At 40.9% G+C, this 57,671-nt stretch carries 58 protein-coding genes and 5 pseudogenes; 53 read left to right on the forward strand and 10 right to left on the reverse strand.

What is annotated here, in order from left to right; all coding sequences use genetic code 11:
• Positions 1-778 (forward strand): DNA gyrase/topoisomerase IV subunit A (locus IPP77_15385; protein MBL0310992.1); only part of this gene is annotated, 778 nt, incomplete at its 5' end.
• A 136-nt stretch (positions 779-914) separates the two neighbouring features.
• Positions 915-1,412, forward strand: a pseudogene (locus IPP77_15390) (transposase).
• A 1,250-nt stretch (positions 1,413-2,662) separates the two neighbouring features.
• Here IPP77_15390 and IPP77_15395 read toward each other — a convergent pair.
• Together IPP77_15395 and IPP77_15400 are read right to left on the reverse strand one after the other, a co-directional pair.
• Positions 2,663-4,365, reverse strand: a pseudogene (locus IPP77_15395) (sodium:solute symporter).
• A 117-nt stretch (positions 4,366-4,482) separates the two neighbouring features.
• A pseudogene (locus IPP77_15400) lies at positions 4,483-6,980 on the reverse strand (PIG-L family deacetylase).
• A gap of 506 nt (positions 6,981-7,486) precedes the next feature.
• On the opposite strand from IPP77_15400, the gene IPP77_15405 reads away from it, so the two are divergent.
• Together IPP77_15405 and IPP77_15410 are read left to right on the forward strand one after the other, a co-directional pair.
• The gene (locus IPP77_15405; protein ID MBL0310993.1) at positions 7,487-8,377 is read left to right on the forward strand and encodes a hypothetical protein; all 891 of its coding nucleotides are present in this window, start codon (positions 7,487-7,489) and stop codon (positions 8,375-8,377) included.
• A gap of 540 nt (positions 8,378-8,917) precedes the next feature.
• Positions 8,918-10,201: an N-acetyltransferase gene (locus IPP77_15410; protein MBL0310994.1), complete on the forward strand. Its 1,284-nt coding sequence runs from the start codon at positions 8,918-8,920 to the stop codon at positions 10,199-10,201.
• Here IPP77_15410 and IPP77_15415 read toward each other — a convergent pair.
• Complete coding sequence (locus IPP77_15415; protein MBL0310995.1) at positions 10,198-10,902, reverse strand: ceramidase domain-containing protein; 705 nt, start codon at positions 10,900-10,902, stop codon at positions 10,198-10,200. The genes IPP77_15410 and IPP77_15415 overlap by 4 nt on opposite strands.
• 159 nt (positions 10,903-11,061) lie before the next feature.
• The gene (gene crcB, locus IPP77_15420; protein MBL0310996.1) at positions 11,062-11,433 is read right to left on the reverse strand and encodes a fluoride efflux transporter CrcB; all 372 of its coding nucleotides are present in this window, start codon (positions 11,431-11,433) and stop codon (positions 11,062-11,064) included.
• A gap of 126 nt (positions 11,434-11,559) precedes the next feature.
• Between crcB and IPP77_15425 the strand changes: the two genes are divergently transcribed.
• From IPP77_15425 to IPP77_15435, 3 genes are read left to right on the forward strand one after another with little or no spacing between them, the layout of a single operon-like run.
• The gene (locus tag IPP77_15425; protein MBL0310997.1) at positions 11,560-12,756 is read left to right on the forward strand and encodes a pyridoxal phosphate-dependent aminotransferase; all 1,197 of its coding nucleotides are present in this window, start codon (positions 11,560-11,562) and stop codon (positions 12,754-12,756) included.
• A gap of 39 nt (positions 12,757-12,795) precedes the next feature.
• The gene (locus IPP77_15430) at positions 12,796-13,755 is read left to right on the forward strand and encodes a carbohydrate kinase (GenBank protein MBL0310998.1); all 960 of its coding nucleotides are present in this window, start codon (positions 12,796-12,798) and stop codon (positions 13,753-13,755) included.
• A 45-nt stretch (positions 13,756-13,800) separates the two neighbouring features.
• Positions 13,801-15,303, forward strand: a complete 1,503-nt coding sequence (locus IPP77_15435) for a GH3 auxin-responsive promoter family protein (protein MBL0310999.1) — start codon at positions 13,801-13,803, stop codon at positions 15,301-15,303.
• On the opposite strand, the gene IPP77_15440 is transcribed toward IPP77_15435, so the two are convergent.
• The 5 genes from IPP77_15440 to IPP77_15460 form a co-directional block, all read right to left on the reverse strand.
• Positions 15,304-15,957, reverse strand: coding sequence for an NAD(P)H-hydrate dehydratase (locus tag IPP77_15440; GenBank protein ID MBL0311000.1), 654 nt, complete (start codon positions 15,955-15,957; stop codon positions 15,304-15,306).
• Entirely contained in the window at positions 15,875-16,825 is a 951-nt protein-coding gene (locus IPP77_15445) for an NAD(P)H-hydrate epimerase (GenBank protein ID MBL0311001.1), read from the reverse strand. Before IPP77_15445 ends, IPP77_15440 begins: the two co-directional genes overlap by 83 nt.
• A gap of 93 nt (positions 16,826-16,918) precedes the next feature.
• Entirely contained in the window at positions 16,919-17,689 is a 771-nt protein-coding gene (locus IPP77_15450; protein MBL0311002.1) for a gliding motility-associated C-terminal domain-containing protein, read from the reverse strand.
• A 28-nt stretch (positions 17,690-17,717) separates the two neighbouring features.
• Entirely contained in the window at positions 17,718-19,763 is a 2,046-nt protein-coding gene (locus IPP77_15455) for a PKD domain-containing protein (GenBank protein ID MBL0311003.1), read from the reverse strand.
• Between the two features lie 79 nt (positions 19,764-19,842).
• A complete protein-coding gene (locus IPP77_15460; GenBank protein ID MBL0311004.1) occupies positions 19,843-20,727 on the reverse strand; it encodes an alpha/beta fold hydrolase in 885 nt (294 codons plus the stop codon).
• A 1,338-nt stretch (positions 20,728-22,065) separates the two neighbouring features.
• Between IPP77_15460 and IPP77_15465 the strand changes: the two genes are divergently transcribed.
• From IPP77_15465 to nuoH, 8 genes and pseudogenes are all read left to right on the forward strand, one after another.
• Complete coding sequence (locus IPP77_15465; protein ID MBL0311005.1) at positions 22,066-22,428, forward strand: NADH-quinone oxidoreductase subunit A; 363 nt, start codon at positions 22,066-22,068, stop codon at positions 22,426-22,428.
• 44 nt (positions 22,429-22,472) lie between these two features.
• Positions 22,473-23,006, forward strand: coding sequence for an NADH-quinone oxidoreductase subunit B (locus IPP77_15470; protein MBL0311006.1), 534 nt, complete (start codon positions 22,473-22,475; stop codon positions 23,004-23,006).
• A gap of 12 nt (positions 23,007-23,018) precedes the next feature.
• Positions 23,019-23,549, forward strand: a complete 531-nt coding sequence (locus IPP77_15475; GenBank protein ID MBL0311007.1) for an NADH-quinone oxidoreductase subunit C — start codon at positions 23,019-23,021, stop codon at positions 23,547-23,549.
• 9 nt (positions 23,550-23,558) lie between these two features.
• The gene (locus IPP77_15480) at positions 23,559-24,797 is read left to right on the forward strand and encodes an NADH-quinone oxidoreductase subunit D (GenBank protein MBL0311008.1); all 1,239 of its coding nucleotides are present in this window, start codon (positions 23,559-23,561) and stop codon (positions 24,795-24,797) included.
• A 10-nt stretch (positions 24,798-24,807) separates the two neighbouring features.
• Positions 24,808-25,344 (forward strand): NAD(P)H-dependent oxidoreductase subunit E, encoded by a 537-nt coding sequence (locus IPP77_15485; protein MBL0311009.1) that lies wholly within the window; start codon positions 24,808-24,810, stop codon positions 25,342-25,344.
• Positions 25,345-25,347: 3 nt separating this feature from the next.
• A pseudogene (gene nuoF, locus IPP77_15490) lies at positions 25,348-26,728 on the forward strand (NADH-quinone oxidoreductase subunit NuoF).
• A gap of 19 nt (positions 26,729-26,747) precedes the next feature.
• The gene (locus IPP77_15495; protein MBL0311010.1) at positions 26,748-27,800 is read left to right on the forward strand and encodes a (2Fe-2S)-binding protein; all 1,053 of its coding nucleotides are present in this window, start codon (positions 26,748-26,750) and stop codon (positions 27,798-27,800) included.
• 73 nt (positions 27,801-27,873) lie between these two features.
• A complete protein-coding gene (gene nuoH / locus IPP77_15500; GenBank protein ID MBL0311011.1) occupies positions 27,874-28,929 on the forward strand; it encodes an NADH-quinone oxidoreductase subunit NuoH in 1,056 nt (351 codons plus the stop codon).
• Between the two features lie 760 nt (positions 28,930-29,689).
• On the opposite strand, the gene IPP77_15505 is transcribed toward nuoH, so the two are convergent.
• A complete protein-coding gene (locus tag IPP77_15505; GenBank protein MBL0311012.1) occupies positions 29,690-29,887 on the reverse strand; it encodes a hypothetical protein in 198 nt (65 codons plus the stop codon).
• Between the two features lie 190 nt (positions 29,888-30,077).
• On the opposite strand from IPP77_15505, the gene IPP77_15510 reads away from it, so the two are divergent.
• From IPP77_15510 to IPP77_15695, 38 genes and pseudogenes are all read left to right on the forward strand, one after another.
• Positions 30,078-30,725 (forward strand): fibronectin type III domain-containing protein, encoded by a 648-nt coding sequence (locus tag IPP77_15510; GenBank protein ID MBL0311013.1) that lies wholly within the window; start codon positions 30,078-30,080, stop codon positions 30,723-30,725.
• Between the two features lie 69 nt (positions 30,726-30,794).
• Positions 30,795-31,091, forward strand: a complete 297-nt coding sequence (locus tag IPP77_15515) for a phage integrase N-terminal SAM-like domain-containing protein (protein ID MBL0311014.1) — start codon at positions 30,795-30,797, stop codon at positions 31,089-31,091.
• Positions 31,085-31,678 (forward strand): tyrosine-type recombinase/integrase, encoded by a 594-nt coding sequence (locus tag IPP77_15520; GenBank protein ID MBL0311015.1) that lies wholly within the window; start codon positions 31,085-31,087, stop codon positions 31,676-31,678. Before IPP77_15515 ends, IPP77_15520 begins: the two co-directional genes overlap by 7 nt.
• A gap of 114 nt (positions 31,679-31,792) precedes the next feature.
• Positions 31,793-32,332 (forward strand): hypothetical protein, encoded by a 540-nt coding sequence (locus IPP77_15525; GenBank protein ID MBL0311016.1) that lies wholly within the window; start codon positions 31,793-31,795, stop codon positions 32,330-32,332.
• Between the two features lie 13 nt (positions 32,333-32,345).
• Positions 32,346-32,750 (forward strand): hypothetical protein, encoded by a 405-nt coding sequence (locus IPP77_15530; GenBank protein ID MBL0311017.1) that lies wholly within the window; start codon positions 32,346-32,348, stop codon positions 32,748-32,750.
• Positions 32,743-32,931 carry a hypothetical protein gene (locus IPP77_15535; protein ID MBL0311018.1) on the forward strand — a complete coding sequence of 63 codons (189 nt, stop codon included), beginning with the start codon at positions 32,743-32,745 and terminating at the stop codon, positions 32,929-32,931. Before IPP77_15530 ends, IPP77_15535 begins: the two co-directional genes overlap by 8 nt.
• A 448-nt stretch (positions 32,932-33,379) precedes the next feature.
• Entirely contained in the window at positions 33,380-33,589 is a 210-nt protein-coding gene (locus IPP77_15540; protein MBL0311019.1) for a hypothetical protein, read from the forward strand.
• A gap of 162 nt (positions 33,590-33,751) precedes the next feature.
• A complete protein-coding gene (locus IPP77_15545) occupies positions 33,752-34,549 on the forward strand; it encodes a hypothetical protein (protein ID MBL0311020.1) in 798 nt (265 codons plus the stop codon).
• Between the two features lie 146 nt (positions 34,550-34,695).
• The gene (locus IPP77_15550) at positions 34,696-34,920 is read left to right on the forward strand and encodes a hypothetical protein (protein ID MBL0311021.1); all 225 of its coding nucleotides are present in this window, start codon (positions 34,696-34,698) and stop codon (positions 34,918-34,920) included.
• A 4-nt stretch (positions 34,921-34,924) separates the two neighbouring features.
• Complete coding sequence (locus tag IPP77_15555) at positions 34,925-35,083, forward strand: hypothetical protein (protein ID MBL0311022.1); 159 nt, start codon at positions 34,925-34,927, stop codon at positions 35,081-35,083.
• 12 nt (positions 35,084-35,095) lie between these two features.
• The gene (locus IPP77_15560) at positions 35,096-35,284 is read left to right on the forward strand and encodes a hypothetical protein (protein ID MBL0311023.1); all 189 of its coding nucleotides are present in this window, start codon (positions 35,096-35,098) and stop codon (positions 35,282-35,284) included.
• Between the two features lie 185 nt (positions 35,285-35,469).
• Positions 35,470-39,126 (forward strand): Eco57I restriction-modification methylase domain-containing protein, encoded by a 3,657-nt coding sequence (locus IPP77_15565; GenBank protein MBL0311024.1) that lies wholly within the window; start codon positions 35,470-35,472, stop codon positions 39,124-39,126.
• A gap of 625 nt (positions 39,127-39,751) precedes the next feature.
• The gene (locus IPP77_15570) at positions 39,752-40,186 is read left to right on the forward strand and encodes an Rrf2 family transcriptional regulator (GenBank protein ID MBL0311025.1); all 435 of its coding nucleotides are present in this window, start codon (positions 39,752-39,754) and stop codon (positions 40,184-40,186) included.
• Between the two features lie 47 nt (positions 40,187-40,233).
• The gene (locus tag IPP77_15575; GenBank protein ID MBL0311026.1) at positions 40,234-41,985 is read left to right on the forward strand and encodes a cbb3-type cytochrome c oxidase subunit I; all 1,752 of its coding nucleotides are present in this window, start codon (positions 40,234-40,236) and stop codon (positions 41,983-41,985) included.
• Positions 41,986-41,995: 10 nt separating this feature from the next.
• Complete coding sequence (locus IPP77_15580; GenBank protein ID MBL0311027.1) at positions 41,996-43,003, forward strand: cytochrome c; 1,008 nt, start codon at positions 41,996-41,998, stop codon at positions 43,001-43,003.
• Between the two features lie 4 nt (positions 43,004-43,007).
• Entirely contained in the window at positions 43,008-43,268 is a 261-nt protein-coding gene (locus IPP77_15585) for a hypothetical protein (protein MBL0311028.1), read from the forward strand.
• Positions 43,269-43,273: 5 nt separating this feature from the next.
• Positions 43,274-43,678, forward strand: a complete 405-nt coding sequence (locus IPP77_15590) for a cytochrome C (GenBank protein MBL0311029.1) — start codon at positions 43,274-43,276, stop codon at positions 43,676-43,678.
• 16 nt (positions 43,679-43,694) lie between these two features.
• On the forward strand, positions 43,695-43,850 hold the full coding sequence (locus tag IPP77_15595) for a hypothetical protein (protein MBL0311030.1): 156 nt from the start codon (positions 43,695-43,697) through the stop codon (positions 43,848-43,850).
• Between the two features lie 171 nt (positions 43,851-44,021).
• Positions 44,022-44,410 (forward strand): annotated as a pseudogene (locus IPP77_15600) (group III truncated hemoglobin).
• Complete coding sequence (locus IPP77_15605) at positions 44,407-44,850, forward strand: hypothetical protein (GenBank protein MBL0311031.1); 444 nt, start codon at positions 44,407-44,409, stop codon at positions 44,848-44,850. Before IPP77_15600 ends, IPP77_15605 begins: the two are co-directional and overlap by 4 nt.
• The gene (locus tag IPP77_15610) at positions 44,847-45,755 is read left to right on the forward strand and encodes a tryptophan 2,3-dioxygenase (protein MBL0311032.1); all 909 of its coding nucleotides are present in this window, start codon (positions 44,847-44,849) and stop codon (positions 45,753-45,755) included. The genes IPP77_15605 and IPP77_15610 overlap by 4 nt, the downstream gene beginning before the upstream one ends.
• An 18-nt stretch (positions 45,756-45,773) precedes the next feature.
• Positions 45,774-46,502 carry an iron-sulfur cluster repair di-iron protein gene (ric, locus tag IPP77_15615; protein MBL0311033.1) on the forward strand — a complete coding sequence of 243 codons (729 nt, stop codon included), beginning with the start codon at positions 45,774-45,776 and terminating at the stop codon, positions 46,500-46,502.
• Complete coding sequence (locus tag IPP77_15620) at positions 46,495-46,953, forward strand: hemerythrin domain-containing protein (protein MBL0311034.1); 459 nt, start codon at positions 46,495-46,497, stop codon at positions 46,951-46,953. Before ric ends, IPP77_15620 begins: the two co-directional genes overlap by 8 nt.
• Positions 46,950-47,282: a 2Fe-2S iron-sulfur cluster binding domain-containing protein gene (locus IPP77_15625; GenBank protein MBL0311035.1), complete on the forward strand. Its 333-nt coding sequence runs from the start codon at positions 46,950-46,952 to the stop codon at positions 47,280-47,282. The genes IPP77_15620 and IPP77_15625 overlap by 4 nt, the downstream gene beginning before the upstream one ends.
• A 132-nt stretch (positions 47,283-47,414) precedes the next feature.
• Positions 47,415-47,648 (forward strand): thioredoxin family protein, encoded by a 234-nt coding sequence (locus tag IPP77_15630; protein ID MBL0311036.1) that lies wholly within the window; start codon positions 47,415-47,417, stop codon positions 47,646-47,648.
• A gap of 54 nt (positions 47,649-47,702) precedes the next feature.
• The gene (locus IPP77_15635; GenBank protein ID MBL0311037.1) at positions 47,703-48,332 is read left to right on the forward strand and encodes an HPP family protein; all 630 of its coding nucleotides are present in this window, start codon (positions 47,703-47,705) and stop codon (positions 48,330-48,332) included.
• 71 nt (positions 48,333-48,403) lie between these two features.
• Positions 48,404-48,667: a DUF2024 family protein gene (locus tag IPP77_15640; protein ID MBL0311038.1), complete on the forward strand. Its 264-nt coding sequence runs from the start codon at positions 48,404-48,406 to the stop codon at positions 48,665-48,667.
• A complete protein-coding gene (locus tag IPP77_15645) occupies positions 48,668-49,273 on the forward strand; it encodes a winged helix-turn-helix transcriptional regulator (GenBank protein ID MBL0311039.1) in 606 nt (201 codons plus the stop codon). It begins immediately after the preceding gene.
• The gene (locus IPP77_15650) at positions 49,270-50,004 is read left to right on the forward strand and encodes a YggS family pyridoxal phosphate-dependent enzyme (GenBank protein MBL0311040.1); all 735 of its coding nucleotides are present in this window, start codon (positions 49,270-49,272) and stop codon (positions 50,002-50,004) included. The genes IPP77_15645 and IPP77_15650 overlap by 4 nt, the downstream gene beginning before the upstream one ends.
• 153 nt (positions 50,005-50,157) lie before the next feature.
• On the forward strand, positions 50,158-50,352 hold the full coding sequence (locus IPP77_15655; GenBank protein MBL0311041.1) for a hypothetical protein: 195 nt from the start codon (positions 50,158-50,160) through the stop codon (positions 50,350-50,352).
• 360 nt (positions 50,353-50,712) lie between these two features.
• Positions 50,713-50,946, forward strand: coding sequence for a hypothetical protein (locus tag IPP77_15660; GenBank protein MBL0311042.1), 234 nt, complete (start codon positions 50,713-50,715; stop codon positions 50,944-50,946).
• Between the two features lie 181 nt (positions 50,947-51,127).
• Positions 51,128-52,150, forward strand: a complete 1,023-nt coding sequence (locus IPP77_15665; GenBank protein ID MBL0311043.1) for a hypothetical protein — start codon at positions 51,128-51,130, stop codon at positions 52,148-52,150.
• Between the two features lie 925 nt (positions 52,151-53,075).
• Complete coding sequence (locus IPP77_15670; protein ID MBL0311044.1) at positions 53,076-53,348, forward strand: DUF4242 domain-containing protein; 273 nt, start codon at positions 53,076-53,078, stop codon at positions 53,346-53,348.
• Between the two features lie 336 nt (positions 53,349-53,684).
• On the forward strand, positions 53,685-54,245 hold the full coding sequence (locus IPP77_15675) for a hypothetical protein (protein MBL0311045.1): 561 nt from the start codon (positions 53,685-53,687) through the stop codon (positions 54,243-54,245).
• A 193-nt stretch (positions 54,246-54,438) separates the two neighbouring features.
• A complete protein-coding gene (locus IPP77_15680) occupies positions 54,439-54,927 on the forward strand; it encodes a GNAT family N-acetyltransferase (GenBank protein ID MBL0311046.1) in 489 nt (162 codons plus the stop codon).
• A 208-nt stretch (positions 54,928-55,135) separates the two neighbouring features.
• Positions 55,136-55,729 (forward strand): dihydrofolate reductase family protein, encoded by a 594-nt coding sequence (locus IPP77_15685; protein ID MBL0311047.1) that lies wholly within the window; start codon positions 55,136-55,138, stop codon positions 55,727-55,729.
• Positions 55,730-55,835: 106 nt separating this feature from the next.
• Entirely contained in the window at positions 55,836-56,306 is a 471-nt protein-coding gene (locus tag IPP77_15690; protein MBL0311048.1) for a DUF1493 family protein, read from the forward strand.
• A 273-nt stretch (positions 56,307-56,579) separates the two neighbouring features.
• Entirely contained in the window at positions 56,580-57,479 is a 900-nt protein-coding gene (locus IPP77_15695; GenBank protein MBL0311049.1) for a T9SS type A sorting domain-containing protein, read from the forward strand.
• Positions 57,480-57,671 lie beyond the last annotated feature (192 nt).

Genomic DNA, 57,671 nt, shown 5'->3' on the forward strand with positions numbered 1-57,671 from the left:
ATCGGAGCGGGTGAAGGTGCAACTGCATCCAAATTCTACGGCAAGGATTAAGGAATTTGAATTTGATTTCGGAACGCTTGAAATCAAAGGACGCGGAGCGAATGGAAACATCCTCACCAAGTTTCCGGTGCGCAAAATGGATTTGTTGGAAAAGGGCAAATCATCTATAGGTGGTATCAAACTTTGGTTTGATGAGAAATTTGGAAGGTTGGTGAGCGAGGAGAAGGACAAGAGCTATTACCTCGGCGAGTTCAACACGGGCGACCAGATTATTGTGGCCTTTAAAGATGGCAACGTGGAGTTGACCAATTTTGAATTGACCAATAAATATGAACTGGATGAAATTTTGACGGTAGAAAAATTTGAGCCGGAGCAGGTGTACAGTGCGGTTTATTATGACGGCAACAACAAGGAGTATTACGTCAAGCGCTTCCACGTGGAGTTGAAGACCGAGAAGCTGAAGTCTTCGATTGTTACGGAGCATAAAGATTCCAAACTGGCTGTGTTTTCTTCGCGCAACGAAGTGTGGGTGAAGTTCAACGTCCTGAAGGGCAAAAGCAAGGACAAATCGGAAGAGGAGGTGAGCCTGAGCAAGATGATAGACGTGAAGGGTTGGAAGGCGCTCGGCAACCGCCTGACGCAGCACAGCGTTACGGGAAAAGTGGCCGAGGAAATCAAGGCCGAAGAGCTGCCCAAGGAGGTGAAGATAGGCACGACCATAGAACTGGAAGTAAGCCCCAAGGCCAAGAAGAAAGGAGAGCAAGGAGATTTATTTTAAACCATAAATAGACAGTAGCCGTTAATAAAGTTGTATTTGACAGAGGGAAAAGAGTTATTTATTTGATGTAAGCAAAAATTACATGAAAAACAGCAACTATTCCATTGAATACAGCGATGCTTAAGTCACGGCTTGGGGTGGCTTTTCGATGAGGCAACAATTCTCTGAAAAGATAAAGATTCGGCAGTTCATTCAGACATTACCTATACCGAAGAGCACTAGTAATAACCGATATGAAGTTGAGGACATTGTAGAGAGCGTCCTGCTATCTGTTTGGTTAGGATGTTACAAATTTTCTCATACTCATGTGACTCATGTGTTGCGATTGGATGATACGCTGAAGAAAATATTCGGGTGGAAACAGCTCCCGAGCAATACCTCTTACAAACGCTTCTTCAAAAAATTTAATCAAGGCATCAATAACGAAGTTTTTCCTGCCATACAACAATGGTTCTTTGAGCAGTTGCGGTTTGACAATTATGCGCTTACATTAGATTCAACGGCTATCCCTTGCTATGGAAAGCAAGAAGGCAATCACATCGGCTACAATCCAACTAAACGAGGCAGACCAAGCCATCATCCTCTATTTGCCTTTCTGGGCAATAAACGTATGGTGGTCAACAGTTGGCTTTGAGGATTGAAAGCAAATAAAAATTTGTAAGACACAGAGGCTATTTTCTATCACGTCTTTCCTTCCACAAAAAATGCGGGTTAGGTTCTCCTGAAGGAGGACAATCACCTACAAAAAAAAGATGAATCAATCGGTGGCGGGGGTTGAAAGGACTTGAAAGGTGAAGTTGCACCAGCTAATTGGTATGTATTCTTTGCAAAAAGTTATGTATCCCTCACCCAAAAGTATGTATCTCTGGCTAAAAGGTATGTACTCTCTGCCAAATAGTATGTACTATTTGGTCAAAGGTATGTACTCCGTGCCAAAAAGTATGTACTCCCAGCCAAATGTTATGTAGCGCACGGCAAATGTTATGTACTCCCAGCCGAAAAGTATGTACTATTTGGTGAAGGGTATGTACTCCCAGCCAAATAGTATGTACTTCTGGCCAAATGATATGTACCCCCAGCCAAAAAGTATGTACTTTTTGGTGAAGGGTATGTACTCCCAGCCAAATAGTATGTACTTTTTGAGAAAGAGTACTTATTATTTCAGCCTTTTGAAATAGCCTGTGGCTCACTTTAGGTGCTTTTCTTGTTAAAATGCATAGAAAAACGGTTCTATTGCAGTACTGTCCGGTAAAACTGTTGAAAGGGATATTTCAGCCATGCTTGCACAATGAAGCGATGCTTCAGTTTAATTTATTCTGAAACCAACCTCCCCCCTCTCCGTCAGATTACGTCGGGAATAATTGAGGTTGTTGAATTGGTTTGGTGGATAAAAGGTCGTAAGAAGCGAAGGGGTTTCTTAAAAACTCGAACAGCTTAATGTAGCTTATTTCCCCACCGCAGAGTCTCCGTTTCGGGACTCTGCGTGAATGAAAGCACAAAACTAGCTTAGCGCAGAGTCCCCAATGCTTCGCAAAGGGAGACTCTGCTGGCGGAAGAGTTCCCTACAGTTGGTGGTCAGCTTGTTTAATAAGTTTAAATTACAAAAACAAACCTAAAGGGCTAGCGGAGGTGGATTTTTCTGCGGAAGCAGAAAAAGACGGAGGTGGAGGAGCATGAAGCGTAATGATGACTTTTTGATTGGAGGGCTGAGCCCGCCCTCTTGCGTTTAGGGAAAAGCTAAAATATGGCGGGCAAGCGCGAAGGATAGAGGCGGCATCCTTTTTCATCCTTTCATAATAAGCGAGTCGAAAAAGATATAGCCGAAAGCCTGACGCCAATCCCGGCGCTTTGGCCGGGATTGGGGGCGCGCCCAAATGATAAAACTTACGCCGTTGGTATTTCCTTGTCTGGTTTCAGCAGTTTTTGGAGAATCAGGGAAAGGAGCATGACGAGGAGGCAGCCGATGAGGTTGAGCCAGAGGAAGGCGGTGAGGTCGGTGAGCCAGGCGAAGACGATGAAGGTTTCGGCGATGAGGGCGGCGTAGAAGACGGCGGTGCCGCGGACTTTTTGAGGTAGAAGGCGGTGAGGAAGATGCCGAGGATGGTGCCGTAGAAGAGGGAGCCGAGGATGTTGACGGCTTCGATGAGGTTGCCAAGTTTGCCGGCGTAGAGGGCGACGAGGACGCAGAAGAGGCCCCAGCCGACGGTGGTCCAGCGGGAGGCGGAGAGGTCGGTTTTTTCTATGCCGTGTTTATTGATGAGGCGTTTGTAGAAATCTACGGTGGTGGTGGAGGCGAGGGAGTTGAGGCCGCCCGCTGTGGAGCCCATAGCGGCGAGGAAGATGATGGCGATGAGGATGCCGACGAGGCCCACGGGGAGGTAGTTCATGACGAAGCTGAGGAAGATGTAGTTGGTGTCGTTGATGTCGGCGGCGGGGTCGTTTTTTATCATCAGCTTGGTGACATCTTTGCGGATGGATTCTTCTTTGGTATAGGCTGTTTTTAGTTGTGTTTGTACGGCATCCACTGCTTGGTCGTCCTTGCTGTCCATAGCATGGAGCAAATCGGTGACGAGCAAAGTCTTTTGGGCATGGGTTTGGTTGAAGTCGGCTTCGAGGGATTTATATTCTTTCTGGTAGGTGCTGTTTTCAATGCGGTCGAGTTCTACTTTATTGAAGAACAGGGGCGGCTGATGAAACTGGTAGAAGGTGAAGACGAGGGTGCCGATGAGCAGGATGAAAAACTGCATGGGGATTTTGACGAGGCCATTCATGATTAAACCCAAGCGGCTTTGAGAAACGGAACTGCCGGTGAGGTATCTTCCTACCTGCGATTGGTCGGTTCCGAAATAGGATAGTTGGAGGAAGAAGCCGCCGATGATGCCGGACCAGACGTTGTAGCGGTTGTTTAGATCGAAGGTGGTGTCAATGGCGTTGAGCTTGCCCATTTTTCCGGCAATGTGAAGTGCATCGAGGAAGCCGACCTGCTGGGGCAAGAGGTGGACGACCATGAAGGCGGCGACAATCAGCCCGGTAAAGATGATGCTCATTTGCAGCATTTGGGTGTAGGAAACGGCCTTGGTTCCTCCATAGACGGTATAGAGAATGACCACGCCACCGATGAATAGGGTGGGGTAGGTGATGCTAACGCCCAAAATGGTGGAGAGGACAATGGAAGGTGCATAGATGGTGATGCCGGTAGAGACGCCGCGCTGCAAGAGAAAGAGCGAGGAGGTGAGGGTTCGGGTTTTTAAATCAAAACGCTTTTCGAGATATTCATAGGCGGTATAAACGTTGAGATTTTTGAATACGGGGATGAAGCTGGTGCAAATGACAATCATAGCCAAGGGCAGACCAAAGTAGAACTGCACGAAGCGAACTCCATCGCTATAGGCCAGGCCGGGTGCAGAAAGGAAAGTGATGGCGCTGGCCTGTGTGGCCATGACGGAAAGGCCGACATGATACCAAGGGAGTTTTTTATCGGCCAGCAGAAAGCCGCTGATGTTTCGTGTATGACGGCTTTTCCATACTCCGTAAAACACAATGGTCGCCAAGGTGAGAAAGAGAACAATCCAGTCGGGCGTGCTCATTCAAAGTATTTGGTGAAGCCATACAAAAGCAAGATGACCGCTATCAAAACAATCAGCACCAAGGCATAAACATTTCTCCATTCGCCAAGAAATGGCGGTTTTTGTTCCTCTGGGGAATTATCGGTCATTCGGCGGAAGGCTGAGCAGGTTGGCAAATAAGCGATAGGCACCGGGAACTCCGGCGGGCAATTCGCGGAAGAAAACCAAGCCGGTGTAAACAAAGTTTCCCTTGCCGAATTTTGCGGTAATCAGGCTTCCGTCCATCGGTTTTTCATTAGGGTCGTGCATGGAAAGGACGGTTTGATAGGCGCTATCGCGCTCGCTGGCAAAATAGATCCTCGCTCTTGAATCCATCCCTTGAAATCATCTTCGGAGATTTTATTCGGGAAATTCAAGACAGGATGCAAGGCGTTGGTCATCTTGACTTCTGCGGTTTCGTCTGTGACCCGGTCGCGGGAGATGGTGAAAGGATAGGGGCCAATCTTTGAAAGGATGGGTCCGAATCGGTTATTGGTGTTGTATTGCACAATCAGATTGCCGCCTTGTTTTATATAGGCCATCAACTTTTCATAATGCGCCTGAAGGCGTTCGTTTGTGTTGTATGCCCGGATGCCGGTCACGATGGCATCAAAGCCGGATAGAGATTCATGAGTCAGCGCGTTATCGTCGAGCATGGTTACGTCATAACCCACTTGCTTGAGACAGGCAGGAATGTCATCACCGGCACCGGGAATATATCCGATATGGGTTCCGGCAATTTTCAAATCCGCCTTGACTAACCTCATCTCTGCATCGCTGAGGATAAATTGGTAGGGTATATGGTCGTATTCAATGCGCGCAATGCTTTTTGTATAAACTCCTGCTACGTCCTCGCCGAATATCTGCAAAGACGCGCTCAATGTTCCCTCGCTCTTTGCCGAAGCAGGGATAATATTTGCTTCGAGAACCACCTCTTCTCCTTTCTCTTTCAGATGGAATTCCTTGCTTTTCATTTCTACTTTCCAACCATCGCTCGCCCTTATTTCTAAAGCTCCATGAACATCAGCGGTATTTGCCTTGATGGTAAACTGTACGGTCTTTGGTTTATTATCTCCAAACAACAAAACCTTTTCGGCCATGTTCACGGTTGCAGGAGGAAGAATTTCGAAGGGGCGGTAAACCTCTCCCTTCACGGGGTCGGTATATTTATAGGTAAGACCTCTTTCTATGTTCAAAACCAGCCCGTCTATTTCTATTTCAAAAATCACCTTGGCAGCGAAATCGTTTTCCGGTCGGCCAATTAATGAAACATCGGGTACTTGATAGATGCCTATCTCATGCTTTTTATTCAACCAATAGGGATTGGAATAGGCAGTATTGGCGGGAATCTTCACCGATTGTTTCCATGAAAGCAGTTCATCAGCCTTTAACTCCAACTTAGTAAGGCTGTCTGTTTTCCAAGGGAAAGTGATTTTATTGAGCTTCACTTTACTGCCATTTCGGTTCACCATCTGTGCGGTGATTTCTAATTCTTTTCCGGGAACCCCGATATAGTCCGCCGGATAAGCCTCCATCCATAAACCAGCGCAAGCGACGATGAGCGATTCGGTTTCTTTCATCTTTTGCTGTTTCCAGTTAGGGGACTCCTTTTTGTTTAATGGCAGAGCCTGAATTTGCCGATAAATGGCTGTCAGTTCGGGAAGAATTTTTTCGGGAGATTGGGGATTGTATTTTGCGATGCAAGCGCTGATGCTCGTCTCTATCTCGCGACCTCCTTCCAAACGATTCCAGCTTTGGTCAATGTTTTCAAACAAGGAGTTGACCGTCTTTCCTTTGATCTGTTTGAAATATTCCAGCGAGGTTCCTCTGGTTTTTGCCGAACCAAATCCCTGGCTTTTGTGCATCGAACGGCTCTCGGCAGCAATCTCGCCATAACTCTTGCCTAAGAGTGGGTTATACACTCCTACATCAACTTTAATCTGGTCTTCGGAAGTAGTGTTTTTCCCTCCAAAGTTGAAGGTATTCCAGTATAGATATTTGGTTTCCCAAATGGTCAAATCCTTTAATTGCTCGGGGAAACGATCCGGCATTGCCGCCGCCTCAAAGGCCTCGGAAGCCAAGATGGCCGATGCCGTATGATGTCCATGACCCCCTTCGCCGGTGGTGGGAAAACGGCAGATAATCACATCGGGTTTGAACTGGCGGATGATACGAACCATATCTCCCAAGATGCTATCATGATTCCAAAACTTAAGCGTTTCTTCGGGGTTCTTTGAATAGCCAAAGTCATTGGCTCGGGTAAAGAATTGTTCGGCGCCGTCTATCCTCCGGGCAGCCAGTAATTCCTGCGTTCGAATCAATCCCAATAAATCTCCTTGTTCTTTCCCTATCAAATTCTGACCTCCATCACCGCGGGTGATAGAGAGATAGCCGGTGCGCAGTTTTTTTTCGCTGGCCAGATAGGAGAGCAAGCGGGTATTCTCATCGTCGGGATGTGCAGCAATATATAATACTGAACCGACGGTGTTCAGTTTTTTCAAAGCCTGAATAATTTGAGAAGCATCGGGCTGAACTACTTGTTGCGCTTTCACTACCACCACGGAAAGCAGCAGAAGCCATATAATGTTTTTCGCCATAAGGGCGGCAAAGTAAAAAAAGATAAAGCCAGAAGGTGTTAAGAGGTGATAATCACGGGCTTATGGAGGGTGAATGAATTTGTTGCAAAACAAGAGTATTGAATTTATTCGCTTTATTTTCTCTGCGTTCTCAGTTACTTTGCGGTATCTGCGAGAATGTATTCCTCCGGAAAAATGCGGCTAGATTAGAAGCTAATATTCTTATCGAGGTATAATTATGTCATCTTCCGAACAATTGTAGGCGCAGCCAGCGCCCCAGATGATGGAAGTAAACCATACCTTTACCTGGACTTCTTTTTAACCGCACTTTATTAATGATGCAATTAATTATTTTCTACCCGGCGTGTTTCAGAAATCTTTTTTTGATTCTTTTCCTTACCTGCTTCTCCTCTCTTCTATCAGCGCAACGGTCTTCGTCCGACACGACGTTTGCAAGAATACAGCGCATCTATGCGAATCGCCAATTAAATCTACAATACCTCGATAACTACCGGTCTTTTTCTGAGGTGAGCTGGATCACAGCTCCTTATTGCGATGCCTTGGGTCCTAGGTACTATTTGTCCACTCTTCGGCTAACACCCTACTTCCAGGTGTTGGCGACCAAATGGTCAAGAGTGTCCGTCGCCTTCGAACCTAGAGTGAGCGCACGCATCATGCTCGGAACTTCCCATCCCGTGCGCACTCCCAGTTACAATCCGGGCTTCACTGTCTATTGCAGGTTATTAAACGATTCTACGCACTTGCTTTCTTTCGTCGGTTCCTTATTTCATCATTCCAATGGTCAAGATGGGCCTACCCTAGACAGCTCAGGGACTGCGCCGTTCCTGATGAACACTAAAAACGGAAGCTTTGCCACTAACTATTACACCTTGGGCTTTGCCTACGGGCAAAGTTTTCAACACCAAAAGCTCACCTTCCAAACTAATAGTAGGATTGAAATCGAACATCACATTTTTGGAATAGACGAAGGTATGAAGCATCGCTTCGGGAATGTGCGTCTCAATATGAAATTTGGCACCATTGTCCTGGGCCGCTATATTGAGAAAATTAAGGTTGGTAGAAAAAAATTTGCTGCTCTCCGCGAACAGCAACTGGTCGAGCTATTCCGCTTCACTGGAACCATCAATCTTATTTTAGACAAATTTACAGGTCCACAGTCGGGTACCTTCGGCAGACGAATCAACCTCGAACTGGCTATCATGTATCGCTTTCCAGGTAGCCCCAATATGTCGGTCATGCTGGCAGGCGGTTATTACGGACAGGATCCTTATAACATTTACATGTACGACCGCTACGGATTTGTGCGCATCGGGTTTGCTACTGGATTTTTTGTCTATCGCCTATCGCCCGATAAATTTAAAATCCCGAATGCGAGAAATGACTTGATTCTGAAATAGGGTTAATCTTGAACAGATACTTTCTGGTCAAATTGGCTGTTGTTTTGACAGTAAGCCACAAGTTGTTTCTGCTTCCTATTGGTCGGTATAGGCTAGAGGATATTCCATTTTCTGCGCAGGTGCGCAATTTTTGAATTGGTACTACAAGAATTGCTGTACTTGCTTTCCAAACAGGGATATGAGCCAGAGATTCCTTCATATCATCCTCAACGAAGGACCCGGAGGTTTTGCCGTTTTGGACTTTGGACGATATAACTTGTCAAATGTCCAAGGACAATAGACAAATGGTCAAGGGCAATATGCCAATCGGAATGGACCCAAAGTGAAAAGGATAAAAAGGTATGTTGAATCTTTTAGCGGTAAAACGAAATTGTATGACTATTGCGGGTGGGAGGGAAGTTGGAATGAATTTTATGTTGCGCAATATCAACTTATAAAACGCACCTTCGCGCCAAGTTTTAGCCACAAAGAGATATCGGACGTGAAATTTTTTATTATTCAAAACGTCTAACAGAGGATTGTATAAAGAAATCCAAAGTTGTGGGCTTTAGCCATAAAATTACCTCTCTGGAAACCATCTCGACATCTCCGAAAACGCTATCGAGAGAAAAGGTAGCTATCTCTTCATTTGATTTTTGCCTGTATGATACTATCCTTGAAGTTCCGGTAGAACTTTGGGGCAAAGTGGTGCCGGAGGAAAACGTTCTCATGCATCGGGAATATTTGCTTTCTCTGGAACAAAGTGAACGAGGTAAACTTGGCTTTCATTATTTACTAATTCTACAGGATGAGAAACCTGTCGGAGCGGTCTATTTCCAGTCGGTACACTTTGGCGGAGAGGGCTTAGCACATTTTATTCCTACCGGAGGGGATTCGTACGGAAAAAGATTGTTTAACAAGATTCTTGCCTTGGGGCTTGGCCCTATGGTGAAACTCATGGATATGAAACTGTTGGTGAGTGGTAATATTTTTATGACCGGTGAAAATGGAATCTATTTTCGTCCCGGATTAGACAAGGCAACCTGCGCCAATCTCCTTCGGCAAGCGGCAGAGAAGGTGGTGAAAAGGCATACAGATATTCGTATTATTCTAATATCCGAGTTGTCCTTGCCCCATTCCGAATTTGATATTGACTTTAACCACTGTTCCTATCATGAAGTGAAGGCAGAAGCCGACATGAGCATGACTATTCCAAAAGAATGGAAAAGTTTTGATGATTATCTTCAGGCTTTATCATCCAAGTATCGTGTTCGCGCCCGAAAGGTTTATAGAACCACCGCACAGGAAGGCATCATTTGTCGTGAATTTCAGCAGGAGGATTTTGAAAAATATCGGGATCGTCTGTATCACCTCTACAATCAGGTGATGGTTCATTCTCAATTTAAACTGGCCATTCTTAGTAAAGGATTCTTTTCGCTACAGAAAGATATTTTCCCTACAAACTATCATTTGTATGGCTATTTCAGAGAAGGGCAGTTAATCGGTTTTATTTCCAGCTACCATTTTGGTCAAAAAATGGAAATTCATTACTGCGGTATGGAACCAGAAACAAATCGTCCTTGCCATCTCTATCAAAGAATGATTTATGATATGCTTGATTTGGGAATCAGACAGGGTGTTTCTCAATTGCATTTCGGAAGAACAGCCCCTGAAATCAAAAGTACTATTGGGGCGGTGCCAACCCATAACTATGCCTATGTGAAACATCTCTCTCCGCTGTTCAATTTGTTTTTTACTCCTTTCCTCGCCCGGTTTCTTCAACCCAAGGAATACGTGTATCGCAATCCATTCAAACGATTGGAAGATAGGGACGCCACTCTCTAAATCCTGTTCTTCTCACTTCGTATATACATGTAGAAATAGAAAGCTGAAATCCCACTGAAAACGTGCCACAAAGAGTGGGGCTGGATATAGCCGTCGGGATTGCACATCAACTTTCGCTGGTCAAAAGCATACCACATGAGGGCAATCAAAATGGAGCCGACACAAATAGCCAGATACCGGTGGTTGGTTTTGCCCGGATCTTTTCGTTCCACAATGATTGCGGCAACAATCATCATCAGTATAATACCCACTACGGCCGGATGCCGCCACTCCGTTGGCAAAAAGAAAGTAAGCAGAAGATATAGTGTAGTAAAAACAATAATCACCGTGAAGGTACTTTTTGCGTGCCTGGCATTAGAAGGTAACCCAATGCTTAAAAGCCAAACTCGGTGGGTGAAATACATAAAGGGGAAAAGAGTGAGAGAATAGACGGCAGAGAAGTCAAGCGTGCTTGAAAATTTGGTGAGCGAAGAATGAAAGAGCGTACTGGCAAAGAAAATGTAAAGTAGAATTCCTCCAAAGGCAATGCTATAAAACGGATTGGCGGAAATCATGTTATAGCGTTTTCGGTTGCTCTGGTCTTTCCATCCGCGCCGAAGAATAGCAATGGCACTAATCCAATAAATAAAATTGCTGAAGGTATTGGTGGGTTGGCGAACCACTTTGCTCATATCTGTCTTTTCACAAAATATTCTACCCATCCGAGTTTCCGTATAAAACCTTCCCCAAACATTATCATGAGGAAAGGTATGGTTAAGAAACCAGATGCCAAATCCGAATAGGAACACCGTTGAAAGGAGAACCAGTATCCTCCGGCGCGAAAGGTCAAAAATGTTATACCGAACCATTCACTTTCTGAATCAAATAACCTTGATAAGTAACATACCGGCGAAGGTCGCTAAAAGACCGAACAAAATACTGACAGTTATGTAAGTCAAACCATAAAACCATTCCCCAGCGCGGAAAAAGGTAATGCTTTCGATAGAGAAAGCAGAGAAAGTAGTGAACCCTCCGCAAATTCCGGTTGCGAGAAATAATCGCCAGTCATTATTGACAAATCCTTTCAACCCGAAAGAGAAAACTATTCCAATTATAAAACATCCGGCGATATTCACTGCCAGCGTTCCAAAGGGGAAAGCATGTGACCATTTGCTCTGAACCAATTGTTGAATTATAAACCGGGCAGCACCGCCAAAAAAACTTCCGATTCCTACCAATATAACTGTTCTCATGTCTCAAAAATAAGAAGATGAATTTATGTTGCCAGTTGCAGGCACTACGGGTTTAGAATTTTTTTGATAGAGATTAGATTAGCAAGATTATTTTAGCGGCCTGTGACCAATCAAATAAATACCGCTATGAAGCCACTATCGAACCGCATATTGAATATGCAGGAGTCTGCTACTTTGAAAATGGCTAAAATCAGTCGTGAACTAAAAGCACAGGGGCAAGACATCATTGACCTCAGCCTAGGTGAACCAGATTTTGATACACCACAGCATATTAAAAATGCCGCCAAGGACGCTATTGATCAAGGGTTTACAAAATATACATCGGTATCTGGTTATCTGGAACTTCGCAAAGCGATTTCATTGAAGTTTAAAAGAGATAACAATTTGGATTATAGTCCGGAGGAGATTGTCGTTTCTACCGGTGCGAAACAATCTATTGCCAATGTGGTTCTCAGTTTGGTCAATCCCGGAGAGGAGATCCTACTCCCTGCGCCATATTGGGTAAGCTATGCGGCGATTGCTCAATTGTCGGAAGCCTCTATTATTGAAATTCCTACTACGATTGAAACGAACTTCAAAGTGACTGCTAAGGAGTTTGAAAAGTATATCACTCCCAAAACCAAATTGGTTATTTTCTCTTCGCCCTGCAATCCTACCGGTTCAGTTTATTCTAAAAAAGAGTTAGGAGAAATAGCGGGGGTATTGCAGAAATATCCAAACGTGTATGTGATTGCAGATGAGATTTATGAGTATATCAATTTCACGGGCGAAAGACATCATAGTTTGGCTGAATTTTCTGAAATTAAAGAGCAGGTCATCACTGTGAATGGTTTTAGCAAAGGTTTTGCCATGACCGGATGGCGATTGGGATATATCGGCGCTCCCAAATGGATTGCTCAGGCTTGCGATAAAATGCAAGGACAATTTACGTCGGGAACTTGCTCTATTGCACAGAAGGCAGGCGAAGCAGCTATTTCATCTGATTTGGCCCCCACCTTCAAGATGAAGGAAGAGTTTCAAAAGCGACGGGATATGGTCTATACATTGTTGAAAGAAATTCCGGGGCTAAAGGTCAACTTTCCGGAAGGGGCTTTCTACTTCTTCCCAGATGTAAGTGCTTATTTCGGAAAAGGTTTTGATGGAAACATTATGAAAACCCCTGAAGACATATCTCTGTATCTTCTAAGCGAAGCAAAGGTTGCTTTGGTGAGTGGTGAATCTTTCGGAGATAGAAACTGTATTCGCCTTTCTTATGCCACCTCCGAAACAAAACTCAGGGAGGCCTGCAAGCGCATGAAGGCAGCCTTTATAAAACTTACCTAATTCTTTAGTCGTTCCTATTTTAATATCACCTGCTTTACTATGGCCAAAACAAAACTAGATTTTTCCGGTGTGAATGTCCTAATCATCGGCGATGTGATGTTGGATTATTACTTGTTTGGTGAGGTCAATCGCATCTCCCCCGAGGCTCCGGTACCGGTTGTTGAAATTGCTTCTAAAGAATCACGACCTGGTGGTGCTGCCAATGTAGCGTTAAATATTCATGAATTAGGAGGCAATCCTTTGCTATTATCTATGGTGGGTCGAGATACCACAGCTACTTTGCTTATAAACATGTTACGCGTTCGCGGGGTCAATACAAAACATCTCCTGCAACATAAAGGTAGAGTCACCACATTAAAGACGAGAGTGTTTGATGAAGACAAACAGGTGGTTCGGTTTGATGAAGAAGAAATAGATGATCTGGAATCTCCGCAGGAGACATTAATGGTGAAGGAATTCAAAAAGATATTGGACAAGGAAAAAATCAACATCATCATTCTTCAAGATTACAATAAGGGCGTGTTGACTAAATATTTAATCAAACATATTTTACTGCATGCCACTAAAAACGGAATACCCGTTGCGGTAGATCCTAAGGAGCGCAACTTCTTTGAATACCAGAACGTAGATTTGTTTAAACCCAACCTTCGTGAATTTTCCGAAGCCATTGGTTACCGCTTAAACCATAGAAATATTGACAGCTTGCGAAGCGGTGCAGAAGAACTGCGAAGAAAAAATCGGTTTAAAAATCTGATGGTTACCTTGGGTGCTTATGGTGTCTTTTGTTTCAAGAGCGACGGCACATCATTCATTGTCCCTGCTAAAACAATCCAAGCAGCAGATGTGTGTGGCGCCGGAGATACAGCTATCAGCATTGCATCCCTCGCGTTTGCACAAAAGTATAGCATGAAAGAGATTGCCCAACTTGCCAATAAAGCTGCTGCGGCTGTTTGCAAAAAGGTTGGAGTTACCCCGGTCAGACTAAAAGACATTAAGTAAGGCTCATTTATTTTCAGGCGTTCCGAACATCTATATATTTGTCAGATGGGTGTGAAATCAATTGTCGCTAAGACAATCGCTTCTTTTGTTGCAACTTCGATTTATAAGGATCAAAAGAAGGCACTGAATATCCAGCACAAGCTCCTTAAATCTTTTCTCCACCAAGCTGCTCAAACGGATTTCGGAAAGGAACATCGCTTTGATGAAATCAAATCTTATGAAGATTATCGTCAATCCTTAAAGATTTGCGACTATGAATCGCTGAAGAACTACATTGAGCTAATTGCTGATGGCAAAAAGGATGTTTTATGGAAAGGCCTCCCTTTGTATTTCTGCAAATCATCCGGCACTACTTCGGGCACAAAATACATACCTGTTACCAGTAATCAAATCAGTGCGATGATTACGGCGGCTCGCAATGCACTCATGATGTATATATCGGAGACCGGTCATGCTGATTTCTTTGACCATAAAATGATTTTTCTTCAAGGCTCTCCTGAATTAGAGAAATACGGAAAAATACCCACCGGAAGGCTGAGTGGTATCGCTTATAATCATGTGCCAACTTGGCTCCATGCCAACCGCATGCCTTCTTATACAACAAACTGTATTTCGGATTGGGAAGAAAAGATAGAAGCCATTGCAAAAGAAACTCTAATGGAAAGGATGAGTCTCATCAGCGGCATTCCCCCGTGGGTGGTTATGTATTTTGAGAAGTTGAGAGAATTGTCGGGGAAGGAGTTTATCAAAGATATTTTTCCAGACTTTAGATTGTTTGCTCACGGCGGTGTCAATTATGAACCTTACCGGAACCGGATTGAAACATTGATTGGTGAAGCCATCCCGACGGTCGAGACCTACCCAGCCAGCGAAGGTTTTATCGCCTTTCAGGATTCACAAACAGCACCTGGTCTATTGCTGAATGTGAACGGTGGTATATTTTATGAGTTCATTAAAGCGGAAGAAATATTTCGCGATCAACCACAGAGAATTGCGCTTGATGAAGTGGAGTTGGATGTCAACTATGCTATCATCCTGACAACAAATGCCGGTCTTTGGGCTTATGAATTGGGTGATACAATCAAATTTACCTCCATCAATCCTTACCGTATTATAGTTACCGGTCGGGTCAAACATTTCATCTCTGCATTTGGCGAACATGTGATTGGCGAAGAGGTGGAGCAGGCTCTGCTTTTTGCCATGCGCACATTTCATGTGGGGGTTACAGAATTTACGGTGGCTCCAAACGTCAGCCCAACCGGTGAACAACCATTTCATGAATGGTTTATTGAATTTAGTAAGCCTCCAATTCAACTTCAAGAGTTTGCTAAGATGATGGATAAGTTTCTGCAAGAAAAAAATCCCTACTACTTCGATCTTCGGAAGGGAAATGTAGTGCAACAGCTCAAAGTCAGGCCTCTTCTGCCCAATGCTTTTGCTAACTATATGAAAAGCCAAGGTAAGCTCGGTGGTCAAAACAAGGTGCCTCGCTTGATAAACGATCGGAAAATAGCCGATCAATTAGAGGAGTGGGTGCTAAAGGAATAATTATTTTGAACTGGCAAGAACTTTAAAAGCCTGCGGAAGATAATGAATGATATCTTCTGCATTCATAGCTATTTCACCTAGATGTCGGCAGGCTATATCTCCCGCCAGACCATGCACATAGACTGCTAAAATGGCCGATTGTTCCGAGGTATAGCCCTGTGCCAAGATAGAGGTAAGCACTCCGGTCAACACATCGCCACTTCCCCCTTTCGCCATTCCCGGATTGCCGGTTGAATTGAAATATAATTTTCCATTAGGGGTAGAGATGGATGTGTTCGCGCCTTTTAATACTACCACCAAATCATGGTTGGCAGAAAACTCCAATTGTTTTTGAATTTTTTCCAAGTCGTTCTTCCATGCTCCTACTAATCTTTTAAACTCTCCAGGATGAGGGGTAAGTATAGATTGTGCGGGGATTTTTTTCAGCAGCGTTGGTCTTTCGGCAATGATATTTAATGCATCTGCATCCAACACCAGGGGGCTTTTACATAAATCAAAAAGAGATTCCAGCCAAAGTGCTGTTGATTTATCTGTTCCGATGCCGGGGCCAACACCAATGGCGCTATAATCATCAACGGACAGGGTTGATTTTCCCTTCAAGATAGAGAAGTCCGTTTGTGCTACTTCTGCAACTGCCAGCATCGCTTCGGGCACTTGCGACTGAACAATAGAATAACCAAACCCAGGAACATAGGCAGATACCAAAACCGGCACCGCTGCGCTGCGCCCCTTTTAAGGCAAGGATAGCAGCGCCCATCTTGCCCATGCTTCCGGCGGCTATCAGTGCGTGGCCATAGCTTCCTTTATGCGAGAATTTTTCACGTTTTTTTAAAAATTGACGGGGCATATCAACCGTGATGAAGGAATAGTCGCTATTCAAGTTCTTTTCAAACTCTTGGTTCAGTCCAATGTCCAATATTTCGAAACTTCGGACATAGTTTCCATTAGAGGGGAAAAAGAACGAAAGTTTAGGAGCATGAAAGGTATAAACCTTGTCGGCTTGAATGATGGCATCGCGCGATTCATTCTGCTGATCGCAATAAAGACCTGAGGGCATATCTATGGAATAGACATAGGCGCCAGATTGATTTATCGCCTGAATGACAGAAGCGACAATACCCTCCACCGGGCGCGAAAGACCGGTGCCGAACAGGGCATCAATCACACAAGCGTCCTTTTCAATAGGGGGAATGTCCTCTTTATTTTTGATATAGTGAACGCCCTCCATTTTTTTTTCGTTCTTTTGAAAATCAGGACTTGCCTCCTTCATGTGGCCAACAACATACACCTGTAGGTTATAATTATATTTAGAAAGCAACAGTCTGGCTACCGCAAGTCCGTCCCCACCATTGTTTCCCATGCCACAAAAAACATAGATTTTGTGTGAATTATTTTGGTCGTTATGCAGCGCTTGGGCGAACTTAAGCGCCGCTCGTTCCATTAAGTTGATAGATGAAATCGGCTCGTTTTTTATGCTGTATTGATCCAACTCTCTCACCTGTTCCGAACTAAGAATCTTCATGACCTGAAATTAAGAAACTGGCTATTGTTATCTAAATTATGGGACATTATTCTTCTTCAAAGCATTCTGTCTCGTCCTAGAAAAAATCACTTCCTATCGGACCAACGTAACGGAACCCTGATAATTCTGCTGCTCCTCATTTTTCAGACGAATGGTCATGTAATAAACAAAGGTACCCGTAGGTTGTTCAGACCCTTTGAATTTCCCATCCCAAGGAGTAGTGGAATTGTGGATGAGCTGACCATAACGATTATAAACCCTGAAATGAATTACAGTCCCCGAATTATTCAAAAACACCGGGTAAAAGTCATCGTTTTTCCCATCCCCGTTTGGAGTGAAAGCCGAAGGAATTTGAACAGCTAATTCGGTATTCACCCGAACAATCAAAGACGCAGTGGCAGAACAAACACCATCGGTCACTATCACCTGATAGGTTACATCCCTGACTGGGGTAGAAATAGGATTGGCAATGGTGGAGTCGTTTAAATAATCAGAAGGAGACCACAGATACAAATACGAACCGCTGACTTCTAAATTCACACCCAACATGACCGTCTCACCAGAGTTCAATAACGTATCTATGAAGATAGGTGATATAGCCAAATTTTCCACCAAAATGCTAATACTATCCATCACTTCACAGCCCGAAGCAGTGTCGCGAACTGTTACATAATAAATCGTTGATGATACCGGATTAGCAATTGGATTATGACACAAAGTACAAGTTAAACTGTCGGCTGGAGTCCAAAAGTATGCATCACCACCAGAGGCACTAAGTTGTACCGTTCCGTCTACGCAAATAGTTGTATCCGCACTAATATCTGGCACTGGATAAAGACCAACTCCTACTAAAACTGAATCCACAGAAACACAGCCAAAAGCATCTGTCCGGTCACCGAGTAAAGTGTGGAACCAAAGGATTAGCTACCGGATCGGCAATGCTTGTACTGGAGAGGCCGGTAGCCGGACTCCATTGATAGCTCACTCCCCCAATGGCCTGCAATTGGGTGTTTTCTCCTGGGAAGGTAGGGGATGAACATATTGCCGCATCAGGACCGGCATCCACTGGTGGACGAACAGAAATGGTCAGACTTTTTTGGTTAGAACATTGATTGACGTCGGTTACGCTGACGGTGTAGCTCGTCGGAGTAGAGGTAATAATGGTCACGGTAGGGTTAGCAATACTTGAATCGCTTAGACCTGCAGAGGGTGTCCAAACATAACTAACACCGCCTGTGGCAAAAAGCTGCACCGGGGAATCAAAACAAACCGTGGTATCGCCCGTCGCATTAATGACTGGTAAAGGATTAACCGGAACGATTTTCGAAACCGAATCTTTGCATCCATTTGTGGAAACAGTTACTAAACTAACCGGATTGTTTCCTGAAGCGGTATAGATATGCGTCGGGTTTTGATTGCTGCTCGTTACTCCGCTGCCAAAATCCCACGAATAGTTATTAGCTCCTGATGCAGTATTAAAATGAGTCGGTTGACCTAAGCATACCGTATCAAACGTAAAATCAGCGCTGGCAGTAACGTAAATATTGATTTGCTTGAGCATCGTATCACGGCAACCAACCGAAGTTTCGGTAACTAAGCGGACATTATAAGTTCCCGATGAAGCGTAAGCATGTGTCGGATTTTGCAGGGTGGACGTTCCTCCATCCCCAAAACTCCAATTCCAATTAGCAAGGGTACCGTAAGAGGTTTGGCTCAAATCCAAAAATGGAGTCGCTACATTGGCGCAGGTGTCTTTGGTCTGAAAATCAACCGTTAGTGTGGGGAAAATACGTACTAAAGCATACGTAGTATCGGTACAGAAAGAAGCCCCGCCCCCTTTCCTAATCACCAAACGAACCTTATAAATGCCGGTATCAGTATATGTATAACTCGGAAAAGATAAAGTGGACGTATCAGAATCAATACCGGGCACTCCAAAATCCCATTGATAATCTAAGCCAATAGTGGTCGGCGGAGGATTGAAACTGTTGTTCTTAAAATTGATGGTAAAGTTTTTGCACTCAGATGAATAAATGCCAACCCCAGTCGAAGGGTCTGTACCTGTAGTAGGGATACTGGCAATCGGCACATTACATTGGGTCACATTAAACTGAAAATCTCTGAGATAGGTGCCTATTAACTGCCCGTTACGGTATTCGGATACACACACGCCGACTACAAACTGCCCAACCGTAGATGGCCTTCCGGTCAATTCTCCGGTAAGGCTGTCAATGGTCAAAGGCACTCCGCCCATTGGGTTGCTTGCCGAATAGGGCGCTCGCCAGTTCACGTTCGTATAAGGCGGTGCAGATGGAGTCGAAGGCGCCGGGTTCAACGCAGATGCCCCTGTATAAGGAGCACACAAACTATACCGCAACTCATCGCCGTCAATATCCGTTGCAGAATGGTCATAACTCAGCGGCAAATTGACACACACGTAAATTGGCGGCAGGTTATTATAAGTAGGGCTTGAGTTCTGAAGAGGCGTAGTGGCTGGTATATAGGCAGAGAACGTTTCGCCCACTGCTCCCGGATTGGTAATATTTGTAATGGTACTATTGCGGCAGCAACGCTGATGCACAATCAAATAAGGAGTAGTGGCCGAAGGAAGCGTCAGTGTAACGGTATAAACAGCCTGTTCCACACAGGCAATATTGGTGATTTGCAAACAGGGATCGTTCGGGCTCTGAATCCGAGTAATTACCGGTGTATAAAAAGACAGAGACTGCACCAGCGTATTAGTACTGGCATTATAAAGACCAACAGCGGCAGGATTATCAAACCCCGTAGAGACACTACAATCCCGATAGACCGTCAGTTTTACCTCATAAGTAGTTCCTGAAATAAAGCGGTACGACATGTATCCCCCAATAATATGCGTTGCGTTTGCGCTAAATGCAGACAGAAACACAATAACAGCTAATATAATTCTTCTCATAATCTTAAAATTGGTGTCCAAAATAACCGATTTAAACTTTTTAGCAAAATATTTAAGATGGCAACACTATAGCTGGCAGCTACTTATCATCAATAAAATCAATGACCAAGTCTATCACATGCTTGTTTCGCAACAATCCATAATGGCCTATACCGCTCATCTCCACTCCTTTGATTTCCGGATGGCGAGCAAGAAACTCGCGGGTGTCTTTTGGGTTGATCACCTCATCCTGCGCGTCATAAATAATCAGCATATCGTTTGCCTTGATCGGCTCCGATCGCTCCACGAGATTATAATGATCTATGTCCTCCCCGTACTGCTCAGACATGCCCGCAAAAAACGCCTGCTGCATTTTGTCCGGCACCTTCATCATAGACAATACATTTTCAAAAAACTTCCTCGACACCGTCGGAATAGTGATCGCCACAAATTTCTCTACCCTGATGTCATGCTCCACCAACATAAACGCCGCCGCGCCCGCCCCCATAGAATGAGCGATGATAGCATAAGGCACCCCGATTTTATTCTTAACCAACTGATACATCACCTCCTTAAAATCCACCATATTACTCCGCTCGCCTTCCGAACTACCATGCCCCGGACTGTCAAACCCAATGACTCGATAGCCTCTTTCCACCAGCGCGGGAATAATTCGGTAATAATCCAAAGCCCTTCCTTCCCATCCATGAGCCAACAGAATAGTCTTCTTTCCTCGGCCCCAACTATAACAAGACAGCTTCAATTTATTTTTCGGATTGCGGAACTCATCCACTTCAATATTAAAAATACGCGCTTTGCGCCGCAGCGTGATCTCCGCAGGTTTCAGCACCCGCTTGCTGGGTGTGAAAAACAACTTCGCCAAAATATTCACCGTGGCTAAAGGCGCAATACTCCCCGCAATAGAGAAAAATTGCTGCATCCACTTCAGTTTCAGCGAATTATCCTTTTTCTTTTTCCTAAGCATAAACCAAGTGCGATTTTAATAAATCCTTCCATGATTTGACACCGAAAGTATTTTCAGAGCCTATCTGCCGGATTTTTTTTACAAAGAATGGCGCGCCCCTCCCGATCTATTTAAAATATTTTGGAAGAATCGAGAGCGTCGGGCTTATATTCAGCCCCTAAACCTGCCACAGTGCAGCGCTCTTCATCAAGTTCTATAGACTTTACTGGAAACACAAAGTTCTTTCAAAGATTTTTCTAACCAGAGAACAGAGTCCTTATAAATGGACAGATTTGCGCTTTTTCACCCTGTTTGCACTTTCTACCTTGCGTTTGCACTTTCTACCGAGAATTTGCCGTTTCTACGGCGCGTTTGCACTTTCTATCTCAGAAACGGTGCAAATTTTTTGTAAAAGCATTTTTTTTCTGGAATTTGCATTTCCTACGCCGCAAAAGCGGAAAACAGGATTTTTGGGCCGAAGACTACAAAAGTCTTTAAGACCTTTGTAGTTTACACAAGTCCTCTATTAATAGCTAGGCGGCTGTTATCCCACCCCCACAGAGCGCAGTCTGTGTCCATAAGTGTTCGAAACCTTACTTTTCAGTGGCGATTATCATGGCTAAAGCCAATTTTAATAAGCCCATGGCCACCACGCTTCAGTGCCTGTTGCGAGTCTGTTTCATAAACTGTGTCATATATAATAGGTAAACCCGGGCGTCTTGGCAAAACCCGAAATGCTTAAGTCCCCGCTGGCAAGTTTGTAAACGCGCCAAGCTTAGCTGCTATATATATCCGAGGGTTTCTTTTTTCATCCGCTCGTCCTTTTCTAAACAAAAGCACTGAAAAGCGTATTTGCTTGACTCTTTCGCAAATTAGCAAAACACTTCTTCCTATTAGCTTGCCTTGTTTTCCTATTTGCTTGACCTCTTTGCAAATTAGCAAAACACTTTTTCCTATTAGCTTGCCTTGTTTTCCTATTTGCTTGACCTCTTTGCAAATTAGCAAAACACTTTTGCAAACATGCTTTCGAGCTTTAATTGATGGAAATGGCGTGTTTCGGATGGTTTTCGTGGTTTTTCAGGGGTTTTGCACCATCAGGCTCTCTTCGCTTGGCTTGGTGTTTTAGCCTTCAATATTTATAACAGAGCAAGCCTCACTAATGCCAAAGGCATGGATAACCACAAACGATTTGCAGTATTTGCTTTCGGGAATGGGGATGGCGTTCCTAAAGCATAAAGGTATAAGACGGCAGATTTATTCTAATTGAATATACGCCTTTAATCATTCCGAACATTTTGTTGGCAAATCGGTGAATAATAACACCTATCTGATTATTTTTGCGGCGCTTTAAAGAAGATTATGAGTACCAATCTTGATTATTTACCTATAGCAATGCAATTTATATTCGTGGCGGTATTCATCGCCGGGATGATTGCTCTTTCGCATTTTGTCGGCCCACGCAGAAGTTCGCCCAACAAAAACTCCAGCTTTGAGTGTGGCATTCCTCTATATGGTAGCGCTCGAATCCCATTTTCCGTTAAATATTTTTTAGTAGCAATTCTGTTTGTCATCTTTGATGTGGAAGTGATATTTATGTATCCTTGGGCCGTTAATTTTAGAAGCATGGGGCCGGAAGGTTTTTATAAAATGCTGATGTTTATGGGTTTGCTTTTGATTGGGTTTTTTTATGTGATAAAAAAGGGTGCCTTAGATTGGGAATAAAGTAATTTTTGAAAATGACAGAAGTAATTAAAGGAGGCATAAAGATGGCAGAAGCCCCTCAGGGTTTACAAGGGGAAGGTTTTTTTGCCACACAGTTAGATAAAGTAGTAGGATTGGCTCGCTCCAAGTCCCTGTGGCCGCTTCCTTTTGCTACCTCTTGTTGCGGGATTGAATTTATGGCGACCATGGCTCCGCATTATGACTTGGCGCGTTTTGGTTCAGAGCGTCCCAGTTTTTCGCCCCGTCAGGCAGACATGTTGATGGTGATGGGAACCATAGCCAAGAAGATGGGTCCAATCCTTCGTCAGGTCTATGAACAAATGGCAGAGCCTCGTTGGGTGATGGCCGTGGGGGCTTGCGCTACTTCGGGAGGAATATTTGATACGTATTCGGTTCTACAGGGAATTGACAAAATCATTCCGGTTGATGTTTATGTGCCGGGATGTCCTCCTCGTCCGGAACAGATTTTGGATGGCGTAATGAAATTGCAGGAGTTAGTCAAGAACGAGCCGATGAGAAGAAGAAATTCGCCCGAGTATAAAGCGCTACTGGCTACTTATGGAATAACTATTTATTAATTGAATGAAACTGTGGCTTTAAGCAATCAGGAAATACAAGAGAGAATCACTACCCATTTCGGCGAAGCTGTAAAAGATTTTACCGAATCTTTTGGCATGATGACCTTTGAAGTAGAAAGAAGTAATGCAATCGAGTTGTTGAAATTTCTTCGGGATGATGAAACGCTTCGCTTTAATTTCCTCACTACTCTATGTGGGGTACATTACCCGGATGCTGAAGTGGAAAGGCAATTTGCAGTGGTCTATCACATGCACAATTGGGTAGATAATGTCCGCATCCGATTCAAAACTTATTTGAATGGACAGAATCCTGAGATAGCGACAGCCACCACCGTGTTTCTTACAGCCAATTGGATGGAAAGAGAAACTTATGACTTTTATGGATTCAACTTTATGGGCCATCCCGATTTAAGAAGAATCCTGAATATGGATGAAATGGTTTCTTTCCCCATGCGCAAAGAGTTCCCTTTGGAAGATGCAAACCGGACGGATAAGGATGACCGGTATTTCGGAAGAGAACCGCAAAATGTGAATTTGAATTAGTGTGAAGAAATGGCAGATTTAGTAATAAAAACAATCGAAGAAAAATACGCGGAGCGGATCAAGCAACGCGAGAGTGAGGATGGCAGTGAATTGTACATTCTGAATCTAGGGCCTACGCATCCCGCTACACACGGAATCTTTCAAAATGTTCTCTTAATGGACGGTGAAAGAATCCTCGATGCAGAGCCAACCATTGGTTACATACACCGTGCATTTGAAAAGATTGCAGAGAACCGCCCTTTCTATCAAATCACTCCACTTACTGATAGAATGAATTATTGTTCTTCCCCTATCAACAACATGGGATGGTGGTTGACTGTGGAGAAGTTACTTGGAATAGAAGTGCCAAAGCGCGCACAATATATCCGGGTCATTATGATGGAACTGGCGCGTATTGCAGATCATTTGATTTGTAATTCAATCCTAGCGGTTGATACCGGTGCTTTCACAGGTTTTCTCTATGTCTTTCAATATCGGGAGAAGATTTATGAAATCTATGAAGAACTATGCGGCGCTCGTCTTACGACCAATATGGGTCGCATGGGTGGATTGGAAAGAGATTTGAGTTCGGCAGCCTTTCGTAAGTTGGATACATTTATGAAAGATTTCCCGGCGGCATTCAAAGAGTTTGAGGATTTGGTTACCCGTAACAGAATCTTTATGGATCGTTGTGTGAACGTGGGGGCGATTAGTGCCGAAAGAGCTATTTCTTATGGATTCACCGGTCCAAACCTGCGCGCAGCAGGGGTGGACTATGATGTTCGTATCGCTTCTCCTTATAGCAGTTATCAGGATTTTGATTTTGATATTCCCGTGGGGAAAAGCGGCGATACTTATGACCGCTATTGTGTGCGCAATGCAGAAGTATGGCAAAGTTTGCGCATCATACAACAAGCAATTGATAAGATGCCCGAAGGGCCTTATCATGCTGATGTGCCGGATTATTACCTGCCGCCTAAAGAAGATGTTTATACCAGTATGGAGGCGCTGATTTATCACTTTAAGATTGTAATGGGTGAGGTACCGGTGCCAGTAGGCGAAGTATATCATTCGGTAGAAGGCGGTAATGGTGAGTTAGGATTCTATTTGATCAGTGATGGAAGTCGCGTTCCATATCGTTTGCATTTCCGCAGACCATGTTTTATTTATTATCAGGCCTTCACCGAAATGACCGTGGGACACTTGTTGAGTGATGCAATTGTAATACTGAGTTCGATGAATGTAATTGCTGGAGAATTGGATTCGTAAGATTTAGAAAATGGCATTAGCAGAAGTTATAAAAGAAGAAATCAAGTTCAGCGACAAATTGCTGAAGCGTATTGACGAGTTAAAATCTCATTTCCCCGAAGGGAAACATAAGAGCGCTTTGCTTACGGTGCTTCATGAGGTTCAGGATGAACATAAAAACTGGCTCAGCATACCGGTGATGGATAAAATTGCTGCCTTGCTCAACATCCAACCTATTGAGGTGTATGAAGTGGTGACTTTCTATACGATGTATAACCAAAAACCAGTTGGCAAATACATGTTTGAATTTTGCAGAACAAGTTGCTGCGCTATTCGAGGATCAGAAGATTTGATGGAATACACGATGAACAAACTCGGGGTAAAAGAAGGGCAAGTGACTGATGACGGAATGTTTTCAGTAAAAGCTACGGAGTGTCTAGGAGCCTGTGGTTACGCTCCGATGTTGCAGTTGGGCGATTTTTATCATGAGTTTTTAACTCCCGAAAAAATGGACAAGTTGATTGAGGATTGTAAGGCGGGAGAAGTAAAATTCTTTTCAAAAGTGTAAGGAATGGCAGGCAAGAAGATATTATTAGAGCACGCAAACGTACCGGGGATAGAAACCTACGAAGTCTATCGCAAGATGGGAGGTTATAGTGGCGTAGAGAAGGCGCTGAAAGAAAAAACTCCAAGCGATGTAGTGGAGGAGGTAAAGAAGAGCGGACTGAGAGGTAGAGGAGGTGCAGGATTCCCCACGGGTCTTAAATGGAGTTTTATAGATAAAAAAAGTGGCAAGCCGCGCCACTTGATTTGCAATGCGGATGAAAGTGAACCCGGAACTTTCAAAGATCGTTACTTAATGGAGAAACTCCCGCATCTGCTGATTGAGGGGATGATTATCTCAAGTTTTGCCTTGGAGGCAAATCAATCCTACATTTATATCCGTGGCGAATACATGTGGATATACAGAATTCTAGAACGCACCATTAACGAGGCCTATGCTAAAGGATGGCTGGGGAAAAATATTCTCGGCACTGGTTATAATCTTGATTTATATGTAACCTGCGGTGCCGGTGCTTATATATGTGGGGAAGAGACTGCTTTGATCGAGTCTTTAGAAGGCAAGCGCGGCAATCCGCGAATTAAACCTCCATTCCCAGCCGTAGTGGGGCTTTACGGGAATCCAACGGTAGTGAATAACGTAGAGACCCTGATGGATATACCTTGGATTATCCGGAATGGGGGAGAAGAGTTTGCGAAGATCGGTATCGGCCGCTCAACCGGAACTAAATTGATTTCTGCTTCAGGAAATATTAAGAAGCCGGGGGTGTATGAAATTGAATTGAATGTACCCGTTGAGGAGTTTCTAATGAGCGATGAATATTGTGGAGGTATGCAAACCGACCGACCTTTGAAGGCCTGCGTACCCGGTGGTTCATCCGTGCCCATACTTCCGGCAAATCTTCTATTCAAAACCGAGAAAGGTGAGACCCGTCTGATGACCTATGAAAGTATGTCAGATGGAGGATTTGCAACCGGTTCTATGATTGGCTCTGGTGGATTTATTGTTTATGACGACCGTCAATGTATTGTTAGAAATACTTGGAACTTCTCTCGTTTTTATTGGCATGAAAGCTGCGGACAGTGCTCCCCCTTGTCGAGAAGGCACCGGTTGGCTTGAAAAAGTAACATGGAGATTAGAACATGGATATGGCAAGATAGACGACATTGATTTGCTTTGGGATATTCAGCGCAGGATTGAAGGCAATACAATATGTCCTTTGGGGGATGCAGCCGCTTGGCCGGTAGCTGCGGCCATCCGTCACTTTAGAGATGAATTCGAATATCATGTTCGATTTCCGGAGAAAATAAAGGATAGGAAACATTTTGAAAAAGAACCTTTTGAAAGTGTGAAACATTTATTGAAGAAAGAGAAACCGGTGTTGGTTTAAGTTTTGAATTTTAAGTTTTATGAAAGTAACCATAGACGGAATAAGCGTCGAAGTAGAGCCGGGAACCACTATCCTCAATGCAGCGCGTAAAATAGGCGGTGATTTAGTTCCACCCGCCATGTGCTATTATAGCAAGTTAGATGGAAGCGGTGGCAAGTGTCGTGTTTGTTTAGTAGAAGTAAGCAAAGGAAGTGATGCCGATCCGCGCCCTATGCCCAAGTTAGTGGCATCTTGTTGTACGCCGATAATGGACGGCATGGAAGTGAAAAACATGATCAGCCCCAAAGTGCAGGACATGCGCAAAGGAGTAGTTGAATTTCTCTTAATCAACCATCCTTTAGATTGTCCTATTTGCGATCAGGCTGGTGAATGCGATTTGCAAAACCTCAGCTTTAATTTTGGGGTGGCAAACAAGCGATATGAAGAGGAGCGGAGAACCTTTGATAAAATAGATATTGGCGACAAAATCCAACTACACATGACCCGTTGCATCCTCTGCTACCGGTGCGTGCTCGTTGCCGATCAACTCACAGACCAACGGGTTCATGGGGTGATGAGTCGCGGAGATGCTGCGGAGATTTCTACTCACATTCAAAATGTCGTTGAGAACGATATGAGCGGGAACATGATTGATGTCTGTCCCGTAGGAGCCTTAACTGATAAGACTTTCCGCTTCAAATCAAGAGTATGGTTCCTCAAGCCCTATAATGCTCATCGAAATTGCACCAAATGTTGCGGAAAAGCCGCTGTTTGGATGTTTGGCAAAGAAATCTATCGGGTCACAACGCGCAAAGACGAATTTCGTGAAGTAGAAAGCGACGAAAACGGAAAGCCTGAATTTATCTGCAACGAATGTCGCTTTGAAAGGAAAGATTTGAACGATTGGGTTATTGAAGGCCCGCGCAAAAAGGAAAAATGGAGTGTCATTAACCAGAATAATTACATCCAAAAACTTGAACCGGTAGAAATTGATACCGACGAGCGGCTGCTTACCGGAAGAAAAGAAGACCAGAAAGCGATTAGCATGAACAATATCAATACAGAAGAACAAACACTTAGCGACGGAAAATAAAAGTAGCCCCCTACCCCCCGAAGGGGGAACCAGTTCCCCCTTCGGGGGGTAGGGGGCTTTTAACATCTAACTTATGGAACTATCCCTCTTCATAGAAAAAGCAGTCATCATTCTCGTTGTCTTTGGCATCACGATGTTCATTGCCCTCTACTCTACCTTTGCCGAAAGAAAAGTCGCAGGATTCATTCAAGACCGTCCCGGGCCTAACCGCGCCGGATGGGGTGGTATCTTTCAACCCTTAGCCGACGGACTTAAAATGTTTACCAAAGAAGACTTCATTCCCAACACCCCCAACAAATTCCTATTCATCCTCGGCCCCGGCCTATTTATCGTCACCGCCCTCATGACCAGCGTCGTCATCCCTTGGGGCGCTACACTCGACCTATTCGGACGCAAAATCCTATTACAAGCTACCGACATCAACATAGCCATCCTCTTCGTCTTTGGAACCGTCTCCGTGGGTGTTTACGGCATCATGATTGGCGGATGGGCCTCCAACAACAAATACTCCCTGATGGGTGCCGTTCGCGCATCCTCACAAATGATTTCCTACGAAATTGCTATGGGTCTTTCCATCATTGCCGTACTAATGATGACCGAAAGCCTCAGCCTACGCACCATCACCGAGCAACAACACGGCTTCTGGGACGCTAACAGCAACTGGCTCTCCTGGAACATATTCAAACAACCCATTGCCTTCCTCATTTTCCTCATCTGCGCCTTTGCCGAAACCAACCGAACCCCCTTCGACCTACCCGAATGCGAAAGCGAACTGGTAGGAGGCTACCACACCGAATACTCCTCCATGAAACTCGGCTTCTACCTCTTTGCCGAATACATCAACATGTTCATCTCCTCCGCCATCATCGCCATCATCTTCTTTGGCGGCTATAACTATCCCGGAATGGACTGGATATCAAACATGCTCGGCGGCAACATCGCCACCCTACTGGGTGTCGCCGTCCTCTTTGCCAAAATCTTCTTCTTTATCTTCTTCTACATGTGGGTGCGCTGGACCGTTCCTCGCTTCCGCTACGACCAACTGATGGACTTAGGCTGGAAAGTTCTAATCCCCCTCGCCATCGTCAACATCCTCATCACCGGCGGAGTAATACTGCTGTGGCAATAAGAACAAGATTCTAAATAACCGGCCGTGCAGTCTGTGCGCCCTGTAGTCTTATAAACTAAACTGACTAACAAAAAATAGTTATGGCGCGCCGCCATGCTGAAACGCAAGGCGTCAGGCTTTCGGCTCTATCTTTTTCTTCAGTCTAAAATATTTTTGGAAAGAAAAAGGATGCCGCCTCTATCCTTCGCGCGGCCCTACCCTCCACACCTTGCCCTACCTACCAACAGGCCACCACTTCGGGCAACCCAAAAAGATGTCAAAAGACATTTTTCTATACCACATTCGTTTTTTACTATTGCATATACGATCAAAGATCATTAGGCAAAAATGGTTTCTGCAACAGACAAAAACACTTACGCCCCCTCTCGAACACCGACTACGGCTGGTGCAGACCTCAACAGCAGCTCCTCCATTTTCCCCACCCGCTTCCTAAACCATAAGTTTTCCTTTTCTAAACAATATAACAAAACCTTCAACCGCACGTTTGGCTCTTCCGTTCATGCGAACGCCTGCCTTGTTCATGTGAACGTCCCCTTAACTTAATGACATTGGACACGAGCAAGGGCGGGGTTTTCTGCGCTTAATCAATAATGAAATATACTTAATCAATATAGCACCTGTCGTAACCAATAAAGCTCCAGTTGTGATTAGAACCGCCACGATTCTGATTAAGAAAAATTTTTTCTTAACCGCTAAAGCTTTTCTTCTAACCGCTAAGCCGTTTTTCTTAACCGCTAAACGATTCTGCTAAGCCCTTTTCTTAACCGCTAAAGCGAAATTGCTTAACCGCTAAAACCGCATTCCTAACCGCTAAAGCCGCAAAACCAACCGCTAAAGCAAAAATCTTAACCGCTACAAGGATTTTCTTAACCGCTAAAGCCGCATTCTTAACCGCTAAAACCTTTTTCTTAACCGCTAAAAATGTTTTAGCAGTTGAGAAAAGTGACGTTCTAATCACTTTTGGTGTTAAATTAATGAATAACGCCGCTTTTTGAGCTAAAAGGGGGCATTTCGCGCCTACTTCACCGTTTCCCCTAATCCAAGCCGTTTATATGCTAATTAGGTAACAGGATACATACGTAAAAACACGCAAGCAATCAAAAAAATGGCTTAATTTTGCGTTGTATTATTCACCAAAATTGGGCTCTATGAATATGCAACTACTCATCCTCATTCTTACTGTTTACAATGCCAAGAATGGCCTGCGCAATATCGCTCCTATGCAACTGGTGGAGCGCTGGAGAATATGCATCAAGGCCCAGACGGCAAATGCTCATTTCCCTTTTCCAAACCCCACGCTGCTGGCGCAGGCTGCTATGTGCCTCCGTTTGGAAAAAGCCATACAGGCAGCGGAGAGCGGCGACCGGAATAAAATTGCTTTTCGCAACGAGGTGTTTGAGGAAGCCAAAGATATGTTCCGCCTCATGGTGTTTTACGTAAACAATATAGCCAAAGGCAACCGTGAAATCATTCGCAGTGCAGGCCTGGAGGAAAAGAAAGGCAAAGGCTCTTCCGTCCTGCCCGGACAGGTAAAAAAGCTGAAGGCGGTTTATCATGGTGTGGGCAAGATCAAACTGCTCTGGAAAGGCATGGCCAAAAAAGAAATATACTATCACATCGAATTTACCACCGACCCGGTAAAAGGCACTTGGCAAAAAACCAAGAACGGTACGAAGGATGATAACTATATCGTGTCCGACCTCGTGCCGGGCGTAGAATATTTCTTCCGCGTCCGCGCATCAAACTCGCTGGGTGGCGGTGATTGGAGCGAGGTGGCAAATTTTAGGTGTGGGTAGGGTTCCATAGCGATTCACCCGTTGGTGAGAACGGGGCGGCGAATTTTTTATTTAGTGTCTCTATCATTGATGATTTCTATATTTGAAGAACAAGTTTATTCAGCTATTATGAATGAATACCACCTCAAAGCCCTTAAAGCGACCAAGGAAAAACTCCGGTTGTTGAATTACAGCGACAATACTATCCGCAACTATATCAACTGGTTGCAATATTTTTTTGAGCGCTTTCCTGAACAAAGACCTTCGCAAATCAGCAAAAAGAAATCATGGAGTTTTTTTCGCTTACCGGGAGAAGGGAAAAATGGAGCAGCTCGGCGCAAAACCAAATTATCAATGCTATTAAATTCTTTTTTGAACAAGTGGTAGGTAAACGCCGGGAAATCTATGATTTGCCGAGAGCCAAAAAAGAATGGAAACTACCCACGGTTTTTGCCGAAGAAGAGGTAAAAAGTATCCTCCAGGCTTTGGATAACTTAAAACATAAGACCATTCTGTGCTTGGGATATGCCTGCGGACTGCGGGTGAGTGAGATCGTGAACATGAAGCTGAAAGATATTGACAGCAAACGCATGGTCATCACCATCCGGCAAGGGAAAGGGAAAAAAGACAGGCAAGTAATGCTTTCCGAAAAGCTCTTATTGATGATGCGGGAATATTTTAAAGTTTATAAACCTAAAGAGTGGCTGTTTGAGGGGCAAAGCGGAGAACAATACAGCACCCGAAGCGCGCAGTTAATCTTAAAGGCCGCCAAGGAAAAAGCCGGTGTGAATAAGAAAGGCAGTATACATGCCCTTCGCCATTCCTTTGCAACCCATTTACTGGAAGGGGGTACTGATTTAATAAGTATTAAAGAACTGCTGGGTCATAATAGTCTTTCAACCACCAGCATTTATACCCATGTAAGCAAAAAGCAACTGAGCAAAATACAATCACCTTTAGATAAATTGATTTAGAAAAGCGAAACTCAAACTTTCGCTTTTCCATCGTTATAGTATGAAATAGCGAAAGTTTTGATAGATTTATTTCGCATAATAAATGTTATGGGCAAGCTTAAAAAACAGACGACTATGAAAAAAATCACAATTCTACTTTTGACAATTCTGTCATTGAACTCGTGCCAATCAGGTGACGAACAACAAACCGTAACAATTGAAAATAAATATTCAGTTGCCATTCCTTCCTTTTTGACTAAAGCAAAAGGACTAAATGATGATGCATCTTTACAATATCAACACGCTTGGAAAGAGTTCTATGTAATCGTTATTGACGAATCAAAATCTGAAATGCAAAAGGCTTTGGATGATAATAACCTTTCAGAATCATATTCAAATGACATCAAAGGTTATTCGGACATACTTATGAATGGGTTTGAGCAGACAATATCTGTATCAAATAAATCTGAAATCCTTGATACCACAATTAACAATATGCCTGCACGACTTTTAACTGTAAGTGGTCGAGTTGAAGGTATTGACGCTTTTTATTCGTTAGCATTTATTCAAGGGAAAGAAAGATACTATCAAATTATGGCTTGGACTTTATCGAGCAAAGAATATGAATACAAAGACAAGATGAACCGAATTATGTATTCACTCAAGGAACTTTAAAATCAAATGAAAAATGTTAGATAACACTTGGAATAACATACTCGACTGGTTTCGGGACAGAAGCGAAAGAGCAAAACTTGTTCGCAGTTTCAATGAATCCGCAAGGACTTCATTTGTTGCTGGCATCGCACCAACATTATTGAAAGCAAGCATTTCAAAAGGAGAAAGTTCATATAAACATCAATTTTCAAATTGGCTAAATACTGGCTTTAGAATTCAAGCTTTTACAGGCAGAGTTCTGACAAAAGACGAACTAATTCATATCGGAAAAGTAATACTTGACGATGATGTTTTGGTTCGCAGACTAATTGTTCTCGGTTGGGACACTTTAGAAATACACGGTGACGCTGGAACATACGGTTGCAGATGGCAATTAAAAGATTATATACCACTTCCTAAATTCAACGAAAATGAATGATACTTTAATACAAGACAGCATCAAAGTAGCAGGACAAGCTATTACAAAAACAACAGAAACTGGGGAACAAACAAATTGGTGGATGTGGCTTGCCATAGCCGAATTTGGGATTATTGCATTTCTAATATTAAGGGAGCAACTCAAGCCGAAAGACACAGCAAAGCAACGCTTCCAAAAATGAATCATTAAAGCAAGAAATTGACTTTGGGAACATCATTAACAGTTCTTTCAATTCAATTCAACTTTTATGACGAACTAAAGGTAAAAGTGCCATCCAGACCGGTTTCCAACTGACAAGGAAAAGAACTCAATTGCAGAAAATATTTTCAAGAGATTAGCAAAAACAAAAAATAATGTCAAGCGACTGCTTGAATTAAAAGAAGAAGCAATTCAAAAACTAAATATTAACTTTTAAAAATCAAACAAAATGGAAAAACTCGTATTTCTTGTAATCATTGCGGCACTTGTAGCCTTACTTGGTAGAAACCGCAAAATCGGATATGGCTGGAGCTTTGTTCTATGCCTTTTCTTTCACCAATTACCGGAGTTACATAATTTCTCTTCTCGAAGAAAGTTGACTCAGTTGACTTTGTAGATGTAAAAAAGAAAATGATAAAAACTAAAATAATATGAAGACAACAGGAATTGTATTAGCTGTAATTGGCGGACTTTCAACACTCGGTGCAATTATTGGTGCAGCTAACGGACACCAAACAAATTTTGCTGGACTAACATTTGTGGTTTTAGGTGCATTTTTAATAAGTCGTGCCAACAAAAAGAAAGAAGAAGAAGAAAAGAAAAAGCAATGGGAACAAGGGACTAATGACGACAAAAAATAGAAAGCCAGCCCATAACAGCACCTACAAGAAATTGGCGGTTCAGTGGTTAAATCAAGCTTTGTGCTTCGTATCAAGTTCAGTGGTGGTAGACGGTTTTCGTCTCCGAAATCGCCAACTTCTTGTAGCTGCAAAACGTTAGCGGTAATTTTAAAACACACGACAATGAAGAAACTAACGGTAATAATTTGGATTGCACTAACAAGTGCTTTAACTGTTTTCGGACAGACAATAGAAATTGGAATGGATGCCAACAAGGTTAAACAGCTCATTCACTGGACAACGCAACAACGGACAGGTTACGACAGCTACGGTAACTCCAAAGGCAACAATGTTGACTATGATGTGAAGTATTACAACGGTCAAATCACAGAGGTAATTCAATGCTACGCAAACCAATATCTTCTTGATTTCAGGATTTCTGCCACTTTTTGCAAGCGTTACATTATGGAGTATGGGACAGCTTATGTCCTTACTCAATATGAAAACGTTTCTACAGAAGTTCTTAAATCAAAATATGAAAACAGCTACGGTGACAAACGAATAGGCGATTTATTTTTCTCGGACGACTATCAACACTACTCAAAAATTTATTTGGCTAAAAACGGTATGGCTACTATTGAATGGCGTAAAACCGAGACAAATTCTTTGCCCGCAAATATTAAAGCCCAAATCCAAAACAGCTTAAAGAAAAGGAAGACGAAAAAATTAAAAACAACAAGCAGAAGAAGCGAAAGCGAAGGAAAAGAGATAAAATCAAAAACCTATGACCTCGCAATTTACGACAGCGTCAAGTATAAAAGTTTAGTTAGCAACTTTTGGAACGACATAGAGTATTCACTAAAATCCACATCTATGTTTCCAGACTTTAATTCTTTACAGGAGCAACAAGACAAATTTTTTTTTTTTAAAAATACTTACAACGCACATTATAAACTTGTTGACTACAGCGAGAAAGCGTAGATTATGGATATTATATTGCTGCTGGCTCAAATGACATTCGCAATGAGAACAAGTTTACATTAGTGTCGGGAACAGACAATGACTGTAGGTTTATTAAAAAAGTATCATTTAGCTTACCTTCAATTTACATTGAGAGTTATAAAGTTATGACCGAAGCGAAAATCAATAATATTTCAGTTGAGTATATTAAAGGTATTACAAAGGCAAAAATTAAAAATGGTGTTGTGACGTTTGTAAAAGACTTACCACCGACAGAAGCACAAGAAAGACTGGTTGAACAATTGGAAACTGAACCTAATGGCTCAGTATATGTAAAATACCAAATAGGAAAGGTAATGGACAAACCATTTATAATCATTGACAAATTCTAATCCAATGGCAGATAAACAAACAAAAGTAATCCTTACAGGAGACTATGACGCAAGACAAATCAGAGCTTTGCTGACCAATTTTGTATTGACCAACGAGGCACAATTGGGCAACAAAAATGTATCAAACGCGACTGACATTGAGATAGTAAAGCACGATAATTAAAAACAGCAGACAATGAATTTGAAGTTACGATTGACTGGAATGAAAGGAAGAAAAACTACCGCTAACATCGGGTTGCCAAAAGCGGGGCTGACGTGTATAATTGAACGTTTGTGCTTCTATTTTGCATTTGTGCAGGCGGACAGTTTAGTGCTTCTAATGCCCGCCTTCGGCAACCCGAAAAACGTTACCACCAATGCTTAAAGACAGACAAACCGACAATGAAAACGACCGAAAAAGCCAGCCGCACAATTAGCACATTTGGTTTTGCCCGACACACAAGCCGACCCTTCGCAAAACCAAAAGAGCCATTTTTTTGCCAACGCACTGACACCGTTTCGACATTAAAACTTATCTTAACCGACTGAAAAAAGAATATAAAATTGTAGATGGAATTAAAAGAATTGAAACCAAGAAAGGCACTAAACAAAGCCTTTTTAAAAGTAAAACCGAACAGGACTGAAATTGAAGGTTTCAAGACCAATCTAATTACTTTACTCGACAGGACAAATGACACAGAAAGCGAAGAGTTTCATAAAAACCTTGTCATTGACTTCTTAAATAAAACATACTACGACCCAAACCATTATATAAATACTAAAGGTCGAAACGACCTTGTTATTCATAATGGAAACACGGCTAAAAGTTCCGTTGGTGTAATCATTGAAGCTAAAAAGCCGACCAATAAATCAGAAATGATTACCACTAAAAAACTGAACGCAAAAGCGTTTCAGGAATTAGTGCTTTACTACTTACGAGAAAGAATAACACATAAAAATCTTGAAGTAAAACACTTGGTAGCGACCAACATTAACGAATGGTTCATTTTTGACGCTACCCTATTCGATAGACTTTTTGCTCAAAACAAAAATCTCGTAAAGCAATTTACAGAATTTGAAGGCGGACGTTTGGCAGACACAAAAACTGATTTTTTCTACAAACAAATTGCCGAGCCTTTTATTGCCGACATAACAGCAGAAATTGAATTTACATACTTCAATATTCAAGATTATCAAAAGCCACTTCGCAATGATGACAAAGCGGACGACAATTCGCTAATTGCTTTATTCAAACTCTTATCACCTGAACATCTTTTAAAACTTCCTTTCACGAACGACAGCAACAGTCTTGACAAACGCTTTTATAGCGAGTTGTTGCACATTATCGGCTTGACCGAAACCAAAGAAGGAAATAAAAAACTTATTGAAAGAAATAAATCAGGCGAAAGACATTCAGGAACAATACTCGAAGATGCAATTATTCAGCTTGACAGTTTAGATAAATTAAGCCGTCTTGAAAAACCAAGCCAATTCGGAAGCACAATACCAGAAAGATTATTCAGCGTTGCACTTGAATTAAGCATTACTTGGATAAATAGGATTTTATTTTTAAAGTTGTTGGAAGCCCAACTTATAACTTATCACAAAGGCGACAAATCATATTCTTTTCTGAATTTAGATAAAATCAAAACCTATGATGACCTAAACAGCTTGTTCTTTCAAGTATTGGCTCGTAAGTTTAAAGACAGAAACGATGATGTAAAAAAAGCATTTGAAAAAGTTCCATATCTAAACTCATCACTTTTCGAGCCTACTGACATAGAGCAAGTAACCTTATTCATTAGCAACTTAAAGGATGACAAGAAAATTCCAATTATTTCAACTACTGTATTAAAGAATGACCAAGGCAAAAAGCGAACTGGAAGTTTAAATACTTTAGAATATTTATTTGAGTTTTTGAACGCCTATGATTTCAGTAGTGAAGGTTCGGAAGAAATTCAAGAAGATAACAAAGCACTTATTAACGCATCTGTTCTCGGTTTAATATTTGAGAAAATAAACGGATACAAAGACGGCTCATTCTTTACTCCGGGTTTCATTACAATGTATATGTGTCGTGAAACTATTCGCAAAGCCGTTGTTCAGAAATTCAACGAAACAAAAAAGTGGAAGTGTAAAAACATTGAAGAACTCTACGATAAAATTGAAGACCGAAAAGAAGCCAATGAAATTGTAAACAGTATCAAAATTTGCGACCCTGCCGTTGGTTCAGGACATTTTTTGGTTTCGGCACTTAATGAAATGATTGCCGTAAAAAACGACTTAAAAATTCTGCAAGACAGAGAAGGTAAACGATTAAAAGAATATCAAGTTGAAGTTGTAAATGATGAACTAATTGTAACTGACGAAGAAAGTGAACTATTTGAATACAATCCAACTAACAAGGAAAGTCAAAGAATACAAGAAATGCTTTTCCACGAAAAGCAAACAATAATTGAAAATTGCCTTTTCGGTGTTGACATCAATCCCAACTCTGTAAAAATTTGCCGTTTGCGTTTGTGGATTGAATTATTGAAAAATGCTTATTACAAAAACGCCACAGAACTTGAAACACTTCCAAACATTGACATCAATATAAAATGCGGCAACTCTTTAGTGAGCCGTTTCTCAATGGATGCCGATTTGAGCCAAGCATTAAAAAAGAGCAAAGGCAAATGGAGCATAGATATGTATCGTATTGCAGTAGACACATACCGCAATGCCGAAAGTAAAGAACAGAAAAAAGAAATGGAACGACTGATTGCCGACATTAAATCGGATTTTAGAAGTGAAATTTCAATGACAGACCCCAAAGTAAAAAAGTTACGAAAATTATCAGGCGACCTTTTTAGGTTGACAAATCAAGGGCAACTTTTTGAAATGAGCAAAAAGGAAAAAGCGGAATGGAATAAAAAAGTTAAAGACCTGACAAAAGAAACAAAAAAAATAGAAGGAGAAATTGAAGATATAAAAGCAAACAAAATATTTGAAAATGCTTTTGAATGGCGTTTTGAATTCCCTGAAGTTTTAAATAATGATGGCGACTATGTTGGCTTTGATTTAATAATTGGTAATCCTCCGTATGTATTTACAAGAGAAGCTGATTTTGACAATCTTTATAAAAATTACGTTGCAGATTTTCTAAGTAAGCATTCAGTTAAAGCAATTTCAAAAGGTTTGAATATCCAAACAGGGAAAATAAATCTGTTCGGTTTATTTATGGTGCGGTCTTTTGAATTGATGAAAAACAATGCCGTTTTTTCGTTCATTATTCCAAACAATATTCTAAGAGCAACAACCTATGAAGCTGTTAGACTTTTTCTTCTTGACAATTGCAAGATTACCGAAATTGTAGACTTAGGTTCAAATGTGTTTTCAGAAGCAACAGTATCAACTGTAATCTTTAGTTACGAAAAAGGTGAGAGCACAGGAAAGACAAAGATTATAAAAGACATTTCAGATTTTGAGAAAGGCAAATACACTAAGTCGGAAATTCCTCAAAGTTTGTTTAGGAAAAATGTAAGTTTCACTTTTAACATTCTTCTCAACGATATTGAAATTAAATTAATTGAAAAAATCCAAGCAAATTCTAATCCTTTGAATAACTACTTTAAATACATTTCTCCTGGAATAGACGGTGATAAGGACAAATATGTAAAGAGTTCAAAAGTAAACAGCAAATACAAACCACTTCTTTATGGTAAAAACTTTGGACGTTATAATATTTCCTTCGACAATAATTACATCAACTACGACAGAGAACTTTTAAACAGAGCAAGAGAAGAGGAAATTTATCTTTCAGACAAAATAATAATTCAAAGAATTAGTGGCGGGACAAGCCCACTAACTTGCACAATTGACAGAAACCAGTATTATACTTTTAACTCAGTAAATAATCTTGTTTTAAATGATGATGCAACTATTTCGTTAGACTATTTCTTAGCATTGTTAAACTCAAAAATTCTGAATTGGTATTACTCAGTTATGTTTTCAAACAAATCTACTTTGACAGTAAATATTTCAAAGACTTTTTTGAGTGAACTACCAATTAAGGAAAGCTCATCGAAACACAATGAAATCAAAAAACTTGTTCAGACAATTTTAGCTACAGACAAGAGTGATGTAAAGAAAACTAAAGACTTAGAAGCAAAAATTAATATGGCTGTTTATGAAATTTATGGCTTGACAAAAGACGAAATTGAAATTATAGAAGAAAGTGTAAAATGACAACAAAGCCAACGCTTCACAGCCACACACATTGCCAAGTCGCACAAGCCAACGCACAGACCAAAACTTGGCAAAGAGTGTGTCTGTCCAACCGCACCAAAGACAGCGAAACCCACGACAGACAAGAAGGGCAGCAGCTAACAGCGGTTTGGCGTAATGGCGGGGCTGATGTGCTAAAGTGAACATTTGTACCATCATGATCGTTTGGTTCTAAGCTGAAAGTTTTTACCTTTGAATTCCCCGCCTGACGCAAACCGTGAAACCGTTATAAGCAAGCCTAAAAGACGACCGTGCAACCAACAAGCGGACTTCAAAACGACTAGACATTTGATTTCCAAACTAACTTTCGGACGACAAAAACTAGGTTGACAATTTCGCTGTAACTCGACACACATGCCGACCAACCCGCCCGACGAAAGGGCAAAAAAGGTTTGTTTTTTTCCACCGCACATTTTAAAAATAATTTTAGCCAGCCGCACATTGGCACATTTGCAAAACCGCACGAGCCAACACACAAACCAAGTTTTACAAAAGAGCCAATTTTCCACGCTCAAAAAAATATATTGGACAATAATATCCACTATTAAAAAAAAGTACTTATCTTTGCACCGATAAAAAGTAAATTATGTTTTCAAAGGCTTGTGAATATGGTATTAGAGCTTCAATTTTCATTGCAGAGCAATCTTTGCTTGACAGAAAAGTGAGCTTAAAGGATGTGGCAGAAGCTATTGAATCGCCCTCAGCATACACCTCCAAAATTTTGCAGCGACTATCCAAAAGCAACATTATCAATTCCGACAAAGGACCAACAGGTGGTTTTTCAATGGACAAAAGTGAATTGGAGAAAGTGAAATTAAGCTCGATTGTTTATGCAATTGATGGAGATACTGTTTACAATGGCTGTGGTTTGGGTTTGAAACGATGCAATGCGGATAAACCTTGTCCTGTACACAATCAATTTAAAGTGATTAGAGACGAACTTAAAAAGATGCTTGAAACTACTGCTGTAAAAACTTTAGCAATGGATTTTGAGAAAGGCTTAACATTTTTAAAACGATAAAAAAATTTGAATAAATAGTGGACAATAATATCCAATATAAATAAGAAATGGAAACAAAAAATATATTCAGCGAATCGGGCATTATCCTCACACTATTGCTGATAGCAATACCAGTAATTGTTGCTTCGATATTGGTAATCATTAAAGCCAAGAATGTTGTAAAGAATTTCTTGAAGAAAAAAGAACTCGAAAAATTCAATGAGTATTTGAAAAACTTAAGTACCGAAGAAGTTCAAAAATTAGAGCAACGAAAAAAGGAACTTGAATTTTCTCTTTCTAATAATGAATTAGCTGGCGATACGACACCTATTGACGCAAAAGGTTTGATTGACAATGTGAGCGAAGCGAGTTCGTTGCGATTTATTGAGCAAAAGAAAAAAAGTCAGGCAAGACCCTATATTGAACCTGATTTAACCAAACTCATTCTATGGTATTTAGGTTGTGCCACTTTTTGGTTGTTGTTTGGAACTACGGTTGGTGAATATGTTGGGATTAAATTTGTTGCTCCAGATGTTGACCATTACAGTTGGTTGAGTTTTGGAAGATTACGACCTGTACACACTAACGCTGTATTTTGGGGTTGGGCTTCATTGGCAATGTTGGGCTTGGCTTATTATGTCATTCCAAGAGTGAGCAATGTGCCAATTGCAAGTATTAAAACGGGTTATAGAACCCTCATTCTCGTAAACACTTCAGTTGTACTTGGTAGTTTGTTCCTAATGGCTGGCATCAACAATGGCGGTGGCGAATACCGGGAATACATTTGGCCAGTGATGGCGTTGTTTGGTATTGGTGTTATCATTTCGCTAAGAAATTTTTACAAAACCATAGCCATAAGAACAACCAAAGAAATTTATGTTTCTAATTGGTACATCATTTCTGCAATGATGTTTCTATTGGTGATTGCCGTAATTGCGTATTGGCCAAGTTGGCAAAATGGCTTAGGCGAAACAATTATACAAGGTTACTATATGCACCAAGGTGTGGGTATGTGGTTTATGCTTTTCAATCTCGGATTGATGTATTACTTCCTGCCTCAACAATTAAATAAACCTATATACTCTTATAGTTTAGGAATTCTGGCGTTTTGGGTGCAAATCCTTTTTTATACTTTAATAGGAACGCATCATTTCATTTTTAGTGCGATTCCTTGGTGGTTGCAAACTGTTGCCATTGTGGGAAGTGCAGGTATGATAATACCCGTTGTTGCAGGGACCACAAATTTCTTGATGACTTTCAAAGGATCTTGGCACAAACTGTCGGGCAGTTATACCCTTCCGTTTTATTTGATTGGTATCATATTCTACTTCACAGGTTCATTACAGGGAACTGCCGAAGCATTCAAGTTTACCAATTTGGTGTGGCATTTTACCGATTTTACTGTAGCTCATTCGCATCTCACAATGTATGGTATCATCTGCTTTATGCTTTGGGGTTTCATTTATACCGTTGTACCAAGATTGACAGGAAAAGAACCACCTCAAATTACCGTTGGTGCTCATTTTTGGTTGGCACTCATTGGATTGCTTTTCTATACATTCCCACTTATGTACGGTTCTACGCTCAGGGGATTGATGTGGATGGAAGGCACCAAATCATTTATTGAAAGTGTAGAATTGATGGCTCCGTATTGGCTTTGGCGTGCCATTGGTGGTTCATTGATGTGGCTTTCTCATATTTTGTTTGCCTACAACTTTTATGTAATGGTAAAAAAGAAAGAAGAGATAGAAATACCCTCTTCGCCAAAAGACATTCTAAATGCAAAGGTGGCAATAGACAATCAAGAAGTAACAAATTAATATATACGAAATGGAATTTTTCGACAATCATAAAAAACTATTCAGAACAGCACTGGGACTATTTGTTGGTCTTACAATAGTTGTTGCCATAATGCCTGCCATCAACAATCAAGATAATAATGAACCATTGCCCGGCTATGAGCCATTAAGTCAAGAAGCTTATCTCGGTAAAAAAAGTTTTATTGCCAACGGATGTGTGGCTTGCCATACACAGCAAGTAAGAAATGTAGATATGGACAATGTTTGGGGCAGCAGACCCGGAATACCAGCCGATTATGCGGGCATTTCGAGAATAGATTTTTGGACAAACACTGCTACATTAATGGGTACGGAAAGAACAGGCCCCGATTTAACCAATATAGGTTTAAGACAACCGAGCTTAGCTTGGAATTTATTGCACCTCTACCAACCCAGAGCCGTAGTAGAAAAATCAATAATGCCAGCTTACCCTTGGCTATTTGAAGTGAAAAATGAGTTAGGCGAAAAAGATGTTGAAGTAGTAGTGCCTGATGCGTACAGAAAAGGGATTAGCGGAAGAATTGTTGCCACGCAAGAAGCACTCCAATTAGTAGCGTATCTCCAAAGCCTAAAACAAACGCCACTACCTGATGGTAAATTACCTATGGAATTTTTGTACAAGAAAAAAGAAATTCCTGTGGTAGTAAATGGAAATAATGCTAACCTACCTGATGGCAAATTATTGTACACTAATAATTGTATGAGTTGCCACCAAGCCAATGGCGAAGGACTTAAAGGTGCTTTCCCATCATTAAAGGGTAGCCCGATAGTTTTGGGTGATGATCTCGAGTTATTCGTTAATATTATAATGCTTGGTTATGATGCAAGACCAGAATATGCCGTAATGAATGCAGTAGGTACGGATAATAATCTCACTCCCGAAGAAGTAACTGCCATCATCAATCACGAAAAAACAAGTTGGGGCAACAACGCCAAAACCGTAACTCCTGAAGAAGTGAAAAAAATTATGGATTTTATAAAATTAACATCTAACAAATAACAAGATGAAAGTAAAAAATCTCATACCCGTATTTTTCATTTTTATAGCTCAAATAGCTATTGCTTGTCCTGTTTGCGAAAAGCAACAACCTAAAATAACGCAAGGATTAACCCACGGGGCGGGTCCGCAAAGTGATTGGGATTGGGTAATCATTGCCATTATTACGCTTATAACGGTTTTAACGCTGATTTACTCAATAAAATACCTGCTAAAACCCGGTGAGAAAAATGATGACCATATCAAACAATCAATCTTAAGCAATTAAATAAGATGGAAGAATATAAAAGCAAAATCAAACTTTTTGTGGATGATGAACAACAACCCATAGCGGAGTTGATTCCACCGGTGCAATTTGATTTGGACACCAGCAAATTAACAGATGGCGAGCACACATTAAAACTCATTAGCAAATCACCCACAGGTAGAGAAGGTATAAGGAAAATAAAATTTATTGTCAAAAATGGCCCTGCTATCTCCGTAGAAGGATTGAGTGATAATGGCGTAGTTGACGGAGTTATTCCGCTGATGATAAACGCTTATGACAAAGGCAATCAAAAGAAATTCCTTATTGAAGGTAGTGAAACTCCGCAAAGTATCCCGAGTTGGCTTTGGATTTTGCTCATTGCTTTTTTGGGTTGGGCAGCATTTTATACCATCACAAATTTTAGTTTGTAATTCAATAAAAATAGAAATGGCTAACAAGGAAATTTGGTTAGAAACATTAATCACAAACTCGCCTCAAGAAGGACGAGAACTGGCTATAAAAATGGCAAGAAAATCTATTGCAACCATACAAACAAATGCCGAAACAAAAAACAATAGGTTTGACAAACAGCTCAACTTTTAAGTAAACAGATTTGGGCATGCCACTAATGATGACTGCTCAGAGCTTGGGGGTATATGCGTTGAGGCAGACAAATGTCACTTGCTCTGTGCGCAGTACGGCATCAAACTTCATTGCAAAGCCCGGCAAAAATAATTTTTGCAAAACTGCCAACCTAATTCATAACATTTAAAAATGAATGACATTATAAATCTTGATGATGTAAAATTGGTAGTAGATTGTTTCTATACGAAAAAGTTCGTAATGACGAACAATTGAAAGATGTTTTTAATAATGTCATTCAAGACCGTTGGCCTGCACATTTAGAAAAAATGTACCGCTTTTGGCAAACGGTTTTGTTGGATGAACACACCTATCACGGCAGTCCGTTTTTGCCTCACGCAAAACTTCCTGTTGGCATTGAACATTTCAACCAATGGTTAAAACTGTTTTACGAAACTGTGGATGAAAATTTTGAAGGTGAAAAAGCAGAACGAATGAAATGGCAAGGACAACGAATGGCAGAAATGTTTCATTCAAAAATTGAGTATTACAAAAACAATCCTTCAATTCCATTGCTATGACCGTAGTAAAAATGCCCATAGCTCTTATTTGCACTTTCCTATGGATTGGGTTTGTTTGTGCCATCAGCTTTATGGAAGCCTGGCTCAAATTTCGTGCTCCAGGAATTAGTGTGCCTTTAGGATTGGGCATTGGCAGATTGGTTTTTAATGCCCTCAATAAAGTTGAATTGGTGTTTGCTTTGATTGTCATCATCAACATTTTTTATAATACATCTGAAATTCTGAAATGGCAAAATCTGTTTTTTGCCTTCCCTGTTATTCTTTTATTTATACAAACTTTTTGGCTATTACCTGCATTAGATGCAAGAGCAGAATTACATATACAAGGTCAAATTGTACCTCCTTCCAATCTGCATTTTTATTATGTAGGCATAGAACTCGTTAAAGTAGCGAGTCTGACAATTTTTGGTTTAACATTTTTTAAAAACACAACAATATGAGCAACGAAAAAATCATCAATGATATTGAAACAAAATATCAGCAATTGGGGGAAAACCCTGAAACGTACCTAAAAGGATTGCTTCACGCAAAACCAATCAACTATTGGGATTATGTAGAAGCAGACACACTACTTTCTTTACAAAAACCAAGAACCAATTTCAAGGACGAAGAAATCTTTATTATGTATCATCAAGTAACGGAGCATTTCCTTAAAATGATGGTTCACGAAATAAAGCAATTGGTTTATGAACCTTTTAATGAAGATGTTTGGTTGGAAAAATTAGACCGTTTGAACCGATACACGAATATGCTTATAGGTTCGTTTGATGTAATGAAATACGGAATGAATTATGATGACTATAATACTTTTCGCAGCAGCTTAACACCAGCTAGTGGTTTTCAGTCGGTTACATTTCGCTTAATCGAAATCTACTGCACCCGCTTAGTAAATCTAATCAATGAAGAAGGCAAGCAACGAATTTCAGACACACCCACTACAGAAGAATACTTTGAGCATATTTATTGGAAAGATGCTGGATTAAATAGAAAAACCGGCAAAAAGTCACTCACCCTATTGCAGTTTGAAGAAAAGTATTTAGACCGATTAGTTGCAATGGCAAACAAAACGAAAGGCTCTACATTGGAAGATAAAGTTTTGAAAATGCAAAATTGTTCGGAAGCATTGAAAATGAAATTGAAAGAGTTTGACCATTTGTACAATGTGGCTTGGCCTTTAGTTCATTTGGAAACAGCTCAACACTACCTCGACTTAAAAGGTGAAAACAAAGCAGCGACAGGTGGCAGCGAATGGAAAAAATATTTGCATCCAAAGTTTCAGCAGCGTAAATTTTTCCCAACACTTTGGAACAATGACGAAATAACCAATTGGGGTAATAATAAATAACACTTAAAAAATAGTAAAATGAATATTCAAGAAAATAACATCATCGGAGAATTAGTGGCACAAGATTACCGTGCTGCTTCAGTTTTTAAAAAATATGGTATCGACTTTTGTTGTCAAGGTAACAGAACAATTCAAGATGCTTGCGAAGCAAAAGAAATTGACGCATCTTCGGTAGTAACCGATTTAATCGAAGCAAATAAGGCAACTTTAGAAAGCACCATCGATTATCAATCTTGGCCTATAGACCTTATGGCGGATTACATAGAGAAAAAACATCATCGCTATGTGGAAGACAAAACGCAAGAAATAAAACCTTATCTCGACAAAATTTGCCGAGTGCACGGTGACCGTCATCCTGAGCTTTTAGAAATCAATGAACACTTTAATGCGACTGCCAGTGAATTAGCAGCTCATATGAAAAAAGAAGAATTGATTTTGTTTCCATTTGTTAGAAAAATGGCAAAGGTGAAACAGGAAAATACTAAACTAGAAGCACCACATTTTGGCACGGTAGAAAATCCTATTCAAATGATGATGCACGAACATACTACCGAAGGAGAACGCTTTAGAAAAATAGAAGCCCTGAGCAACAACTACACGCCACCGGCAGATGCTTGCAATACCTATCGAGTGACATTTTCCTTGTTAAAAGAATTTGAAGCTGATTTGCACTTGCACATTCATTTAGAAAACAACATCTTGTTTCCTAAAGCCATTGAACTTGAACAACATTTAAAGAATGCCTAATCCTATTAAAAGAAACGAAGCCCTTAAACCTTTAAGCCGTGACCACCATCACGGCTTATTGCTCTGCTGGAAAATTAGGCAAGGTATCAAACTGAATATCGAACCTGAAAGGATAAAAAAGTATTTGGATTGGTTTTGGATGAGTTATTTAAAGCCACATTTTGAAATTGAAGAACAGTATGTGTTCCCAATTTTAGGAAATGAAAATGAGTTGGTCAAACAAGCACTTGCCGAACACCGAAGGTTAAAACGACTTTTTGAAAATGAAGGTGAACTTTCCAAAACCAATAGTTTGATTGAAGAAGAACTAGAGAAGCATATTCGCTTTGAAGAACGGGTACTTTTTAACGCAATACAGTCAGTAGCAAGCAGTGAGCAATTGATCCAAATAGAAATTGATTGTGAAGATAAGTGTTTTTATGAAAACCTATCAGATCCTTTTTGGGAATGACGAGAAGTACCATAAAAATTACCGTTCTTGAAAATGGGACAGAACAAACCATTAAAACCTACAAAGGTGAGTATAGAAATTTAATGGAATTGTTAAAGGATACACTCTATTTTGATTGTTTTGGCGAGTGTGGCGGAATGGGCAGGTGTGCTACTTGCATTATACACGTAACTGGATTACAAGGAAGTTCAGTAATAAAAGATAGGAATGAACCTGTAACACTTGCAAGATATGGTTTTGAAGATAATCCAAGCATTCGACTTTCTTGTCAATTATTAGTTTCGGCAGATTTGGACGGGGCAATAGTTTCGGTTTTAGAAGAAAATTGAAGCATTTTTCAAAATCCAGACAAAACAATCTAACTGAACGCATTAAAATCTTTAAAATTATTTGTTTAGTAAGGATTCCTTACTATATTTGCAGCGGCAATAATGCCAAACAAAAATTTAAATTCATAAAAAATGGCAAAATCAATTTTCTATCACGCTGGATGTCCAGTATGCGTAAGTGCAGAACACGACATCGTTAACCTAATTGGTGCAACTAATGTAGAAATCGTTCACATTGGCGAAGACCGTAACCGAATTGCGGAAGCGGAAAAAGCAGGTGTAAAATCTGTTCCAGCTTTGGTGACACCAAACGGAAATGTTTTACACATCAATTTTGGTGCGTCTATGGCTGACGTAAAAGGTTAAAAAAAATTGCCCTGCATTGTTAGGATTCCTATCTTTGCAGGGCAATTTTAATTTATGATAAAGGAAAAAGTCAAAAGAAGCTACAGGATAAGTAAATACATTATTTATAAAGAAACTCTTGTTGATAGCAAGGAAGCATTTTGGTCATTTCTTGGTGCTTTTATTGGCATTGCTGCAATTGGATTTATACAAAGTTTCTATTTAGAACATTTCGAGAATGTTTTTCTAATTGGGTCGTTTGGAGCAACTGCTGTATTAATTTATGGAGCCATTCAAAGTCCGCTTGCTCAACCTAGAAATTTAATTGGCGGTCATCTAATTAGTGCTTTAATAGGAGTATCAATTTATAAGATAATTCCTGAACCTATTTGGTTAAGTGCGCCTTTGGCTGTTTCCATTTCGATTTTGGCAATGCAATACACAAAAACACTTCATCCACCGGGCGGGGCTACTGCTTTGATAGCGGTATTAGGCACAAGCAAAATTGTATCACTTGGGTATTTATATGTTTTGTCTCCTGTATTAACAGGTGTTTCAATTATGCTTATAGTAGCCCTTGTTTTTAACAACATAACTCCTCATCGTAAATACCCTACTGACGGTAGATTTTCAAGAAGTATAAAGTGGTTAGTTGACCCAGCAAAAAAGCAAATGAATAAAATGAAATCAAGAAAAATAAAATGAGACCTTTATTTATAATAACTTTTGCGCTTTTAGCATTATCAACAAGCGCACAAAACAATAAAACAAAAACAATGGAAGTAGCAGTTTGGGACACCTATGTAACTAAGAAAGATGGTAGCGTAATGCACTTTGACATTATTGCACCATCATCAGTAAAAGACACTGCCGTTATTTACGAATATGGCAGAGCATATCTGAAAACTAAAGGGCAAGAAGGGCAACCTTTGACATCAAAAGAATGCAGGTTTTGCCACGTTAGAAGTTTGCAACCACAATGGGAAGCCGACATAAAAAAACAAGGCTATTTTATTCTTGAAATGGAAAACTGCGAATAAATGAAATACTCTTCTTTTAATTTAAACGAGCAAAACCAAAAAATTGAAAGTCGCATTGTTGTTGCTTTGGAACGAATTTCAGAAGCATTCAGAGTATTACTATGGAATGAAAGCAAAGAAAACTCTTTAAGCCCGATACAAATTCAAATTTTGATTTTCATTTATTTCCACTCGCTGGAAAAGTGTAAAGTAGGATATTTGGCTGATGAGTTCAATATGACAAAAGCTACAATAAGCGATAGCGTAAAAGTTTTGCTTTCAAAAGAATTAGTAACCAAGGAGACTGACCCCATTGATACTAGGAGTTTTTCGCTATCACTCACAAACGAAGGAAAAAAAACAGCAAAGAAGGCATCATTATTTGCTTCATCAATAGAACAACCCATTGAAAAACTAACATCGGAACAAAAAACAATAATGCTTAATGGATTGCTGAAATTGATTTATGACTTAAACAAATCAGGCATAATTACCATTCAAAGAATGTGTTTTACTTGCTCCAACTATCAACTTGAAAAAGGTGTTCACTACTGCAAACTTTTGAAAAGTCAACTTGCCGAAAACGAATTGAGAATAGATTGTCAAGAACACGAATTGCAGATATGAGCTTCATAATCGAAAACATAGCAACCATTAAGGGTAGAATAAGAGCAGCAGCCGAATTTTCAGGCAGAAACTCAACAGAAATCAAACTCCTATTAGCAACTAAAACAGTTTCGACTACAAATATTATTAACGCCTTGGAAACAGGTGAAACGCTTATTGGAGAAAATAAGGTGCAGGAACTCAAAGAGAAATTTGAAGCACTAAAAGTTATCCCACACCAAACCCATTTCATCGGACATCTTCAAACTAATAAAGTCAAAGAAGTTACGAAATATGCTGACTGCATACAATCGGTTGACAGGTTGGAATTAGCTGAAAAATTGCAAAAGAGATTAGAATTTGAAGATAGAACCATAGATGTTTTTATTCAAGTAAACACTTCGTATGAAGAAAGTAAGTTTGGTGTTTCACCCGAAAATACTTTGATTTTTGCTCAACAAGTCAAACAACTTGACAGACTAAATATTAAAGGTTTAATGACCATCGGACTTTTTTCTGCGGAAACAGAAAAAGTTCGCAAATGCTTTCAATTACTAAAGAACATTCAGATACGAATGTTAGATAAAGACTTACCTGTTTACGACTTATCAATGGGAATGAGTAACGATTTAGAAACAGCCATAGAAGAAGGCTCAACGATTATTCGTGTTGGAACTGCAATATTCGGCAAACGACCTTATCCAGACAGCTATTATTGGAATGACAACAAAGAAACCAACCCACAGGTGTAAGCACATTTGCAAACCGCTACAAGCCTACCCGCAGACCAAAGTTTGCAAAAGAGCTTCCACCTTCCCCAACCGAAAAATTATTTTTTAAAATTTCCTTCCCTTCTAAAATTTTTAAACCCGCCAACACACAGCCGACACAAAACAAACCCGACAATGACAGCGAAACTCACGGCAGACAAAGACTTCACAACCTCGACAGACAGAAGGCCTGCTTATAACAGCACCTTGCCAAAAGTGGCGGTTTCGTGCTTCGAAGGACAGTTTTATGGGTATATAAACTTTAGTGCTTCGATGAAAGTTTGTGGTGGAAATCGCCACCTTCGGCAAGCTGCAAACCGTTATGCGTAATATTTGGAAAATGACTACAACAAGGCTGATTATTGCTATATCGACTTTAGCCTTTTTTTCAGGTTGTTCACACTATGTTTTGAATGATTCAGGATATCCAAGACCACCCAAAAAATATAAATTCAGTTATTCCAAGAATGAGTCTCATTTGACTGACACGACAATTATTGACACCACCGCTATTTACTATTTATCAAATAGTAATTACTATAGAAATAGCAGTAACTATAAAAACACTGACCATTATATCCGCTTCTACTCAGACGGACACTATAAACTACAAGCAGTAAAGGAATATCCAAAATTGAAGACATAAATGATATTCGTAAAGGAAATGTTGGTATTACAAATTGAAAGGAAATGTCGCTACAACTTTACTCAGATATTAACGCTGGTTCTGACCAATTGCAATTTGGATTGATTGATGAAAATAATAATTTAGTCTTACTGAATGAAAATCCTCGTACAGACTTCTGCATTGGGTATTCAGAAAGCGGAATTAAAAGAAAAATTAGAAAGGCTTCATTTTTCAATCCACTCTTTTATACTAAAATAAGATTGAATGGAATGACTTATGACAGACCAGATTGGTAGAAATACTACGCATAACAGCACATTTACGCTAGCAGGAACTGTTGTGCTTTCTACAAACTTTTGTGGGTTAAAGATCTTTTGTAACTTTAAGAATCGTTAGTGGGTTAACTTCCTGCCAGCGCAAATCTGCGAAACGTTATCAGTAATGCTTAGGGTGCTAACTTGAAACTAACTGCAAGAAATGAACTTTTTAAAACGGAATTACAGGCAAATAAAAAAGTATTCCATACACAAACAAACCTGCACCCTGCTGTTAATAATTTTCTTTCTTCCCTGCTACGGACAAGTAAGTGGAAATATGTTTCGTTGCAGTTTGAGGGATAAAGTAGGAAACCTTTGGTTCGGAACTATGGGTGCGGGTGTGTATCGTTATGATGCCTTTTCAGGAAAGTTTACCAATTTTACAAAGCAAGATGGTCTAAACGATAACAATATTGAGTCTGTTTTTGAAGATAAGGCAGGGAATCTTTGGTTCGGCACCAACAATGGAGCATGTCGTTACGATGGCAAAAGATTTACCGATGTTACAACAAAAGAAGGGCTGTGCAAATTTGATATTAATTGTATTTTAGAAGACAGAAATGGATTCTTTTGGTTCGGCACGAATGGCTACGGAGTTTGTCGTTATAATCCTGTCACAGGTGCTGTTACCAATTTCACAAAGGAACAAGGTCTGGGCAGTAATGCTGTTCAATGTATATTAGAAGATAAATCTGGGAACCTTTGGTTCGGTGAAAGGGCTGGAGGCGTTTGCCGTTACGATTCCGCCTCAGGCAGGTTTACCAAAGTTGATGGATGTTTCAGTAGTCAGATTATGGACATCAAAGAAGATAAAACGGGGAACATCTGGTTCGTCAATTTGTATAACGGGCTGTGCCGTTATGACGGAAAATCCTATACACATTTTACAAAGGAAAATGGTCTTTGCAATGATACTATTGATTGTATTTATGAGGATAAAAAGGGAAACATTTGGGTCGGCAGCGATACTAAGTGGAACACAGGGGGCGGAGGTCTTTGCCGTTACGATGGAAAGTCCTTTACACGTTTTTCAACAATAGACGGTCTTGCGAATTCTGATGTTTGGACAATTGTAGAAGATAATGACGGAAACATTTGGATTGGTACAAGGGGGGGATTGTTTCGTTATCATTCGCCTTCAGGAATGTTTATCAATTATACACACAAAATGAATAGACAATAATTGAACACCAACAAATCTTAAAAAACTTAACCGAAAGAAAAAAAAAACGACTCTTAACCTAAGATTTATGAAAATAAAAAAGACAGGGCGACCTGCCAGTATGTTTTCAAGTATTTAATTACGTTTGTGCGGGGCGAAAGAGACGAGCTTTTAATCCCCCTTTTTACTTCCTAAATCTTGTAGCGCATATTTACACCCAACAACCCCCCCCCCCCCCGGAGAATGTTTTTGGGGGGGGAGACCCCCCGCCCGGGCGGCCAGGGTTTTTGGGCCCCCCTTCCCCCCCCCCCCCCCCCGGGGGGGCGGGCCGGGCCGCGGGGCCGGCCCCCCCGTTGGTGGGGCGGGGGGGGGGTTGTTTTTTTTTTTGGGGCGGGGGGGGGGGGGGGGGGGGGGGGTGCGGGGGCACCCGCCGGGGGGGGGCCCCCCGGATTTGGGGTTTCTGCTTTTTTGTTTTTTTTTTGGTCCCTCCCTGCCTTTTTTGGGGGGTTTTCGCGCGGCCCCCCCCCCCCCCGCCGCCGGGGGGCGCGGCGCACCGCCCCCGGGCCCCGCCCCCCCCCCTCGCCGGAGGGAGGGAGGGGTGGCTTCCTGCCCCCCTTTCCCCCTTCACCTCTTTTTTTTGGTTGCCGGGGGGGGGGGGGGGGAGGGTCGTTAACGGGGGGGGGGGGTCACACAAAACCAAGGGGACCCCCCCAAGAAAAACCCCGTGGATTTCCGCGCCGCCGTTTTTATATCTCAAAATAATGCTTTGGCTGAAACATTATGCGTCATGCTTGACGACATCGGAAATTCAAACTGACTGCTAGAAATTAGATTTAACAAACTTGATGAATAAAAATATTGAAATACAAAAGTGGAGTTTAGAAACCATTTTAAAAACGAGGCGACACCGAAAAGCCAAACGAGTAGGAAATAAAAACGACAAATTATGCCAAAGTATGTAATTGAAAGAGAAATTCCAGGAGCAGGAAAAATGACTCCCGAACAATTGAAAGCAATTTCACAAACCTCTTGTGGAGTGTTAAATAAATTGGGTCCACAAATTCAGTGGGTTCACAGCTATGTAACGACTGACAAAATCTATTGTATTTATAATGCACCGAACGAAGAAATGGTTCGAGAACATGCAAAGCAGGGAGGATTTCCAGCAAATTCAGTTAGTAAGGTCTCGGCAATCATAGATCCGACAACTGCTGAATGATGTGTTTGCCACAGCAATAAAGGTACTTCTTCAAACTTTTATGCGGAATTCAAAATTTTCTGCTTCGTGGGAACAGTAGCACGAACGCATAACACTAAAATTAAAGAAAAAACTTTTTGAAGGGTGTCAGGAAGTTGGTAGATTGCATACAAGTTATGAAAATCCAACTTGAAATAATTGCAACCTAGGAAAAAGGAATTTGAAGAGTGTCTATTGTTGCAATTTTTTTATGCGAGCTGTGTGCTTTCTAAACCCTTCAAATATTTTCTTCTTTAATTCCTACACCGTTAAGCTTAAAGACGACTACTCCAACGACTATTAGAACTATAAGAAAAGTTGAGTAAGCAGACAAAATACAACTCCAAAAAACCTTCATTTCTAAAACAAGTAGTTGTGGTCATTGGACTATTTGTTTTTCTATTTGGTGGAATGTTTGCAACTATCGTTGCCGTTGACAACTTTAAAAATTACAATAGCCCTTATTTGTTTGCCTTTACTTGCAGTACATTGGGACTGGTTATTGGGCTAATAGTGGCAAGAAAAATTAAACCATACATTATCTTAAATCCCAAAATGCTGACGAACTATTCCAATCTGACAATTATGTTTTCTATAGGTTTTATTGGCAGCTTTATGTTAGTTGGACATTATTATAACTCGACAATATCAAATTTATACAAATGCAACACATTTACAGTTATAGACAAAGAATTTCATAAAGGGGGGGTTAAACGACCTGAAAAAAACATTTTAATATTGAACGTTGAAGGCACAAGTATACGACTTCTTTGCACAAAAGCTTATTGGCAAACAATTTCGGTTGGACAAACAGCAAATGCTTGCATTTACAAAAGTCCCCTCGGCTTCGACTATTTAACTTTACCTGAAGACAAATGAGAAGACCTTACGTTAACAAAGGATTTGCAATAGAGGGGATTCAGTGCTTCACAGTCCGCCGCGGCGGAGCCAGGTGGAAGTTCCGTTCTTCGAATAAAGTCTAGTGCTAAAACTCCTCCACATCACCCACCTCGAAACGCGATAGGGCATGTTAGGAAGACCCGAAGTGCAGAAATTAAATTTAGGCAAGACTATGATGACAAACAATAATCTGAATATTAAACTTAGACCAACAGAAGTTTCAGACTTGATCTTTTTGTTTCAATTTCAGCTGGACAAAGAAGGTGCTTACCTGGCTGCTTTTATGCCTCAAAACCATACAGACAAATCCGCATACCTGAACAAACACATAAAGTTGTTGGATGACCCGAAGGTAAATAATCAAACGATCCTTCTTGACAATATTATTGTGGGAAGTATTGCTAAGTTTGTAATGGAAGGTGATGCAGAAATTACGTATTGGATTGACAGAAACCTTTGGGGGCAAGGCATTGCCACAAAAGCTCTAAATAAATTTCTTACCATTGAGACTTCAAGACCTATGTTCGGGCGGGTTGCATTTGACAATATTGGTTCACAAAAAGTTTTAGAAAAATGTGGTTTTGTTAAAATCGGCACCGACAAAGGTTTTGCAAGTGCACGGCAGACAGAAATAGAAGAATATATTTATAAACTAACTTGACAAAGAACACCTTGATAAACGCCGTATAAGAGCAAATTAACATAAACTGACGGAATAGGTCCTCGCACTGTGCGGGAATTTATCGCTTCACGAGTTTATTTTGTACCTGGTTAATAAACATTAAACTTTAAATAGACATTTTGTGGGTATCAGCGGTCATAGTCAAAAGACTTAGCAAGCCATACACAACAACAAAAACCAAAACCCTATGAGAAAAATAATTTCATTTATGCACATATCGCTTGACGGATTTGTAGCAGGTCCGAATGGCGAAATGGACTGGATTAAAGTGAATGACGAAATTTTTGATTTTGGAGAAAAGCGGATAAGCGAAGGCGACACTGCATTGTATGGACGGGTCACTTATCAGATGATGGAGAGCTACTGGCCTACTGCTGCAGACAAACCCACAGCGTCCAGGCACGACATCAATCATTCAAAATGGTATAGCAAAATTCACAAAATTGTTTTATCAAAAACAATGAAAGACGCGGGTGGGCCTGCCGGTCAGCCAAGATTGACGAACACAACAATAATCAGCGACAACCTTCCGGACAGAATAAATGAAATAAAACAACAGGCAGGAAAAGAAATCTTGCTTTTTGGTAGCCCGACAGCAACACATTCACTTATTCAACTGAACCTAATTGACGGCTACTGGCTATTTGTTAATCCAATTATTCTTGGACGCGGAATTCCATTGTTTGTCGACATCAAAGACAAAATAAAACTAAATCTAATTTCGACCCGACCATTTAATTGCGGGGTAACTGAACTGAATTACACAGTGGACAGACAATAACAATGAACCGCCCGGCTAATTACAAGGGATATATACAAAGGGTTGTGCAAACTTGAACGTTAGCGGAAATTGTTGCTGAGAGTCTTCAAGAAAATAACTATAAAAAATGGAAGTTCGACAAATTGAATTTGGTAAACTTAAGTATGCCTACATTTTGATTAAGCAATTTATTGAATCAGAAGGCGGAACTAATATAAATTCTCTCAAAAATAAAGTGAATGATGACCTTATAATTACAGGTAATGACAATTATGAATTACTTGAGAAATTTGTAACAAAATTCGAATTGGACCATGGAGGTTTTGATTATAATAAACACTTTCATTCAGAAGGAGAACTTTATGATTCGGAGGCAGCACTTATTAATCTCCTAACTTTATCTGTATGGCTGCCATTAAAAACTATTGAATTGTTAACCTTAAACAAGGTTAAAATTGAGAAGCCAGACTTTTATAAACCAAGTAGGGAAGTGAAAGATTTAACTTTTAAAGATTTGTTAACTTGGTATATTGAAAAAGAATTCAAACTATCAAGCCAAATTAAATATGAAATTAAAATAGATTCTTCAGAGTTATAGTTGTGATTCTGAACGGCAAATTCCGCTAACATTTAGATTAAACGCAATATTTTTTGTCGGGGTGGGCGTGCGGTTGAGAGTGTCTACGTATCTACAAACGGTTTAGTATATTTGAGTGTGATACAGTTTAGTCCCCGCCAAATAATACTGCGTTAATCCCAACATCGTTATGCGAAACCCGTTGGCGACAGTGCAAGTTTGTAGCTTTGTAGCATTGAACAAACAGTTCTAAAACAAAAATAAATTCAATTCAAACTTTAAACATTTAACAAAATGAAAAAACAACTACAAAAAAAGATTACTGCTTTCATCGTTACAGCAATGATGTTTTGTGCAAGTGCAAATGCACAGATAGTTTACACGGATGTGATTCCAGATGTTGTGCGTGGTTGCAACTATCCCAGTCCTTGCGGAGCCGATTTTTTAATTGACTTGAATAATGATGGGATTAATGATTTTACCTTCGCGCCAAGAGCGCATGGCTTTTCTTGCGGAAATTGTTCCCCAAACCCGGTTGCAGTCCTTGGTACCCGAGATTCAGCATTAATTATTTCAACTGCGCAAAGTTGGATTGCAGACACGGTTGGCGGATTTGGCTTAAATAAGTCAATGGATTCATCCTTGGCGTGGACAAATGCAGTGCATAATTTGGCTCAAAATGGTGAGGGTTGCATGGCCTGCACAAATGGCCATGGAAGTCATAAGGTCACACAAGGCATAACCGGAAACTGGCAAAATGTTTCAGGAAAATTCATGGGTCTAAAAATAAAAGTGGGGTCTGATTTTTATTATGGCTGGATTAAACTTGGGGTATCCATAGCCAGTTATTCAGTTTCCATTACGATTATGGAATATGCCTACAATTCTATCCCCAACCAACCCATTCTTGCAGGACAAACAACAGTCACAGGAATAACTGAAAATTCTTTTGCTTCTTCAATAAATATTTTTCCCAATCCTGCCAACAACTATCTCACCATTGCTTTGGGTAACAATACCAAAAAAGTCGACGTAACTATTGCTGACATTACCGGAAAAATAATTTACACTAACATAGCAACAGATACACAAAAGGTAGAAGTGAACACAAAAGATTTTGCTGAAGGAATTTATGTTGTACAAATTCAAATAGCAGATTTTAAAGCAACGAAAAAACTTATCGTTGCAAAATAAAGTACGCGAATATATGAACGGAATATCTTCGTGTGAGTAGTCGGGTATTCGCATAAGATAAGATTAAAAGAAATTTTAAAAAGAAGGGCTTTGTTCGCTAATCAAACAGCGGTGCTTCTAACAAACAGTTGTGGTAATACGAACAGTGGTGCATCTAATCCCTTCTTTTAAAAACTTATTTTATCCCTTCTT

Source organism: Bacteroidota bacterium (assembly GCA_016722375.1).
Classification (GTDB): Bacteria; Bacteroidota; Bacteroidia; order Chitinophagales; family LD1; genus Bog-950.

Excerpts from the sequence above, each read along its gene's own strand:
- IPP77_15650 (MBL0311040.1), top strand. The coding sequence starts at position 49,270 with ATGAGCTTCATAATCGAAAACATAGCAACCATTAAGGGTAGAATAAGA.
- IPP77_15530 (MBL0311017.1), top strand. The coding sequence starts at position 32,346 with ATGTTAGATAACACTTGGAATAACATACTCGACTGGTTTCGGGACAGA.
- IPP77_15460 (MBL0311004.1), bottom strand. The coding sequence starts at position 20,727 with ATGCTTAGGAAAAAGAAAAAGGATAATTCGCTGAAACTGAAGTGGATG.
- IPP77_15550 (MBL0311021.1), top strand. The coding sequence starts at position 34,696 with ATGACCGAAGCGAAAATCAATAATATTTCAGTTGAGTATATTAAAGGT.
- IPP77_15415 (MBL0310995.1), bottom strand. The coding sequence starts at position 10,902 with ATGGGTAGAATATTTTGTGAAAAGACAGATATGAGCAAAGTGGTTCGC.
- IPP77_15570 (MBL0311025.1), top strand. The coding sequence starts at position 39,752 with ATGTTTTCAAAGGCTTGTGAATATGGTATTAGAGCTTCAATTTTCATT.
- IPP77_15685 (MBL0311047.1), top strand. The coding sequence starts at position 55,136 with ATGAGAAAAATAATTTCATTTATGCACATATCGCTTGACGGATTTGTA.
- IPP77_15445 (MBL0311001.1), bottom strand. The coding sequence starts at position 16,825 with ATGAAGATTCTTAGTTCGGAACAGGTGAGAGAGTTGGATCAATACAGC.
- IPP77_15565 (MBL0311024.1), top strand. The coding sequence starts at position 35,470 with ATGGAATTAAAAGAATTGAAACCAAGAAAGGCACTAAACAAAGCCTTT.
- IPP77_15690 (MBL0311048.1), top strand. The coding sequence starts at position 55,836 with ATGGAAGTTCGACAAATTGAATTTGGTAAACTTAAGTATGCCTACATT.
- IPP77_15470 (MBL0311006.1), top strand. The coding sequence starts at position 22,473 with ATGGCAGAAGCCCCTCAGGGTTTACAAGGGGAAGGTTTTTTTGCCACA.
- IPP77_15610 (MBL0311032.1), top strand. The coding sequence starts at position 44,847 with ATGAGCAACGAAAAAATCATCAATGATATTGAAACAAAATATCAGCAA.
- IPP77_15645 (MBL0311039.1), top strand. The coding sequence starts at position 48,668 with ATGAAATACTCTTCTTTTAATTTAAACGAGCAAAACCAAAAAATTGAA.
- ric (MBL0311033.1), top strand. The coding sequence starts at position 45,774 with ATGAATATTCAAGAAAATAACATCATCGGAGAATTAGTGGCACAAGAT.
- IPP77_15555 (MBL0311022.1), top strand. The coding sequence starts at position 34,925 with ATGGCAGATAAACAAACAAAAGTAATCCTTACAGGAGACTATGACGCA.
- IPP77_15535 (MBL0311018.1), top strand. The coding sequence starts at position 32,743 with ATGAATGATACTTTAATACAAGACAGCATCAAAGTAGCAGGACAAGCT.
- IPP77_15560 (MBL0311023.1), top strand. The coding sequence starts at position 35,096 with ATGAATTTGAAGTTACGATTGACTGGAATGAAAGGAAGAAAAACTACC.
- IPP77_15480 (MBL0311008.1), top strand. The coding sequence starts at position 23,559 with ATGGCAGATTTAGTAATAAAAACAATCGAAGAAAAATACGCGGAGCGG.
- IPP77_15540 (MBL0311019.1), top strand. The coding sequence starts at position 33,380 with ATGAAGACAACAGGAATTGTATTAGCTGTAATTGGCGGACTTTCAACA.
- IPP77_15590 (MBL0311029.1), top strand. The coding sequence starts at position 43,274 with ATGGAAGAATATAAAAGCAAAATCAAACTTTTTGTGGATGATGAACAA.
- IPP77_15680 (MBL0311046.1), top strand. The coding sequence starts at position 54,439 with ATGATGACAAACAATAATCTGAATATTAAACTTAGACCAACAGAAGTT.
- IPP77_15585 (MBL0311028.1), top strand. The coding sequence starts at position 43,008 with ATGAAAGTAAAAAATCTCATACCCGTATTTTTCATTTTTATAGCTCAA.
- IPP77_15595 (MBL0311030.1), top strand. The coding sequence starts at position 43,695 with ATGGCTAACAAGGAAATTTGGTTAGAAACATTAATCACAAACTCGCCT.
- IPP77_15620 (MBL0311034.1), top strand. The coding sequence starts at position 46,495 with ATGCCTAATCCTATTAAAAGAAACGAAGCCCTTAAACCTTTAAGCCGT.
- IPP77_15465 (MBL0311005.1), top strand. The coding sequence starts at position 22,066 with ATGAGTACCAATCTTGATTATTTACCTATAGCAATGCAATTTATATTC.
- IPP77_15670 (MBL0311044.1), top strand. The coding sequence starts at position 53,076 with ATGCCAAAGTATGTAATTGAAAGAGAAATTCCAGGAGCAGGAAAAATG.
- IPP77_15435 (MBL0310999.1), top strand. The coding sequence starts at position 13,801 with ATGGGTGTGAAATCAATTGTCGCTAAGACAATCGCTTCTTTTGTTGCA.
- IPP77_15605 (MBL0311031.1), top strand. The coding sequence starts at position 44,407 with ATGACCGTAGTAAAAATGCCCATAGCTCTTATTTGCACTTTCCTATGG.
- IPP77_15625 (MBL0311035.1), top strand. The coding sequence starts at position 46,950 with ATGACGAGAAGTACCATAAAAATTACCGTTCTTGAAAATGGGACAGAA.
- IPP77_15515 (MBL0311014.1), top strand. The coding sequence starts at position 30,795 with ATGATTTCTATATTTGAAGAACAAGTTTATTCAGCTATTATGAATGAA.
- nuoH (MBL0311011.1), top strand. The coding sequence starts at position 27,874 with ATGGAACTATCCCTCTTCATAGAAAAAGCAGTCATCATTCTCGTTGTC.
- IPP77_15485 (MBL0311009.1), top strand. The coding sequence starts at position 24,808 with ATGGCATTAGCAGAAGTTATAAAAGAAGAAATCAAGTTCAGCGACAAA.
- IPP77_15525 (MBL0311016.1), top strand. The coding sequence starts at position 31,793 with ATGAAAAAAATCACAATTCTACTTTTGACAATTCTGTCATTGAACTCG.
- IPP77_15635 (MBL0311037.1), top strand. The coding sequence starts at position 47,703 with ATGATAAAGGAAAAAGTCAAAAGAAGCTACAGGATAAGTAAATACATT.
- IPP77_15580 (MBL0311027.1), top strand. The coding sequence starts at position 41,996 with ATGGAATTTTTCGACAATCATAAAAAACTATTCAGAACAGCACTGGGA.
- IPP77_15660 (MBL0311042.1), top strand. The coding sequence starts at position 50,713 with ATGTCGCTACAACTTTACTCAGATATTAACGCTGGTTCTGACCAATTG.
- IPP77_15575 (MBL0311026.1), top strand. The coding sequence starts at position 40,234 with ATGGAAACAAAAAATATATTCAGCGAATCGGGCATTATCCTCACACTA.
- IPP77_15455 (MBL0311003.1), bottom strand. The coding sequence starts at position 19,763 with ATGAGAAGAATTATATTAGCTGTTATTGTGTTTCTGTCTGCATTTAGC.
- IPP77_15665 (MBL0311043.1), top strand. The coding sequence starts at position 51,128 with ATGAACTTTTTAAAACGGAATTACAGGCAAATAAAAAAGTATTCCATA.
- IPP77_15510 (MBL0311013.1), top strand. The coding sequence starts at position 30,078 with ATGAATATGCAACTACTCATCCTCATTCTTACTGTTTACAATGCCAAG.
- IPP77_15630 (MBL0311036.1), top strand. The coding sequence starts at position 47,415 with ATGGCAAAATCAATTTTCTATCACGCTGGATGTCCAGTATGCGTAAGT.
- IPP77_15655 (MBL0311041.1), top strand. The coding sequence starts at position 50,158 with ATGACAGCGAAACTCACGGCAGACAAAGACTTCACAACCTCGACAGAC.
- IPP77_15545 (MBL0311020.1), top strand. The coding sequence starts at position 33,752 with ATGAAGAAACTAACGGTAATAATTTGGATTGCACTAACAAGTGCTTTA.
- IPP77_15495 (MBL0311010.1), top strand. The coding sequence starts at position 26,748 with ATGAAAGTAACCATAGACGGAATAAGCGTCGAAGTAGAGCCGGGAACC.
- IPP77_15695 (MBL0311049.1), top strand. The coding sequence starts at position 56,580 with ATGAAAAAACAACTACAAAAAAAGATTACTGCTTTCATCGTTACAGCA.
- IPP77_15430 (MBL0310998.1), top strand. The coding sequence starts at position 12,796 with ATGGCCAAAACAAAACTAGATTTTTCCGGTGTGAATGTCCTAATCATC.
- IPP77_15640 (MBL0311038.1), top strand. The coding sequence starts at position 48,404 with ATGGAAGTAGCAGTTTGGGACACCTATGTAACTAAGAAAGATGGTAGC.
- crcB (MBL0310996.1), bottom strand. The coding sequence starts at position 11,433 with ATGAGAACAGTTATATTGGTAGGAATCGGAAGTTTTTTTGGCGGTGCT.
- IPP77_15425 (MBL0310997.1), top strand. The coding sequence starts at position 11,560 with ATGAAGCCACTATCGAACCGCATATTGAATATGCAGGAGTCTGCTACT.